This window comes from Sandarakinorhabdus sp., from assembly GCF_051860625.1.
Taxonomy (GTDB): domain Bacteria; phylum Pseudomonadota; class Alphaproteobacteria; order Sphingomonadales; family Sphingomonadaceae; genus Sandarakinorhabdus.
Genome location: NZ_JBHYDQ010000009.1, coordinates 1 through 54,430, shown reverse-complemented (window position 1 = coordinate 54,430; position 54,430 = coordinate 1). Strand labels below are relative to the sequence as shown.

The 54,430-nt window shown below is 65.3% G+C and carries 56 protein-coding genes and 4 pseudogenes (1 of these 60 cut by a window edge); 37 read left to right on the top strand and 23 right to left on the bottom strand.

Annotated elements, in window-relative coordinates; translation table 11 throughout:
- Window positions 1–776: the 5' portion of a S1/P1 nuclease gene (locus tag ACTIEZ_RS10035; protein WP_439546537.1), read on the bottom strand. 118 nt of this gene lie to the left of the window's left edge; 776 of the gene's 894 nt are visible here — the first part of the coding sequence; it begins with the start codon at window positions 774–776; its stop codon lies beyond the left edge, outside the window.
- 147 nt (window positions 777–923) lie between these two features.
- Between ACTIEZ_RS10035 and ACTIEZ_RS10030 the strand changes: the two genes are divergently transcribed.
- The 4 genes from ACTIEZ_RS10030 to aroC are packed head-to-tail and all read left to right on the top strand — an operon-like array spanning window position 924 to window position 4,623.
- The gene (locus ACTIEZ_RS10030) at window positions 924–1,847 is read left to right on the top strand and encodes a DnaJ C-terminal domain-containing protein (RefSeq protein WP_439546593.1); all 924 of its coding nucleotides are present in this window, start codon (window positions 924–926) and stop codon (window positions 1,845–1,847) included.
- The gene (locus tag ACTIEZ_RS10025; RefSeq protein WP_439546536.1) at window positions 1,847–2,722 is read left to right on the top strand and encodes a YihY/virulence factor BrkB family protein; all 876 of its coding nucleotides are present in this window, start codon (window positions 1,847–1,849) and stop codon (window positions 2,720–2,722) included. The genes ACTIEZ_RS10030 and ACTIEZ_RS10025 overlap by 1 nt, the downstream gene beginning before the upstream one ends.
- Before the next feature lie 39 nt (window positions 2,723–2,761).
- Window positions 2,762–3,556, top strand: a complete 795-nt coding sequence (gene fabI, locus ACTIEZ_RS10020; RefSeq protein ID WP_439546535.1) for an enoyl-ACP reductase FabI — start codon at window positions 2,762–2,764, stop codon at window positions 3,554–3,556.
- Window positions 3,553–4,623 (top strand): chorismate synthase, encoded by a 1,071-nt coding sequence (aroC, locus tag ACTIEZ_RS10015; protein WP_439546534.1) that lies wholly within the window; start codon window positions 3,553–3,555, stop codon window positions 4,621–4,623. The genes fabI and aroC overlap by 4 nt, the downstream gene beginning before the upstream one ends.
- A 27-nt stretch (window positions 4,624–4,650) precedes the next feature.
- On the opposite strand, the gene ACTIEZ_RS10010 is transcribed toward aroC, so the two are convergent.
- The 8 genes from ACTIEZ_RS10010 to thyA all read right to left on the bottom strand — a co-directional run bounded on the left by ACTIEZ_RS10010 (window position 4,651) and on the right by thyA (window position 12,652).
- Window positions 4,651–5,025 (bottom strand): GFA family protein, encoded by a 375-nt coding sequence (locus tag ACTIEZ_RS10010; protein ID WP_439546533.1) that lies wholly within the window; start codon window positions 5,023–5,025, stop codon window positions 4,651–4,653.
- A gap of 7 nt (window positions 5,026–5,032) precedes the next feature.
- Window positions 5,033–5,458 (bottom strand): DUF3035 domain-containing protein, encoded by a 426-nt coding sequence (locus tag ACTIEZ_RS10005; RefSeq protein WP_439546532.1) that lies wholly within the window; start codon window positions 5,456–5,458, stop codon window positions 5,033–5,035.
- Entirely contained in the window at window positions 5,451–5,942 is a 492-nt protein-coding gene (gene lspA, locus ACTIEZ_RS10000) for a signal peptidase II (RefSeq protein ID WP_439546531.1), read from the bottom strand. The genes ACTIEZ_RS10005 and lspA overlap by 8 nt, the downstream gene beginning before the upstream one ends.
- A complete protein-coding gene (gene ileS / locus ACTIEZ_RS09995) occupies window positions 5,935–8,916 on the bottom strand; it encodes an isoleucine--tRNA ligase (RefSeq protein ID WP_439546530.1) in 2,982 nt (993 codons plus the stop codon). Before ileS ends, lspA begins: the two co-directional genes overlap by 8 nt.
- 68 nt (window positions 8,917–8,984) lie before the next feature.
- Window positions 8,985–9,911, bottom strand: coding sequence for a bifunctional riboflavin kinase/FAD synthetase (locus ACTIEZ_RS09990; protein WP_439546529.1), 927 nt, complete (start codon window positions 9,909–9,911; stop codon window positions 8,985–8,987).
- Window positions 9,912–9,920: 9 nt separating this feature from the next.
- Window positions 9,921–11,084, bottom strand: a complete 1,164-nt coding sequence (locus tag ACTIEZ_RS09985) for a dipeptidase (protein WP_439546528.1) — start codon at window positions 11,082–11,084, stop codon at window positions 9,921–9,923.
- Between the two features lie 19 nt (window positions 11,085–11,103).
- Window positions 11,104–11,604, bottom strand: a complete 501-nt coding sequence (locus ACTIEZ_RS09980) for a dihydrofolate reductase (protein WP_439546527.1) — start codon at window positions 11,602–11,604, stop codon at window positions 11,104–11,106.
- Window positions 11,605–11,728: 124 nt separating this feature from the next.
- Complete coding sequence (gene thyA / locus ACTIEZ_RS09975) at window positions 11,729–12,652, bottom strand: thymidylate synthase (RefSeq protein WP_439546526.1); 924 nt, start codon at window positions 12,650–12,652, stop codon at window positions 11,729–11,731.
- A gap of 54 nt (window positions 12,653–12,706) precedes the next feature.
- On the opposite strand from thyA, the gene ACTIEZ_RS09970 reads away from it, so the two are divergent.
- From ACTIEZ_RS09970 to ACTIEZ_RS09960, 3 genes are all read left to right on the top strand, one after another.
- Window positions 12,707–13,417: an acyl-homoserine-lactone synthase gene (locus ACTIEZ_RS09970; RefSeq protein WP_439546525.1), complete on the top strand. Its 711-nt coding sequence runs from the start codon at window positions 12,707–12,709 to the stop codon at window positions 13,415–13,417.
- Window positions 13,418–13,566: 149 nt separating this feature from the next.
- Window positions 13,567–14,928 carry a glycosyl transferase family protein gene (locus ACTIEZ_RS09965; RefSeq protein WP_439546524.1) on the top strand — a complete coding sequence of 454 codons (1,362 nt, stop codon included), beginning with the start codon at window positions 13,567–13,569 and terminating at the stop codon, window positions 14,926–14,928.
- On the top strand, window positions 14,925–16,061 hold the full coding sequence (locus tag ACTIEZ_RS09960; RefSeq protein WP_439546523.1) for a hypothetical protein: 1,137 nt from the start codon (window positions 14,925–14,927) through the stop codon (window positions 16,059–16,061). Before ACTIEZ_RS09965 ends, ACTIEZ_RS09960 begins: the two co-directional genes overlap by 4 nt.
- A 78-nt stretch (window positions 16,062–16,139) precedes the next feature.
- Here ACTIEZ_RS09960 and ACTIEZ_RS09955 read toward each other — a convergent pair whose 3' ends face one another.
- Both ACTIEZ_RS09955 and ACTIEZ_RS09950 read right to left on the bottom strand, forming a co-directional pair.
- Window positions 16,140–17,246: an asparaginase gene (locus tag ACTIEZ_RS09955; RefSeq protein WP_439546522.1), complete on the bottom strand. Its 1,107-nt coding sequence runs from the start codon at window positions 17,244–17,246 to the stop codon at window positions 16,140–16,142.
- A 10-nt stretch (window positions 17,247–17,256) separates the two neighbouring features.
- On the bottom strand, window positions 17,257–17,937 hold the full coding sequence (locus ACTIEZ_RS09950; RefSeq protein ID WP_439546521.1) for a MerR family transcriptional regulator: 681 nt from the start codon (window positions 17,935–17,937) through the stop codon (window positions 17,257–17,259).
- 52 nt (window positions 17,938–17,989) lie between these two features.
- Between ACTIEZ_RS09950 and ACTIEZ_RS09945 the strand changes: the two genes are divergently transcribed.
- The 3 genes from ACTIEZ_RS09945 to ACTIEZ_RS09935 are packed head-to-tail and all read left to right on the top strand — an operon-like array spanning window position 17,990 to window position 21,007.
- Window positions 17,990–19,579: a cisplatin damage response ATP-dependent DNA ligase gene (locus tag ACTIEZ_RS09945; protein ID WP_439546520.1), complete on the top strand. Its 1,590-nt coding sequence runs from the start codon at window positions 17,990–17,992 to the stop codon at window positions 19,577–19,579.
- A gap of 17 nt (window positions 19,580–19,596) precedes the next feature.
- Window positions 19,597–20,364 carry an exodeoxyribonuclease III gene (xth, locus tag ACTIEZ_RS09940; RefSeq protein ID WP_439546519.1) on the top strand — a complete coding sequence of 256 codons (768 nt, stop codon included), beginning with the start codon at window positions 19,597–19,599 and terminating at the stop codon, window positions 20,362–20,364.
- Window positions 20,365–20,389: 25 nt separating this feature from the next.
- Window positions 20,390–21,007 (top strand): LysE family translocator, encoded by a 618-nt coding sequence (locus ACTIEZ_RS09935; RefSeq protein ID WP_439546518.1) that lies wholly within the window; start codon window positions 20,390–20,392, stop codon window positions 21,005–21,007.
- 8 nt (window positions 21,008–21,015) lie between these two features.
- Here ACTIEZ_RS09935 and ACTIEZ_RS09930 read toward each other — a convergent pair whose 3' ends face one another.
- From ACTIEZ_RS09930 to coaBC, 4 genes are read right to left on the bottom strand one after another with little or no spacing between them, the layout of a single operon-like run.
- A complete protein-coding gene (locus ACTIEZ_RS09930; protein ID WP_439546517.1) occupies window positions 21,016–22,977 on the bottom strand; it encodes a transglycosylase domain-containing protein in 1,962 nt (653 codons plus the stop codon).
- Between the two features lie 30 nt (window positions 22,978–23,007).
- Window positions 23,008–23,760, bottom strand: a complete 753-nt coding sequence (locus ACTIEZ_RS09925; RefSeq protein WP_439546516.1) for a HesA/MoeB/ThiF family protein — start codon at window positions 23,758–23,760, stop codon at window positions 23,008–23,010.
- A complete protein-coding gene (dut, locus tag ACTIEZ_RS09920; RefSeq protein WP_439546515.1) occupies window positions 23,757–24,206 on the bottom strand; it encodes a dUTP diphosphatase in 450 nt (149 codons plus the stop codon). Before dut ends, ACTIEZ_RS09925 begins: the two co-directional genes overlap by 4 nt.
- Window positions 24,203–25,396: a bifunctional phosphopantothenoylcysteine decarboxylase/phosphopantothenate--cysteine ligase CoaBC gene (coaBC, locus tag ACTIEZ_RS09915; protein ID WP_439546514.1), complete on the bottom strand. Its 1,194-nt coding sequence runs from the start codon at window positions 25,394–25,396 to the stop codon at window positions 24,203–24,205. Before coaBC ends, dut begins: the two co-directional genes overlap by 4 nt.
- An 84-nt stretch (window positions 25,397–25,480) precedes the next feature.
- On the opposite strand from coaBC, the gene ACTIEZ_RS09910 reads away from it, so the two are divergent.
- Window positions 25,481–26,716, top strand: a complete 1,236-nt coding sequence (locus ACTIEZ_RS09910) for an MFS transporter (protein WP_439546513.1) — start codon at window positions 25,481–25,483, stop codon at window positions 26,714–26,716.
- An 88-nt stretch (window positions 26,717–26,804) separates the two neighbouring features.
- Here ACTIEZ_RS09910 and purC read toward each other — a convergent pair.
- Window positions 26,805–27,578, bottom strand: a pseudogene (gene purC / locus ACTIEZ_RS09905) (phosphoribosylaminoimidazolesuccinocarboxamide synthase); the annotation flags it as partial.
- 158 nt (window positions 27,579–27,736) lie between these two features.
- Between purC and ACTIEZ_RS09900 the strand changes: the two are divergent.
- The 4 genes from ACTIEZ_RS09900 (at window position 27,737) to ACTIEZ_RS09885 (ending at window position 29,451) form a co-directional block, all read left to right on the top strand.
- On the top strand, window positions 27,737–28,120 hold the full coding sequence (locus tag ACTIEZ_RS09900) for a DUF1476 domain-containing protein (RefSeq protein ID WP_439546512.1): 384 nt from the start codon (window positions 27,737–27,739) through the stop codon (window positions 28,118–28,120).
- Window positions 28,120–28,350 carry a BolA/IbaG family iron-sulfur metabolism protein gene (locus ACTIEZ_RS09895; RefSeq protein ID WP_439546511.1) on the top strand — a complete coding sequence of 77 codons (231 nt, stop codon included), beginning with the start codon at window positions 28,120–28,122 and terminating at the stop codon, window positions 28,348–28,350. Before ACTIEZ_RS09900 ends, ACTIEZ_RS09895 begins: the two co-directional genes overlap by 1 nt.
- A gap of 29 nt (window positions 28,351–28,379) precedes the next feature.
- A complete protein-coding gene (gene grxD, locus ACTIEZ_RS09890; RefSeq protein WP_439546510.1) occupies window positions 28,380–28,712 on the top strand; it encodes a Grx4 family monothiol glutaredoxin in 333 nt (110 codons plus the stop codon).
- Between the two features lie 70 nt (window positions 28,713–28,782).
- Window positions 28,783–29,451 (top strand): hypothetical protein, encoded by a 669-nt coding sequence (locus ACTIEZ_RS09885; protein ID WP_439546509.1) that lies wholly within the window; start codon window positions 28,783–28,785, stop codon window positions 29,449–29,451.
- Here the strand turns inward: ACTIEZ_RS09885 and ACTIEZ_RS09880 are convergent.
- Both ACTIEZ_RS09880 and hemF read right to left on the bottom strand, forming a co-directional pair.
- The gene (locus ACTIEZ_RS09880) at window positions 29,448–30,032 is read right to left on the bottom strand and encodes a GNAT family N-acetyltransferase (protein WP_439546508.1); all 585 of its coding nucleotides are present in this window, start codon (window positions 30,030–30,032) and stop codon (window positions 29,448–29,450) included. The two genes, ACTIEZ_RS09885 and ACTIEZ_RS09880, sit on opposite strands and share 4 nt — an antisense overlap.
- Window positions 30,033–30,035: 3 nt before the next feature.
- Window positions 30,036–30,905 (bottom strand): oxygen-dependent coproporphyrinogen oxidase, encoded by an 870-nt coding sequence (gene hemF, locus ACTIEZ_RS09875; RefSeq protein WP_439546507.1) that lies wholly within the window; start codon window positions 30,903–30,905, stop codon window positions 30,036–30,038.
- 215 nt (window positions 30,906–31,120) lie between these two features.
- Between hemF and petA the strand changes: the two genes are divergently transcribed.
- The 4 genes from petA (at window position 31,121) to ACTIEZ_RS09855 (ending at window position 34,439) form a co-directional block, all read left to right on the top strand.
- Complete coding sequence (petA, locus tag ACTIEZ_RS09870) at window positions 31,121–31,687, top strand: ubiquinol-cytochrome c reductase iron-sulfur subunit (protein WP_439546506.1); 567 nt, start codon at window positions 31,121–31,123, stop codon at window positions 31,685–31,687.
- Between the two features lie 11 nt (window positions 31,688–31,698).
- On the top strand, window positions 31,699–32,997 hold the full coding sequence (locus ACTIEZ_RS09865; RefSeq protein WP_439546505.1) for a cytochrome b: 1,299 nt from the start codon (window positions 31,699–31,701) through the stop codon (window positions 32,995–32,997).
- A 13-nt stretch (window positions 32,998–33,010) separates the two neighbouring features.
- Window positions 33,011–33,829, top strand: a complete 819-nt coding sequence (locus ACTIEZ_RS09860) for a cytochrome c1 (protein ID WP_439546504.1) — start codon at window positions 33,011–33,013, stop codon at window positions 33,827–33,829.
- 76 nt (window positions 33,830–33,905) lie between these two features.
- On the top strand, window positions 33,906–34,439 hold the full coding sequence (locus tag ACTIEZ_RS09855; protein WP_439546503.1) for an adenine phosphoribosyltransferase: 534 nt from the start codon (window positions 33,906–33,908) through the stop codon (window positions 34,437–34,439).
- 3 nt (window positions 34,440–34,442) lie between these two features.
- Here the strand turns inward: ACTIEZ_RS09855 and ACTIEZ_RS09850 are convergent, their stop codons facing one another.
- Window positions 34,443–34,772: a DUF6481 family protein gene (locus tag ACTIEZ_RS09850; RefSeq protein WP_439546502.1), complete on the bottom strand. Its 330-nt coding sequence runs from the start codon at window positions 34,770–34,772 to the stop codon at window positions 34,443–34,445.
- Window positions 34,773–34,882: 110 nt separating this feature from the next.
- Here ACTIEZ_RS09850 and ACTIEZ_RS09845 point away from each other — a divergent pair, with 110 nt between their 5' ends.
- The 12 genes from ACTIEZ_RS09845 (at window position 34,883) to ppdK (ending at window position 48,629) form a co-directional block, all read left to right on the top strand.
- A complete protein-coding gene (locus ACTIEZ_RS09845; RefSeq protein ID WP_439546501.1) occupies window positions 34,883–35,536 on the top strand; it encodes a Pr6Pr family membrane protein in 654 nt (217 codons plus the stop codon).
- A gap of 17 nt (window positions 35,537–35,553) precedes the next feature.
- Window positions 35,554–37,083 (top strand): AMP-binding protein, encoded by a 1,530-nt coding sequence (locus tag ACTIEZ_RS09840; protein ID WP_439546500.1) that lies wholly within the window; start codon window positions 35,554–35,556, stop codon window positions 37,081–37,083.
- 37 nt (window positions 37,084–37,120) lie between these two features.
- Window positions 37,121–37,978 carry a TraB/GumN family protein gene (locus tag ACTIEZ_RS09835; protein WP_439546499.1) on the top strand — a complete coding sequence of 286 codons (858 nt, stop codon included), beginning with the start codon at window positions 37,121–37,123 and terminating at the stop codon, window positions 37,976–37,978.
- Window positions 37,975–38,370: a hypothetical protein gene (locus tag ACTIEZ_RS09830; RefSeq protein WP_439546498.1), complete on the top strand. Its 396-nt coding sequence runs from the start codon at window positions 37,975–37,977 to the stop codon at window positions 38,368–38,370. The genes ACTIEZ_RS09835 and ACTIEZ_RS09830 overlap by 4 nt, the downstream gene beginning before the upstream one ends.
- A 251-nt stretch (window positions 38,371–38,621) precedes the next feature.
- On the top strand, window positions 38,622–39,230 hold the full coding sequence (locus tag ACTIEZ_RS09825) for a 50S ribosomal protein L25/general stress protein Ctc (protein ID WP_439546497.1): 609 nt from the start codon (window positions 38,622–38,624) through the stop codon (window positions 39,228–39,230).
- A 65-nt stretch (window positions 39,231–39,295) separates the two neighbouring features.
- The gene (gene pth, locus ACTIEZ_RS09820; RefSeq protein WP_439546496.1) at window positions 39,296–39,868 is read left to right on the top strand and encodes an aminoacyl-tRNA hydrolase; all 573 of its coding nucleotides are present in this window, start codon (window positions 39,296–39,298) and stop codon (window positions 39,866–39,868) included.
- Window positions 39,869–39,919: 51 nt separating this feature from the next.
- Window positions 39,920–41,020, top strand: a complete 1,101-nt coding sequence (ychF, locus tag ACTIEZ_RS09815) for a redox-regulated ATPase YchF (protein WP_439546495.1) — start codon at window positions 39,920–39,922, stop codon at window positions 41,018–41,020.
- 38 nt (window positions 41,021–41,058) lie between these two features.
- The gene (locus ACTIEZ_RS09810) at window positions 41,059–42,231 is read left to right on the top strand and encodes a molybdopterin-dependent oxidoreductase (protein WP_439546494.1); all 1,173 of its coding nucleotides are present in this window, start codon (window positions 41,059–41,061) and stop codon (window positions 42,229–42,231) included.
- Window positions 42,231–42,554 carry a cytochrome c gene (locus ACTIEZ_RS09805; RefSeq protein ID WP_439546493.1) on the top strand — a complete coding sequence of 108 codons (324 nt, stop codon included), beginning with the start codon at window positions 42,231–42,233 and terminating at the stop codon, window positions 42,552–42,554. Before ACTIEZ_RS09810 ends, ACTIEZ_RS09805 begins: the two co-directional genes overlap by 1 nt.
- 35 nt (window positions 42,555–42,589) lie before the next feature.
- Window positions 42,590–43,462: a glycine--tRNA ligase subunit alpha gene (locus ACTIEZ_RS09800; protein ID WP_439546492.1), complete on the top strand. Its 873-nt coding sequence runs from the start codon at window positions 42,590–42,592 to the stop codon at window positions 43,460–43,462.
- Window positions 43,459–45,897: a glycine--tRNA ligase subunit beta gene (glyS, locus tag ACTIEZ_RS09795; RefSeq protein WP_439546491.1), complete on the top strand. Its 2,439-nt coding sequence runs from the start codon at window positions 43,459–43,461 to the stop codon at window positions 45,895–45,897. Before ACTIEZ_RS09800 ends, glyS begins: the two co-directional genes overlap by 4 nt.
- A 68-nt stretch (window positions 45,898–45,965) precedes the next feature.
- Window positions 45,966–48,629: a pyruvate, phosphate dikinase gene (gene ppdK, locus ACTIEZ_RS09790; protein WP_439546490.1), complete on the top strand. Its 2,664-nt coding sequence runs from the start codon at window positions 45,966–45,968 to the stop codon at window positions 48,627–48,629.
- A 21-nt stretch (window positions 48,630–48,650) separates the two neighbouring features.
- Here the strand turns inward: ppdK and ACTIEZ_RS09785 are convergent, their stop codons facing one another.
- The 3 genes from ACTIEZ_RS09785 to ACTIEZ_RS09775 all read right to left on the bottom strand — a co-directional run bounded on the left by ACTIEZ_RS09785 (window position 48,651) and on the right by ACTIEZ_RS09775 (window position 49,889).
- Entirely contained in the window at window positions 48,651–49,256 is a 606-nt protein-coding gene (locus ACTIEZ_RS09785) for an AAA family ATPase (RefSeq protein WP_439546489.1), read from the bottom strand.
- Window positions 49,257–49,261: 5 nt separating this feature from the next.
- The gene (locus ACTIEZ_RS09780; RefSeq protein ID WP_439546488.1) at window positions 49,262–49,522 is read right to left on the bottom strand and encodes a hypothetical protein; all 261 of its coding nucleotides are present in this window, start codon (window positions 49,520–49,522) and stop codon (window positions 49,262–49,264) included.
- Window positions 49,523–49,589: 67 nt separating this feature from the next.
- Entirely contained in the window at window positions 49,590–49,889 is a 300-nt protein-coding gene (locus ACTIEZ_RS09775) for a hypothetical protein (RefSeq protein ID WP_439546487.1), read from the bottom strand.
- 64 nt (window positions 49,890–49,953) lie between these two features.
- Between ACTIEZ_RS09775 and ACTIEZ_RS09770 the strand changes: the two genes are divergently transcribed.
- Both ACTIEZ_RS09770 and ACTIEZ_RS09765 read left to right on the top strand, forming a co-directional pair.
- Complete coding sequence (locus ACTIEZ_RS09770; protein ID WP_439546486.1) at window positions 49,954–50,985, top strand: alpha/beta hydrolase; 1,032 nt, start codon at window positions 49,954–49,956, stop codon at window positions 50,983–50,985.
- Complete coding sequence (locus ACTIEZ_RS09765; RefSeq protein WP_439546485.1) at window positions 50,982–52,097, top strand: NAD(P)/FAD-dependent oxidoreductase; 1,116 nt, start codon at window positions 50,982–50,984, stop codon at window positions 52,095–52,097. Before ACTIEZ_RS09770 ends, ACTIEZ_RS09765 begins: the two co-directional genes overlap by 4 nt.
- Here the strand turns inward: ACTIEZ_RS09765 and tgt are convergent.
- On the bottom strand, window positions 52,073–53,215 hold the full coding sequence (gene tgt, locus ACTIEZ_RS09760) for a tRNA guanosine(34) transglycosylase Tgt (RefSeq protein ID WP_439546484.1): 1,143 nt from the start codon (window positions 53,213–53,215) through the stop codon (window positions 52,073–52,075). The two genes, ACTIEZ_RS09765 and tgt, sit on opposite strands and share 25 nt — an antisense overlap.
- A 36-nt stretch (window positions 53,216–53,251) precedes the next feature.
- Between tgt and ACTIEZ_RS09755 the strand changes: the two genes are divergently transcribed.
- The 4 genes and pseudogenes from ACTIEZ_RS09755 to ACTIEZ_RS09740 all read left to right on the top strand — a co-directional run.
- On the top strand, window positions 53,252–53,566 hold the full coding sequence (locus ACTIEZ_RS09755) for a hypothetical protein (RefSeq protein ID WP_439546483.1): 315 nt from the start codon (window positions 53,252–53,254) through the stop codon (window positions 53,564–53,566).
- Window positions 53,563–53,712 (top strand): annotated as a pseudogene (locus ACTIEZ_RS09750) (S4 domain-containing protein); the annotation flags it as partial. The gene ACTIEZ_RS09755 and the pseudogene ACTIEZ_RS09750, both read left to right, overlap by 4 nt.
- A gap of 69 nt (window positions 53,713–53,781) precedes the next feature.
- A pseudogene (locus tag ACTIEZ_RS09745) lies at window positions 53,782–54,137 on the top strand (helix-turn-helix domain-containing protein); the annotation flags it as partial.
- 87 nt (window positions 54,138–54,224) lie between these two features.
- A pseudogene (locus ACTIEZ_RS09740) lies at window positions 54,225–54,430 on the top strand (transposase); the annotation flags it as partial.

The window sequence follows — 54,430 nt, the reverse complement described above, 5'->3', positions numbered from 1 at the left end:
ACCTTGCCGCGCGCATTGCGGGAACGCGATTCGGGCGGAATCGGGCAGGTGTCGGGGTAATCCTGCAGTTCCGGGTAGGCGATGGTGCGCGAGATTGCCCAGGCCTCCTGCGCCCAGATCGCCACCTTCCCGGCGGTATCGGGCGGTCCGCCGGTCCATTCCCGGCGCTGCGCCGCCGTAATGCTGGCGGGCGTGATCGCCGGCGGCTCGGTAAGGGCACGTTCGGCCAATTCGCCATCCCAGATGCGGTGCAGGTTCATGCGATCGGGCGCCTTGACGCCATAATCGGCGCGCACCTGGTTGCCGCCGAGATCGGATTTGTCACCCAGGTGCAGCGGTTGGTGCATGTCCCCGACAAAATGCACCAGAAACGCCAGCGCCTGCAGGCGTTCGTGGGCGGGCAGGCTGCGGTTGGCCAAAATGGCCTGCTGGCGCGGGATCTGCGCGGTCACGCAATCGCCGTTCGGGCATTTGGCGTTGATGTCGAACGCGTCGCACACGCTGATATTCTGATAATGCCAGGGGGCCGAAAAACCGAAGCGGCCATCGGGCAGCGCGCGCACGCAATCGGGCCACACCGATGCATCCTCGATGCTGGCCAGCGGGCAGGGCGTGTTGAGGGCCGGTGCAGCGCGCAGCAGCGCGCGGATTTCGCGGCGCGCCGATGGCGACAATTGCGCATCGGCGATGCTGGCTGTCAGTCGATGGGCATAACCGCCCCAGGCCAGCGCCGGCGCTGGCAGCAGCAGCAGAACGGGCAGCAGCAGGCGGATCATGCGACGAATCATGCCCCCGTGCATGGCGCACCTGCGTTACGCTGGCGAGACAGGCGCAGTGTCGCTATGAATGGGGCTTGTAAAGTCGCCTCCGGCCCGCACATGCGTCGTGCGACCATGAGTTCGGCCAAAGAGTTCGGAATGACAATGCGTGATCCCTATCTGGTGCTGGGCGTACCCAAGACCGCCAACGAAGCCGATATCAAGAAGGCGTTCCGCCGGATCGCCAAGGACAACCACCCCGATCGCCATGCCGACAATCCGGCGGCGCTGGAACGATTTAAAGAAGCCAACAGCGCCTATGAACTGCTGTCGGACACCGCCAAGCGCAGTCAGTTCGACCGCGGCGAGATCGGCCCTGATGGCCAACCGCGGGGTCCCTTTGCCGGGGGCGGCGGTGGTTTCTCTGGCGGTGGTGGCTTCAGTGGCGCCGGTTTCGGCAACCGCAGCGAAGGCGATTTCGCTCAGGGTGCCGATGATCTGTTTGCCGAATTGTTCGGCGGCCGCGGCGCCTTTGGCGGCGCCGGCGGACGCGGTTTTCGTACCCAGGTGCGCGGGCCGGATGTCGCCTATCGGTTGACAGTGCCGTTCAGTGATGCCGTGCAACTGGCGCCGCAACGCGTCACGCTTCGCAGCGGCCAGACCATCGAGATCAAGCTGCCGGCCGGCCTTGAATCCGGCAAGCAGGTGCGGCTGGCCGGCAAGGGCGAGCCCGGCCCCGGCGGCCCCGGCGATGCCATCGTCACCATCGAGATCGCGCCGCACCGCGTGCTGGAACGCGATGGCGATGATGTGCGGCTGGCGCTGCCGATCCGCCTCGATGAAGCGGTGCTCGGCGCCAAGGTGCGCATGCCGACGGCCGAAGGCACGGTAACGCTTACCATCCCGGCCGGCACGACATCGGGCAAGATGTTCCGGCTGAAAGGCCGCGGGTTCCGGCGCAGCGATGGCACGCGCGGTGATCAGTTGGTGACGGTGATGATCGACATCCCGGCCGACCACGCCGCGCTGAAGGCCTTTGCCGAAACCTATATCGATGGCCGCGATCCGCGCGCGGCCATCGATCTTTGATGGCAGAAGCGGCCGACGTTCCGCGATGGTGGAGGCGCTGGCCGCTGCGGCGGATCGTCATCGATGCCATCAATGGCACGTTTGAAAACGGTTTCACCCACGCCGGCAATCTGGCCTATCTCAGCCTGGTGACGCTGTTTCCGTTCGTCATCCTGCTTGCCTTCATCGCCGGCATCATCGGTCGCACCAGCGATGGCCTGGCGGCGGTGGAGGCGTTTCTGGTGGCGCTGCCGCCCGGCGTTGCCGATCTGGTCGGGCCGGCGGTGCATGATGTGATCAAGACCCCGGCCAGCGGCGGGGTGATCACCTTTGGCGTGCTGGTGGCGCTGTGGACATCGTCGGGCGTGCTGGTGACGCTGCGCGCCATGGTGTCCCAGGCCTATGGCACCACATCGGCGATACCGTTCTGGCGCTGGCGGCTGGTCGGCCTTGCCGAAGTGCTGGGGCTGGTGCTGATCCTGCTGCTGGCCTTTGGCGCGCAGGTGGTGGTGACCGGCGCCGAAACCTTCGTGTTCAATCTGATGCCGTTGGCGGCCAATATCTTCCCCATGCTGGGTGTGCAGCGGGTGGTGCCGGCGCTGCTGCTGTTCCTGGCGCTGTGGGCGCTGTTCGGCCAATTATGCCCGCGCAAATATCGCACGGCACCGAGCTGGCCGGGTGCGCTGGCCACCACTCTGGCCTGGACGATCACCACACTGGCGCTGCCGCAGGCGCTCAGCCTGCTTGGCGGCTATGACCGCACCTATGGCAGCCTGGCCGGGGTGATCATCGCGCTGTTGTATTTCTACATCATCGGCTTGGGCCTGGTGCTGGGTGCGCAGGTGAACGCCGCGCTGGGCCGGGCGCGGCTGGAAATTGCCGCAAATGCCAAGTAAGCCAAAATTATCAGCTGGAGAGACAGACATATGGGGATCATGAGCGGCAAGCGCGGCCTGATCATGGGCTTGGCCAACGACAAGAGCCTGGCCTGGGGCATCGCGCGGGCGCTGGCCGAACAGGGGGCGGAACTGGCGTTCAGCTATCAGGGCCCGATGATGGAAAAGCGGGTGCGGCCGCTGGCGGAATCGCTGGGGGTGGCGCCGCTGTTCGAATGTGATGTGTCCAGCGCGGACAGCATGGATGCCTGTTTTGCTGGGCTGGCGGCGGAATGGCCGACCATCGATTTCCTGGTTCACGCCATCGGCTTTTCCGACAAGAACGAATTGCGCGGCCGCTATGCCGATACCAGCCTCGACAATTTCCTGCTGACCATGAATGTCAGCGTGTACAGCTTCACCGCTGTCGCCAAGCGTGCCGCCGCGATGATGCCCGACGGTGGCAGCCTGCTCACGCTGAGCTATTATGGCGCCGAGAAGGTGATCCCGCATTACAATGTGATGGGTGTGGCCAAGGCGGCGCTGGAAACCAGTGTGAAATATCTGGCGATGGACCTCGGGCCACAGAATATCCGCGTGAACGCCATTTCCGCCGGGCCGATCAAGACGCTGGCGGCGAGCGGGATCGGCGATTTCCGCTATATCCTGAAATGGAATGAACTGAATTCGCCGCTGCGCCGCAATGTGACGATCGACGATGTCGGCGGCGCCGGCGTGTATCTGCTGTCTTCGCTTGCCAGCGGCGTGACGGGCGAGATCCACCATGTCGATGCCGGGTACAACGTGATCGGCATGAAGGCCGAGGACGCGCCGGATATCGGGTTGGAAAAGTGAGCCTGAACACATTCGGCCATCTGCTGCGCTTCACGACCTGGGGGGAGAGCCACGGGCCGGCCATTGGCGCCGTGCTGGATGGCTGCCCGCCCGGGATCGAACTGGCGGCGGGCGATATCCAGCCCTTCCTCGACAAGCGCCGGCCGGGCCAATCGAAATTTACCACGCAGCGGCAGGAGCCGGATGAAGTGCGCATCCTGTCGGGTGTGCATGATGGCCGTACCACCGGCACGCCGATCAGCCTGATGATCGAGAATGTCGATCAGCGTTCGAAGGATTACAGCGAGGTCGCCGCCAAATATCGGCCGGGGCATGCCGATTATGCCTATGACGCCAAATATGGCCATCGCGATCCGCGCGGCGGCGGGCGATCGTCGGCGCGCGAAACCGCGAGCCGGGTGGCGGCCGGTGCCGTGGCCCGAAAGATCATTCCGCAGGTGAGCATCACCGCTTTTCTGGTTGAAATCGGCGGCATCGCCATCGATCGCAGCCGGTTCGATTGGGCCGAGATCGCCAATAATCCCTTCTGGTGCCCGGATGCCGAGACGGCCGCCGTGTGGGCCGAAACGCTGGACGCGGCGCGCAAGGCCGGTTCGTCGCTGGGCGCCATCGTGGAATGCGTGGCCACCGGCGTGCCGGCCGGCTGGGGCAGCCCGCTCTATCACAAGCTCGACGCGCAACTCGCCAGCGCGGCGATGAGCATCAATGCGGTGAAGGCCGTGGAAATTGGCGACGGCTTTGCTGCGGCGCGGCTGCGCGGCGAGGAAAATGCCGACCGGATGCGGCCGGGAACGGAAGGGCCGGAGTTCCTTTCCAACCACGCCGGCGGCATCGCGGGTGGCATCTCAACCGGCCAGCCGATCGTCGTGCGCATGGCGCTGAAACCGACCAGCTCGATCCTGACGCCCGTTGAAACCATCACCGCCGATGGCCAGGCCACCGAGATCGTCACCAAGGGCCGCCACGACCCTTGCGTCGGCATCCGCGCCGCGCCGGTGCTGGAAGCGATGGTGGCGCTGGTGCTGGCCGATGCGATGTTGCTGCAACGCGGGCAGGTGGGGCGCTAGATATTCCTCCCCTGGAAGGGGAGGAGCTTAGCCCAGTTCGCTGCGCGCCTTTTCCCAATCGCGCCCGTCATAGGCGCGGATCACCGGCACCACATCATCGACGCCATCCAGCGCCCGCCAGTTCACCGAAAAGCCATCGGGGTGGGACCGCGGCACATAGAAACTCTTGATGCCGCAGCGGCTGCAAAACAGATGCCGCGCCGTGCCGGTGCCCCAGCGATAATCGGTCAGCGCATTGGCGCCCTGCAGCAGCGTGAAATCATCGGCGCTGGCGATCAGGTGCAGATAGCCGGTCTTGGCGCAAATCGAGCAGTTGCAATCCAGCAATTCGGGCGGATCGACAAAGCGCACCGTGAAGCGCACCGCGCCGCAGTGGCAACCGCCTGCAACTGTCCGCATCATGCCCGCATCATTGGGGCAGGGTCACGTCTGCGAGTTGTGGATCGCGCGTCCCCACCCGAGCCGCCAGCACTTCAGCCAGGAACACGCCCTTGTTCACCGTGCTGGTGCGCGGATCGCCGGCCTGGCTGCGGATGGCCGGATCGGGATTGTTGGCGCCGGCGCGATCGAGCAATTGCTGTTCGGCCTGGCTGCGCGGCGGCGGCTTCACGCCGGGGCCGAACAGCGCCTCCATCGCTGCGGCCTGGGCATCGACCCCCAGCGCGCGCGGCGCGCCCGGCCGCGGCGGCGCCAGCGCATAATCGGGCGGCACCACCAGCGGCGCCGAGCGCGCGATGGCCAGTTCATCGGGACCACGGCCCGAAAGCCGGTTGCCCTTGCCGCCGCAAGCGGTGAGCGTGACGGCCAGCAGGCCCAGAACAAGCAAGTTACGCATCACGGGCTTTCCCATCCTTGGTATCGGTAGACGCAAATACGGCACGCGCCAGCAGCAGGATCACCCCCAGTGTAATCGCGGCATCGGCAAGATTGAAGACATAGAAACTATGTTGTTCCCAGAAGAAATGCAGGAAATCGACGACATAGCCGAACCGCACCCGATCGATGATGTTGCCGATGGCGCCGCCGAGCACCAGGCCGAGCGCCGCGATATCAACCGGGTTCTTCTCGCGCCGCAGCCACATCGCCACCGCCAGCGCGATGCCGGCGGTAACGGCCGTGAGCAGCCAGCGCGCCAGATCGGTATCGGCGGCCAGCAGCCCCATCGAAACGCCGATATTGCCGACAAACGTCAGCCGGAAAAAGGGCAGCACATCGATCCCGCCGATTTCGGGCAGGCGGATGATGTTCAGCACCCAGTATTTGCTGATCTGATCGAGGATCAGCACGATGGCGGCGAGGGCGTAACCGCGACTAGGCATGAGGAGCCTTTGCGATCACCGTTTCACCCACCACGCCCGCACAACGCCCGCACAACATGGTTTCCGCCGCCACATCAGGCAGCAATCGCCAGCAGCGCGCGCATTTGTCGAGATCGGCCTTGGCAACGATCAGCGCCTCTTCGCCGCCGTGGGTCAGCGTCACTTCCGACACCAGCAGCAGTTCGGCGAGATCGAGGCCGGCCAGCGCAACGATGCGCGTATCATGGGTGGTGGTGATGTCGATGCGGGCTTCCAGAAAGCTGCCGATGGTCTTGGCGCGGCGCAATTCCTCCAGCTTCAGATAGGCTTCCTCCCGCAACTTGCGAACAAGTGCGAACTGCGCATCCAGCGCCTCGTCGCGCCACGCAGCGTCGATGTCCGGCCATTCCAGCAGATGCACCGAGCCTTGATCGGGATAGCGCGTGCCCCACACTTCCTCGGCGGTGAACACCAGCACCGGCGCCAGCCAGCGGGTGAGCGCGTGGAAGCTGATATCCAGCACCGTGCGCCAGGCGCGGCGGGTGGTGGCGGCGGGCGCGTCGCAATATAGACTGTCCTTGCGGACATCCATCGCGAAGGCCGACAGTTCGTTCTGCACGAATTCGGTGATCAGCGTGGTGTAGCGGTTGAAATCATAGGCGGTGGCAGCGACGCGCAGTTCATCCGACAGCACGGCGAGACGGTGCAGCACCCAGCGTTCCAGCGCCGGCATATCGTGCACCGGCAGGCGCTCCGCTTCATCCCAGCCCTCAAGTGCGCCCAGCAAATAGCGGAAGGTATTGCGCAATTTGCGATACTGGTCGGCCACGCCTTTCAGGATTTCATCGCCGATGCGGTGATCCTCGGTGAAATCGACCGACAGCGCCCACAGCCGCAGTATGTCCGCGCCATAGACTTTCATGATGTCGAGCGGATTGATGACATTGCCTTCGGACTTCGACATCTTGCGCCCGCTGGCGTCCATGGTGAAGCCGTGGGTGAGGATGGCGTTGTACGGCGCCCGGCCGCGCGTGGCGCAGCTTTGCAGCAGGCTGGACTGGAACCAGCCGCGATGCTGGTCGCTGCCTTCCAGATACAGGTCGGCGGGCCATTGCAGTTCCGGCCAGCGCCCGGATTCGAGCACGAAGGCGTGGGTGCAGCCGCTGTCGAACCACACATCCAATATGTCGGTGATCTGTTCGTAATCATCGACCTTGTCGCCGAGCAGTTCGGCGGCGAATTCCGGCGTCCAGGCATCGACGCCCTGTTCGCGGAAGCGGGCGATGATCTTGGCGTTGATGGCGGGATCGACCAGATATTCGCCGGTCTTGCGGTTGACGAATAGCGTGATCGGCACGCCCCAGGCGCGCTGGCGGGACAGCACCCAATCCGGGCGGCCCTCGACCATCGCTCCGATGCGATTGCGGCCCTTGTCCGGCGTGAAGTGTGTCGCGGCCAGCGCCGCCAGCGCCGTCTGGCGCAAGCTCTTCCCCTCCCCTTCAGGGGAGGGGAGCGGCGTATCCATCGGCACGAACCACTGCGGCGTGCAGCGGAAGATCACCTTCTTCTTCGACCGCCACGAGTGCGGATAACTGTGCTTGAAATCAGCCGCGCTCAGCAACGCACCGGCGGCACGCAGATCGCTGCAGATCGGGCCATCGGGGGCGTTGAGCGCTGGGTTGATGACGTTCTTGGTTTCGCCGCCCAGCCACAGCCAGTCGGCGCGGTAACGGCCATCGCCTTCCACCGCGAACACCGGATTGATGCCGTGCGCCTTGCACAGCGCAAAATCATCCTCGCCATGATCGGGCGCCATGTGGACGAGGCCGGTGCCCTGATCGGTGGTGACGAAATCGCCGGGGAGGAACGGGCGGGGGCGGGTGAAGAAATTGTCCGCACCCTCCTCACCGTCACCCCGCGCTTGACGCGGGGCTTGGCTGCCTTCTGTGGCGTCCGAAGAAAAGCCAAGGCCCGCATCAAGTGCGGGCTGACGGAAGTGGTTGGCCATTGGGTGGCGCGCGACGGCGCCGGCGAGTTGGCTTCCCAAGCCGTGCCACAAGATTTCAGCATTGTGTTCTGTAACGCCCGTGCGGTTACAAAACTCTGGCAACAGAGGTTTTGCCACCAAAAAAGCACGCTTCAATAAGTTTTCAGGCTGAGAGTATAGTTTCCCGCTACTTTCTTCGTAGCCCGCCCATCCGCGCGCTAGGATCAAAAGATATTCCACCTCCGGCCCATAGGCGATGCCCTGGTTCACCGGAATCGTCCACGGTGTCGTCGTCCAGATCACCGCAAACGCCCCCACCAGTTCCGGCGCGTTCGGCGCTTCGACAATCTCGAACGCCACATCGATCTGCGTCGAGGTGATGTCGTGATATTCCACCTCGGCATCAGCCAGCGCGGTCTTTTCCACCGGGGACCACATCACCGGTTTGGCGCCGCGATAGATCTGGCCCCGTGTCGCGAATTTCAGCAGTTCCGACACGATGGTGGCTTCCGCCTGGAAATCCATGGTCAGATAGGGTTTTTTCCAATCTGCGTTTATGCCCAGCCGCTGCAACTGCCCGGCCTGCACATTCACCCAATGCTGCGCGTACGCCCGGCATTCGGCGCGGAATTCGGCGGCCGGCACGGCATCCTTGTTCTGCTTCTTGGCGCGATAGGCCTCTTCCACTTTCCATTCGATCGGCAGGCCGTGGCAATCCCAGCCGGGCACATAGGGCGCATCCTTGCCCAGCAACGTCTGCGTGCGCACCACCGCATCTTTCAGGATATGGTTCAGCGCGTGGCCGATATGCATGTCGCCATTGGCGTAGGGCGGGCCATCGTGAAAGATGAACTTTTCCCGCCCGGCGCGGCTCTCGCGCAACTGCGCATACAGGTCCGCCGCCTGCCATTTCGCCAATATCTGCGGCTCACGCTCCGGCAGGCCGGCCTTCATCGGGAAGTCGGTCTTGGGCAGGAAGACGGTGGCGCGGTAATCGGGAGTGGTCATGGTGGCGGCTTTAGGGGACGGTGCGGGCGCTGTCACGCCTTCACCGCTCCCCCAGGGGGAGCGGTGATTCAGCCGCGCAGGATCTTGCGCGCCGCCACCACGTCGGCGGCAATCTGCGCCTGCAACGCCTCCAGCCCAGCCAGTTTCATTTCGGGGCGCAGATAGGCGACCAACTCCACGCGCAGCACCTGGCCATACAGATCGCCGCTCCAATCGATCAGCCAGGTTTCCAGCAACTCAACTGGCGGTTCGATCATCGGGCGAATGCCCAGATTGGCCACACCCGGCACGCTTGTGCCATCCGGCAGGATCACCCGCACCGCATAGACGCCGTACGCGGGCCGCACATAATCCCCCAGCACCATGTTCGCGGTCGGAAAACCGATGGTGCGGCCCAGCTTGGCGCCATGTTCAACCACGCCCTGAATGGTGAATGGCCGTGTCAGCATGTCGGCGGCCACGCCCGGCTGGCCAGCGCGCAGGGCAGCGCGGATGCGGGTGGAGCTGATGGTGCCGGCGCCATCCTGCACCGCATCGACCACCCGCGCCGCATAGCCATTGGCCAGGCCGAGCCGCGACAATTCGGTGACATCGCCAGACCGGCTCTTGCCGAAGGTGAAATCGCCGCCCGTCACCACGCCGGCAACACCCAGGCGGGTGAACAGCCATTGATCGACGAATTCTTCGGCCGACAGCGCCGCCAGCGCGCGATCGAACGGCATCACCACGGCGCCGTCCATGCCGAACCTGTCGAACCAGTGGGCGCGCTGCGCTATGGTGGACAGCGCAAACGGCGGCGACGAGGGCTGGAACAATCGCGCCGGGTGCGGATCGAAACTGGCCACAAGTGCGGGCCGACCCAATTTGTGCGCCCAATCGCGCGCCGCGCCGACAACCGCCTGGTGGCCGGCGTGAAAACCATCGAAATTGCCCAGCGCCACAATGCCGCCACGCAGCTGCGTGGGCAGGGGAGCGCCACCGGTGATCAGGTCCATAGGGCGCGCTTAGCGGGGCGCCAAGCCGGCGGCAAGCAGCCGCGCCGCATTGCCGCCCATCACTTTGGCGATATCGGCCTCGCTCATGCCCGCCGCCAGCAGCGCATCGGTGACGGCAGCGATATGCGCGGCATCGAAGCCCACGGTGACGGCGCCATCATAATCGCTGCCCAGGCCGACATGATCGATGCCGGCCACCTGCGCGGCGTGCAGGATCGCCTTGGCCGCGGCCAACGGGGTGGGCTGGCAAATGGCGGCATCCCAATAACCGATGCCGATCATGCCGCCATTGGCGCCAAGCGCCCGCAATTGATCGTCGGTCAGGTTGCGCGGGGTGTCGCAGGTGGCCTTCACCCCGCCGTGGGAGACGACGACCGGGCGCGTCGCGATGCGCAGCACATCGGCCACCGTGGCGGGGCTGCTGTGGGCGATATCGACGATCATGCCGCGGGCTTCGGCTTCGCGCACCACCTGTGCCCCGAACGGGGTCAGGCCACCCTTCCTGATACCGTGCATCGATCCGCCGACTTCATTGTCAAAGAAATGCACCAGGCCAATCATGCGGAATCCGGCGTCGTGCAGGCGGGCGACGTTGCCGATCTTGCCTTCCAGATTCTGGCTGCCTTCGGTGGAGAGCAAAGCGCCGGTCACCTTGGTGCCGGCGGCGCGATCGGCGAGCAGGCGGTTCAGATCGGCCGGCGTCTTGATGATGCGCAGGCGGCCTTGCGCGCGGGTTTGCGCGTCATGCAGTTTCTGCGCATGCCACAGCGATCGTTCGAGCAGGCTGGTCCAGGTGCGCGGCGGCTGCAGCTGGCCGATGGTCAGCAGGGTGATATTGTCGGTATCGCCCGAATTGCTGTCATAATTCTGGTTCTTCGGCGTCTTGGTGACGCTGGAAAACACCTGCAACGCGACATTGCCGGTTTCCAGCCGCGGCAGATCGACATGGCCGCGATCCGCGGCATCAAGCAGGTCGCGCTGCCACATCAGCGTGTCGGCGTGCAGATCGATCACGGTCAGGCGGTTGTGCAGGGCCCGGGCCGACGGTTCGACCGGCCAGTTGGCGCCGGTGCTGCGGTTCATCGAATTTTCGGCGATGCCGGGGACAAAGCCGAAGAAGCCGATGGCGGCCACCACCAGCAACAGCCCCAGGCCGATCAGGATCTTCTTCATGTCACCCCCGCCTGCCCGTTCAGCGCCGTTCCAGCGTGACAAAGGCAAAGCCCGGTTTGTCAGGTTCCGGGGCGTGCGTCACCCGGGCAATTTCCTGCCATCGCGCCGGATCAAAGGCGGGCAGGAAAGTATCGCCATCGGGCTCTGCATCGATTTCGGTCAATTCGATACGGGTGGCGATGGGCAGGGCCAGTGCATAGATTTCGGCGCCGCCAATGATCATCACATGGCCGCGGATACGGGGATCCAGGCCAGCGGCGGCGACGGCCTCGGCCAGATTGGGCACCACGGTGACGCCCTCGGCGCGCCAGTCGGCCTGTCGGGTGAGCACGATGTTCTGGCGGCCGGGCAGCGGCTTGCCGATCGATTCAAACGTCTTGCGGCCCATCACGACAGGCTTGCCGACGGTTATCGCCTTGAACCGTTTCAGATCCGCAGACAGGTGCCAGGGCATCTTGCCATCAAGCCCGATGACGCCATTTTTCGCGCGGGCGACGATCAGGGTGACGTCTAGGGTCATATATTTTCCTTCCCCACCCCCAGCCCCTCCCCTGAAGGGGAGGGGAGCGTTTTGCGCCAAGCACTTTCTGCCGCCCTCCCCTTCAGGGGAGGGGCTGGGGGTGGGGAAGTCGGAGCCGGCCCACTCATACCGCGACCGGCGCCGCAATGTGCGGAAGCGGATTATAGTCTTCGACCAGGAAATCACCCAGTTCATAACTGAACAGATCGTCCGGCTGCCGCGCGAAGGACAGTTGCGGGAAGGGGCGGGGGGTACGGCTCAGCTGCTCCGTCACCAGATGTTCGTGATTGAGATACAGATGACAATCGGCGCCCATCCACGTCAGCATCCCCGGCGCCAGCCCGCACTGCTGCGCCAGCATGCGGATCAGCACCGCCGCTTCGAAGATGTTGAACCCAAAACCCAGACCCAGATCGCAACTGCGCTGATAGAGAATTCCCGACAAGCGGCCGTCTGCGACGAAATATTGATAGGTCATGTGGCAGGGCGGCAACGCCATGCGGTGCAATTCCGGCACGTTCCAGCCGGTAAAGATATGGCGACGGCTGGCCGGGTTGGTTTTCAGGCCGTGCACCAGTTCGGAAAGCTGGTCGAACGGCGCGTCGGCGCGGAACGAACCATCTTCATTGGCGGCATAGCGCGGCCAGCGCCGCCATTGCACACCATAGATCGGGCCCAGATCGCCCCAGCGCGCGGCGAAATCATCGTCGGCGATGATGCGCGCTTCGAAATCGTCGCGGCTGATCGCGTCGCCGCTGGCCTTGCGATAGGCCTCCAGCGGCCAATCCGTCCAGATATGCACGCCTTGCGCCACCAGCGGCCGAATGTTCGATTCGCCGTTCAGGAACCAGATCAGTTCGCGGATCGCCGATTTCCAAAACACCCGCTTGGTGGTCAGCAACGGCACACTGCCATCCGACAGATCGAACTTCAGCATCTCCCCGAACAGCGCGCGGGTGCCGGTGCCGGTGCGATCGCCGCGCACCGCGCCGTGGCGCCAGACGCGGTCCATCAGGTCAAGATATTGGGCTTCGCCAGTCAGGGTCATTGCCCCTTGTCAGGGATATGGCGAACCGTCGTCAACTGTTGCGTTGGTATCGGCATGGCAACGAACGAAACACCCCGCTTTGGAACTGCAACCCATGGCTCCAGCCATGATATCCAGGCCGTGGCCGGCATCTGGCGCGACGGCCATGGCCCGGCGCTGGCGCTGCGCACGCGGGGCCGGGGCAGCGACCATGCCGCGATCCGGTCGGCGATGTGGCAGGATCGCAAGCGCGTGCTGATCGATCGGCTGGGCTGGGATCTGCAATCGCCCGATGGATTGCACGAACTGGATCAATATGATGGCGACGACACGCTGTATCTGATCGTGCACCAGGCCGAAACCGGCCGGCATCTGGGTTCGGTGCGGCTGTTGCCCAGCACCGGGCCGCATTTGCTGGGGGATGTGTTCGCGCATCTGTGCAGCGACGGCGTGCCGGTGGGGCCGGACGTGTGGGAAATCACCCGCCTGGTCACCGCGCCGGAGCTGAGCCGTGCCGAGGCGTTGCAGGTGCGCCGGCAATTGTCGGTGGCCTTGTTCGAACATGCGCTCGGCGCCGGCATCGCCCGCTATACCATGGTCACGCATCTGCCCTGGCTGCCCAGCCTGCTCAGCATCGGTTGGGATGCCGAGCCATTGGGCATGCCGCATGGGACGAGCAATGATGCGGTCGCCGCGCTGCAGATCTTGGTCGATGCCAGCACGCTGGCGCGCCTGCGCGGCGCGTGGCTGCTGCCGGATGCGGTGCTGCCGGAACAGACCAATTGAGATCGACAAGGCGTGTGCCGGCGTTCTGACCCTGCGCCGGCCATGTTCATGTCGAGGGTGCTCCGGCTTGCCGCCCTGATCCGCAAACGGCCCTCCCCGTCTGCAGAACCTTGGCCTCGCCGGGGCACCCACCCCCCGATTGCCCCCCTATGACCGCGGCCGATCTGCTGCCGATCTGGCATGTCGCGCTTGGCGAAGCGCTGCTGCTGGTGGCGATGCTTGTGGCGATCAACGGCCTGGATGATCTGGCGATCGATCTGTTGTGGCTGCGGATGCCGGCGGCGGCGCGCGCCGGGCGTCTGCCGCCGGCGCCAGAACTGGGGCCAGCGCCGGCCTTTGCCATCTTCATCCCGGCGTGGGACGAATCGGCGGTAATCGGCGCGATGCTGCGGCGCTTGCTGGCCGGCCTTGATTGGCCGGATGTGCGCGTGTTCGTCGGGCTGTATCGCAATGATCCGGCCGGGATTGCTGCCGTTATGTCGGTGGCTGATCCGCGCCTGCATGTGGTGATCGGCCCGGCGCCCGGCCCGACCACCAAGGCCGATTGCCTGAACGGCCTGTGGCAGGCGCTGCTGGCCGACGAAGCCGCGCGCGGCCGGGCCTTTGCCGCCATTGTGCTGCACGATGCCGAGGATGTGGTGCACGCCGGCGAATTGGCGGTGTTTGCCCGCCATCTGCCCGGCCATGCCATGGTGCAATTGCCGGTGATCCCGCTGCCCGACGAACGCAGCCCCTTGATTTCCGGGCATTATATCGACGAATTCGCCGAAAGCCACGCCAAGGATCTGCTGGTGCGGCAATGGCTGGGCGCCGGACTGCCTTCGGCCGGCGTTGGCACGGCCTTTTGCCGGCACATGCTCGGCCGGATCGCGGCGCAGCGTGGCGGCCTGCCATTCGACGCCGACAGCCTGACCGAGGATTATGAACTGGGCCAGCGGCTGCATGCACTGGGCGGGCGCGGCGTGCTGGTGTGGGAGCAGGTTGGCGGCGCCCCAGTCGCCACCGCCGAGCATTTTCCGGCCGATTTCGAGGCGGCGGTACGGCAGAAGGCGCGCTGGCTGGTCGGCATCGCGCTGGCGGGTTGGGATCGGCTGGGCTGGCAGGGCGGCCTGGCGCAGCGCTGGATGCTGCTGCGCGATCGCAAGGCGCCGCTGATGGCGCTGGTGACGCTGGCGGCCTATGTGCTGCTGCTGCTGCTGGTGCTGGATACCGCGCTGCGCATGGCCTGGCCGGCAGCGGCGCAGATGCCAAAGGTCGCCAGCGGGCCGCTGCTGCCCTTGCTGTGGATCAACTGGCTGCTGCTGTGCTGGCGGCTGCTGTGGCGGGCGTGGTTTACCTGGCGCCTGCACGGGATTACCGAGGCGCTGCTGGCCAGCCCGCGCGCGGCGGTGGGCAATTTCATCAACGCGGCCGCAGCGCTCAGGGCGCTGCGACGCTATGCGGCCGCACTGCGCGCCGGGCAGCCGCCGGCGTGGGACAAGACCGTGCACCGTTTCCCGGGGGCCGCGTGACCGGCAGGGCAGCGCCCCGTGGTCGGCCGATCCGGGCGATGCTGGGCCTGGCGGCATTGTTCGCCTTGTGGATGGGCTGGCGGGTGCCGTTGATCGCCGCGCAACTGGGTGAAGCAACGGCAGTGCTGGCGCGGGCCGAAGCGCCAACACCGCCAGTTCCGGACGCTGGGCCGATGCCGATCTATGTGTCGTCATCGCTGTCGCCTGGCCCGGCCGCGCGTCCGTTGCGGCGCGCGGCGCAACACCGCCAATCGAAATCCAGGCCAGCGCAAGCGGCCATGCTGCCGGCAACAGCGGGCTTCATTATCGCGCCAGAACTGGCGGCAACATCGCCGCGAACGCCGCCTGCTGCACCGGCGCCGGCCGCGGCCGATCCCGCCGTCCGCCTTGCACAGCAAGCCTATGACCGGTTGCGCGCTGGCCAACGCCGCGAGGCTGCCGCGCTGTTCGATGCCGCGCTGCGTCTGCAGCCAGATAATCAGCAATGGCAGGCCGATCGCGCCAACATTGCCCGGCGCTGGCAACTGGGCGCCTATTCGCTGCTCCGCGACGGCGGCAGCGCGGCCGCGGCCGACAATCCGGTGGCCAGCCCGGTGCTGGGCGGCGGCCAGATTGGCGGCAGCGTCGCGTTCGTCATCGATCCCTACGCGCGTCGCCCGCTGGCGCTGGTGGCGCGGGCGAACATGGCCGCCGATCCAGCCGGGCTGCGCACCGAAACGGGCCAGGTGGCGCTCGGCATCCGGCAGACGCTGGCGCCAGGCGTGTCGATCGCCGCCGAACGCCTGATCGCGCTGGGCACTGGCACCCGCAGCGACTGGACCTTGCGCCTTGCCGCCGGCGGCGCGCGCGGGCGGTTCAGTGGTTATGGGGAGGCTGGCGTGCTCGGCAACGGCCAGGCTTATGCCGGCGCGCAAGCCGCTGCGCGTTTGCTGAACATCGGCCCCGCCAGCCTCAGCGCCGGAAGCTGGGCCAGCCTGCAAACCGGCACGCCGAATGTGTGGCGCGCCGATCTGGGGCCATCCGTTTCGGTGCAATGGCAGGGCGTGCGGCTGCAGGCCGATTGGCGGCAACGCGTCGGCGGCAATGCAGCGCCCGGCAGCGGCCCTGTGGTGACCATTTCGACCGGGTTTTAGCGGCAAGCATATTTACCGGATGAAACAGGCCGTTCCGGCATTTTCGCAGACCGCTCCGGGTTGCCAGGGGGCGGCCGGTCAGTTTGCCAGCGTGGTTGTCGCGTCGAACAGCGATTGCAGTTCGGCGCGCGTGCGCGGCTGTTGCAACGCCAGCATCAGCAGGATGCGGGCCTTGGCCGGGGTCAGTTCGCGGCCACCGATGGTGCCCACGGCAGCATCGCTGTCCTCACCGGTGGCGGCAGCAGATGGTGTGATATCGCCAAAGCCCTGGCGGGGCGTGCGCACGATGGCCACGCCGCGCGCCGCCAATTCCCGCACTGCCGCGCGCGCACTGGTCGGAAAACCGCCGCCACCAACACCGGCAATCACGACGCCGGCCGCGTCGCCGGCAATGCGGCGAACATCGTCACCGGTCAGCCCGGTGTGGGCATAGACGATGGCAACCTTGGGAAAGGGCGCGGTCCCAAGCGTCAGCAACGGCTTCGCCTGTGCCGATCCCGCTGGTGCATAGAAACGGGCCGTCGGCCGCAACACGTCGCCAACCGGGCCGCGGGTGGGCGCGGCAAAGGCCTCCACGCGCTGCACATCCACCTTGGTGACTGATACCGGTTCAAAGATCGTGTCGTTCATCACCACCAGCACGCCGCGGCCGACAGCGGCTGGCGCGACGGCCACGCGGATGGCATCCATCAGATTCTGCGGCCCGTCGGCCGATACGGCGGTGCTGGGCCGCATCGATCCAACCACCACCACCGGCTTGGTGCGCGGCAACAGCAGATCGAGCAGAAACGCGGTTTCCTCCAGCGTGTCGGTGCCATGGGTGATGACCACGCCGGTCACGCCAGGGTCCGCCATCGCCGCCATCACCCGCGCATGCAGGGTGCGCCAGATCGGCTCGTCGATATTGCCGCTGGCGGTATTCGCCACCTGTTCGCCCGACACGCTGGCAATGGCCTCCACGCCGGGCAGCGCCGCGATCAGATCGGCAACGGACACCTGCCCGGAACGATAGGACGCCCCGTTGGCGGTGCCGACGCCGGCGATGGTGCCGCCGGTGGCCAGCACCCGCACATGGCTGGTTGCCTGGCTGGTTGCTGGCGCGGCGGGTGCAACCGCCTGCGCCTGGGCTGGCAGCGCCGGCCACACAAGGCACAGCGCAGCCGCCGTCCGAACATATCCCCGCATTACCCTGCCCCTAAATATTGTCGTTTGCAATTCGTCGACGCTCCGCCAGCTTGCGCAACAATGCCCGCGTGCGCAACTGGCCAAGCAGCTCGTTGATCAGCGCTATGCCCTGTTCGGCCATCTCCAGCGCCTTGGCCTCGCCGACATGCCCGGCCGTATGTTCCAGGAAGTGGCGCAGTTCCTGCGCCGTCAGCCAGTCGATCAGCACATTGTACAGCCGCATCTGGCCGCCGTCGAAGCCGAGCTCAGATTTGAAGCCGATGTCGTCCAGCCGCTGCACGGTGCGCAGGATGGCGGCGTCGCGGCCGCTGATGGTGCCATCCTCGCCGATGTCGATGGACAGGTCGGCAAGATGATCATGGCCGTGATCCGGCAGGGCCAGTTCGGTCAGCGCCACCCGCGCCGGGCCGGCATCGTCCAGACGCTGGGCAAGCAGCGCGTCGAGCATCGGGAAGGCTTCGGGCAGCAGCCAGCGGTCACCATCGTCGGCCTCCAGCAGGGTGCGGATGACGGCGAGCGGCAGGAAACGCTCTTCCTGCAGGCGCTTGATCGCCTTCAGCCGGGCGACATGGATTTCGGAATAGCGCGCACTGTTGCGGCTGGCCTTGTCCGGCTCGGGCAGCAGGCCTTCGCGGATATAATAGCGGATGGTTTCGCGGCCGACTCCGCTGGCCTTTTCAAGATCACGCATCCGCATTTTGCGTGCCTTAGCGCATCTGGCGCGGCCATGCTAACGCCAAGCCATGGAGTCCTTTGCTCGCCTGCTCGATGCGCTGCTCTACACACGGTCGCGCAATGCCAAGCTGCGGTTGATCGCCGATTGGCTGCTGGCTACCCCTGATCCCGATCGCGGCTGGGGGCTGGCGGCGCTCACCGGCACGCTCGATCTGAAGGCGGTGCAGCCCAGCCTGTTGAAGGCGCTGATCATCGCCCGGGTCGATCCGGTGCTGTTCGGGCTGAGCCATGATTTCGTGGGCGACATGGCCGAGACGATTTCGCTGCTGTGGCCCGACCCGCCGGGACAGAAGCCGCCGCCGCCGACGCTGGATGAAGTGGTGGCGCAGTTGGCCGGTCTGGGGCGCAAGGAAGCCCCGGCCGTGGTGACCGCCCTGCTCGACCGGCTCGATGTGCAGGGGCGTTATGCGCTGATCAAGCTGGCGACCGGCGCCTTGCGGGTCGGCGTATCGGCGCGGCTGGCGAAGACCGGCTTTGCGCAAGGGTTCGAGTTGGATGTGGAGGGCGTGGAGGAGGTGTGGCACGGGCTCAGTCCGCCGTTTGCGCCGCTGTTTGCCTGGGGGACGGGCGCGGCGCCGCAGCCGACCGCGGGCGATGTGCCGGTGTTCCGGCCGTTCATGCTCGCAAACCCGCTGGACGATGGCGAGCAACTGGATTTGCAGGATTTTGTCGCGGAATGGAAATGGGACGGCATCCGCGTGCAGATCGTGCATGCCGGCGGCGCCACGCGCCTGTTCAGCCGCACCGGCGATGATGTGTCGGGCGCCTTTCCCGATGTGGCCGGGGCGCTGGCGCTGCCGGCGGCGCTGGATGGCGAATTGCTGGTGCGCGGCGACGGGCAGGGCGGCGCGGGGGGTGTGGAAGGATCGGGCAGCTTCAACGCCCTGCAACAGCGCCTGGGCCGCAAGGCGCCGCCGGCCAAATTGATCGCCGAGCGGCCGGCGTTCATCCGGGTCTATGATCTGCTCAGCGTCAGCGGCGAGGATGTGCGCGGCCTGCCGTGGCACCAACGGCGCGCCCGGCTGGAGGCGCTGCTGCCCAGCCTCGATCCGGCGCGGTTCGAATTGTCACCGCTGGTGCTGGCATCCGATTGGGAGGCGCTGGCAAATTTACGCGATGCGGCGCGCGATGCCGCGATCGAGGGCTTGATGCTGAAACGCCGCGATGCGCCCTATGTGGCCGGGCGGCGCGGCGGGCTGTGGTACAAATGGAAACGCAGCGCGCTCACCGCCGATTGCGTGTTGATGTATGCGCAGCGCGGCCACGGCAAACGATCCAGCCTGTACAGCGATTACACGTTCGGCTGCTGGACCGGTGACGGCCAGTTGCTGCCGGTGGGGAAGGCCTATAGCGGGTTCACCGATGCCGAACTGGCGATGCTCGACAAATATGTGCGCGGGCACACGGTGGCGAAATTCGGCCCGGTGCGGGAAGTGGAAAAGTCGCTGGTGCTGGAAGTGGCGTTCGATTCGATCCATGCGTCGACGCGGCACAAATCGGGCCTGGCGATGCGTTTCCCACGCATTTCACGTATCCGCACCGACAAGCCGGCGGCCGAAGCGGACAGGATCGCCACGCTGTTGAAGCTGGCCAGTTGAGCGCCTAGGCTGCGGCCATGCTCATCGCCACCTTCAACATCAACGGCACCAATGCCCGCCTGCCGCGCCTGCTGGAATGGCTGGCCGACGCAAAACCCGACATCGCCTGCCTGCAGGAAATCAAGATGATGACCGAGAATTTCCCGGTCGAGGCGCTGAAGGAGGCCGGCTATCACTGCCTGGTGCATGGCCAGAAGGGCTTCAACGGCGTCGCCATCCTCAGCCGCGAACCAGCCACCGAAATCCAGCGCGGCCTGCCCGGCGACGACAGCGACGAACAATCGCGCTATCTGGAGGCCGACGTGATGGGCGTGCGGGTGGCCAGCCTCTACCTGCCCAATGGCAATCCGCAGCCGGGGCCGAAATTCGATTACAAGCTGGCCTGGATGCAACGGCTGCAAGCGCATGCGGCCGGGCTGGTCGGCCGCGCGCAGCCGGTGGTGCTGGCCGGCGATTATAATGTGATACCAAACGATGACGATATCTGGGATGCGCGGCGGATGGCCGACGATGCGCTGATGCAGCCAGGGTCGCGCGCCGCCTATCGCGCGCTGCTGTGGCAGGGCTGGACCGACGCGGTGCGGAGCCTCCACCCCAAGGGCGGCATCTGGAGCTTCTGGGATTATCAGGCCGGCGCCTGGCCGCAGGACCATGGCTTCCGCATCGATCACTTGCTGCTGTCCCCGCTGGCCGCCGACCGGCTGGTGGATGCCGGCGTGATGAAGGATGTGCGCGGGCAAGAAAAGGCCAGCGATCACGCGCCGGCCTGGGTGCAGCTCCGATGAATGCCTTGGGCAGGGGCGCATCCGATTGGATCTGATCGGCTTCGCCCTTGCCGTGTTGGTCATCGAGCTGACGCCGGGCCCCAACATGGCCTGGCTGGCGGGGCTTGCCGCGACGGAGGGGCGGCGTAGCGGCTTGGCCGCCGTCTGGGGTGTCGGGCTTGGATTGCTGGCCAACGGCCTGCTGGCCGCTTTGGGCCTGGCGGCGTTGCTGGCAGCGGCGCCCTGGGTGTGGAGCGCGCTGCAACTGGCCGGCGCCGGCATGATGGCGGTGCTGGCCGTGCTGACCTGGCGCGAAGCCGGACAGCCGGCGGCGGCGGCAAGACGCGCTGGCAGCGTGTGGCGGTCGTTCACCGCCGGCACCATGATCAACCTGCTGAATCCGAAGGCCTATCTGTTCTTCGTGGTGGTGGCGCCGCGATTCCTGTCAGGCGGATCAATGGACCTGCGGGCCGCCGTGGCGCTCACGCTGGTGAGTGCCGGGATCGCCACGATTGTCCATCTGGCCATCGTGTTGGCCGGGGCGAAGGCGCATGATTGGCTGCAGGACCCGGCGCGTGCCCGGCTGGCGCGGCGCGGATTTGCGGTGCTGATGCTGGGCGTCGCGATATCGTTCCTGGTGACGGATGTGCAAAGCGCCGGTTGAGCCTTGCCTCAGCGGCCCTGCGACCGCGGCGGCACCGGCTCGCGCAAGGTTTCGTCGAGCCAGTTCTGATCCAGCCGCGGCGCCTCTTCGGGTGGCGGCTCGCTGTCGATATACTGCTGCTCGTCGGGCGTGATGCCATAGGATTCGGCGTCCGGCTCCAGCAGCATTTCCTCGCTGGCATATTCGGTGACCAGCGGCTCCGGCGGGGTGCCGCCCACCGCGCGCGCCATATATTGCGCAAAGGCGCGGGCCGGCGCACGGCCGCCGGCCAGGCCGGGCACCGCCTTGTTGTCATCGCGGCCCATCCACACGCCGGTGGTCAGGCCCGACGAGAATCCGATGAACCAGCCATCCTTGTTGCTGCTGGTCGTACCGGTTTTCCCCGCCAGCGGCCGGCCGATCTGCGCGGCACGCGCCGTACCTTGTTCGACAGCGGCCTGCATCAATTGCGTCAACTGCGCAGCAATCACCGGCGCCACCACCTGGCGGGTGTCGCCCGCAGCGCGGCTGAACAGCACGCGGCCGCTGCCGGTGACGATGCGGGTGATGGCATAAGGCGCATTTTCCTGGCCGCTGTTGCCGACGGTGGCATAGGCGTTGGTCATTTCGAACAGGGTCGCCACCGATGCGCCCAATGCCATTGCCGGCTGCCGGTCGATCGGCGTGGAAATGCCGAAGCGCCGCGCCATTTCCGCCACCGTGTCAAAGCCGACCTGCTCGGCGACCTGCACCGCCACGGTGTTGATCGACAGCGCAAAGGCCTGGCGCACCGTGACTGGCCCGGCGAAGCGGCCGTCATTGTTCTTCGGGCTCCACTTGCCGATGGTGATCGGCCGGTCGTCATAAATATCCTCGGCAGTGATCCCGGATTCAAGACCTGCGGCATAGACGAACATCTTGAAGGCCGATCCGGGCTGGCGCCGCGCCGTCATTGCCCGATTATAGTTGGACCGCACATAATCGGTGCCGCCGACCATGGCCTTGACCGCGCCATCACGGGCCAGCGCCACCAGCGCGCCCTGCGAGCCTTTCGGGGCTTCGGCGCGGATCGCGGCTTCGGCCCAGGCCTGGCCTTGCGCGTTCAACGTGGTTTCGACCTGCAGCGGCTCTTCGGCTTCGTCGGTCAGATTTTCCAGCTCGGCGAGCACCCAGTCGGTGAAATAGCGCACGCCGGCGACGCGGGCCTGCGGTGCAAAACGCACCAGCGCGGGATCGGCAGCGCGGGCTTCCTCGGGCGTGATGCGCCCCGCATCGACCATCACCGCGATCACCGTGGCTGCGCGGCGGCGGGCGGCCTCGGCATCGGCAGACGGGGAGAATCGCGACGGCGCCTTGACCAGCCCGGCGATGATCGCGGCTTCCTCCAGGCGCAGCCGCCGCGCGCTGTGGCCATAGAATTTGCGCGATGCGGCATCGATGCCATAGGCACCGCCGCCGAAATAGACCCGGTTGAGATAGAGCTCGAGAATATCCTGCTTGGAATATTTGCGCTCGATGGCCAGCGCCAGCACCGCCTCGCGCAGCTTGCGGCTATATTGTTTGGACGAAGTGAGGAACAGGTTGCGCGCCAACTGCTGGGTGATCGTGGAGGCGCCCTGGGCCTTGTTGCCGCGGCTGGTGTTGATGACGAACGAACGCACGATGCCGATCGGATCGACACCGGGGTGATACCAGTAACGCCGATCCTCCACGGTGATCATCGCGTTGGTCATGGTGGCGGGGATTTCGGGATAGCTCAGCCATTCGCCATAGCTGGGGCCAAGGCTGGCCAGCACGCTGCCGTCGTCGGCCTTGATCTCCACCGATTGGCCGTTCGGGCTGCGCTTCATTTCGGTGAAGCTGGGCAGATCATTATAGGCCAGCGCGACAGCGACGCTGAGCGCGATGACGCCGGCCAGCACCAGCACCAGACCCCATTTGACGATGGAACCCAGGATGGTGGATTTCGAACGGGATGAACGTCGGGGCACGGCTGGTGTGTTATCCGTCAAATACGGCAGCTATTGGGCGCAGGCAGGACAGGCGGGGTCTTTCGGCAAGGCGATGCTGCGGAACCGCCCGGCGCGCACATCGAACAGCAGCAAGGACCCGGCGGTTGACGGAGCGAATCCGGACAGTTCGCGGACGGCCTCCAAAGCCATCAGGCTGCCGATCACGCCGGTGAGCGCGCCGAGCACGCCGGTGACAGCGCAGTTGCGGTCCGGCTGGTCTTGCGGGCTGCCGACGAAGCAGCGGTAGCAGGGCAGGGTGGGTTCGTGGCCCTTGAACAGCGCGACCTGGCCATCGAACGGCCCGACAGCGCCAGACAGCAAGGGCACGCGCATCGCCAGCGCCGTATCGGCCACCAGCAGACGCGTTTCGAAACTGTCACAACCGTCGATGATCAGATCATGGCCGGCAAGCAGCGCATCGACATTGTCGGCATCGAGGCGCAGCGGCACCGCGACGGTCGCGATATGCGGGTTGAGCGCATGCAGGTGGGTGGCGGCGGTTTCCGCCTTCATCGCACCCGCGTCGGCCGTGGTGAACAGCACCTGGCGCTGCAGGTTGGACAGCGCGACGTCATCATCATCGATGATCGTCAGCCGGCCGACACCCGCGGCGGCGAGATAGAGCAGGCATGGGGACCCCAACCCACCAGCCCCGACAACGGCGACCCGCGCGCGGGCCAGCGCCGCCTGTCCGCGGCCACCGAATTCCGGCAGCACGAGGTGGCGCGCATAGCGTTCGAGTTCGTCGTCTGAGAAGTTCACGTGTGCACGCCCGTGGAGCCGAAGCCGCCACTGCCGCGTTGGGTTTCGTCAAGCACATCGACCACCGCCAGCGCGGCACGGGTGACGGCGGCGGGCACCAACTGGCAGATGCGCATGCCGCGTTCGATGGCAAAGGCTTCTTGCCCCAGATTGATCAGCAGCGCCTTCACCTCGCCGCGATAATCGCTGTCGATGGTGCCGGGGCTGTTGGGCATGCTGATGCCATGCTTCAACGCCAGGCCGGAGCGCGGGCGGACCTGCACCTCAAAGCCTTCGGGGATGGCCATGCAGATGCCGAGCGGCACCGCGAAGCGCGCGCCGGGCTGCAACATGTGGGTGTCGGTGACGGCGGCCACCGCGTCCAGGCCGGCGGCACCGGGCGTGGCATAGGCGGGCAGCGGCAGGCCGTGACCGTGCGGCAGGATGGTGATGGGGATGTGGATCATGGCGAGAAATGGTCGGCGATGCGCTTGGCCAGCCGCTCGGCCACCGCTTGTTTCGGGGACGCGCCCCAATCCTCAGGCCCGGCGGCGCTGACGAAATGCACATGCGTGGCATCCGCGCCGAACACGCCTTGCGACACATCATTGGCCACGATCCAGTCCGCGCCCTTGCGCGCCCGCTTGGCCGCCGCGTTGGCCAGCAGATCTTCGGTTTCGGCGGCAAAGCCCACCACCAGCGCCGGGCGTTGCGCGTGATGACCGATGCCAGCCAATATGTCGGGATTTTCCACCATCGTCAGCGCCGGCGGCGCGCCGCCGCCCTTTTTCAGCTTCTGGCCAGCGGTGGCCACATGCCAATCGGCGACGGCGGCGACCATCACGGCGATATCAGCGGGCAGGGCGGCTTCGCAGGCGGCCGCCATGTCCCGCGCGGTGATCACGTCGATGCGGGACACGCCGACTGGCGTCGGCAGATGCACCGGGCCAGCGACCAGCGTGACCTTCGCGCCAAGCCCTGCCAGCGCAGCAGCAATGGCAAAGCCCTGCTTGCCCGACGAATGGTTGCCGATGAAGCGCACCGGATCGATCGGTTCGTGCGTCGGCCCGGCGGTGACCAGCGCGTGGCGGCCGGCCAGCGGTTTGTCCCCGAATTGCGCGGCAATCGCCGCCATGATCGCCGGCACTTCCGGCAATCGCCCCGGCCCGAACTCGCCGCAAGCCATCTCGCCCTCATCGGGTGTCATCACCGTCACGCCATCACCGCGCAGCGTCGCGAGATTGCGCTGCGTGGCGGGGTGCAGCCACATGCGCACATTCATCGCTGGCACCATCAGCACCGGCGTGTCGGTGGCCAGCAAAATCGTGCTCGCCAGATCATTGGCCTGGCCGGTCGCTGCCCGCGCAAGCAGATCGGCGGTGGCCGGGCACACGACGATCAGATCGGCGGCGCGGCTCAGTTGGATATGGCCCATCGCCGCTTCATCTTCCAGATCCCACAGGCTGGACCGAACCTTCTCCCCGGCCAGCGCGCCAAGCGACAGCGGTGTCACGAAACGCGCGCCATTTTCGGTCAGCACCGGCAACACATGCGCACCGGCGCGGCGCAATTCGCGCACCAGCTCCAGCGCCTTGAACGCGGCGATGCCGCCGCCGATGATCAACAGGATGGTCTTGCCGTGCACGGCTGTGGCCATAGCGCAGCGCCGCGCTTCACGCGAGCCGTTTGGTGCTTGACGGGCCAATCCCGCGCAGCCCAAGTCGTGGCCGGGGAGACATGCATGATATCCGCACCGCTGCGTTGGGCGATCATCCTGATCGGGGCGGCCATCGCGCTGAACTATATCGATCGCGGCGCGGTCAGCGTGGCGGCGCCGCTGATCAAGGATGAATTCGGCCTCAGCAACGAACGCTATGGGCTGATCGTCTCCAGTTTCTACTGGACCTATGTGCCCGCGCTGGCGCTGGCCGGCTGGCTGGCCGACCGGATGAGCGTGCGGTTGCTGATGGCACTTGGCGTCGCCACCTGGGCGATTGCCACCATCGGCATGGGTTTTGTCGGTACCGGCTTGGCCGGCGGCGTCACCGGCCTGCTGTTGCTGCGGCTGTTGATGGGTCTGGGCGAAGGCGTCGCCTTTCCCTGCGGGTCGAAACTGATTGCGCGGGTGCCTGAGGGCGCGCGCGGGCTGGCCAATATCTCATTATCCGGCGGGCTGGCGGTGGGGCCGCTCATTGGCACGCTGGCCGGCGGCTATATGATGGCGCTGTGGGGCTGGCGGGAAATGTTCATCGCGTTCGGCATGATCACTCTGCTGTGGCTGGTACCGTGGTGGCTGGCGCGGCGCGGCATCGAGGAAGGCGAAGGCCGCCAGGACCTCACCCCGCAAAACGCCGCGCCATTGGGCGAAGTGGTGCGCCAGCCGTCATTCTGGGCGATCACGTTTCTGCACCTGACGGGTACGTTTGCGCTCTATTTCATCGTCGGCTGGCTGCCGTTGTGGCTGGTGAAGGCGCGCGGCTATTCGATCATCGACATGAGCCTGCTGACCTCGGTCTTTTATATTGCGCAGATATTGGGCGGCACGCTGGGCGCCTGGGCGATCGACCGGGCAATCCGGCGCGGCGGCAACGGGTCGAAATGGCGGCGGAACATGCTGTTCTTTTCGGTCGGCACTGCCGTGGCCGGGCTGATGCTGCTGCCGGATGTGGAAGGCTGGCCGCTGCTGATCACGCTGATCGCCTGCACTGGCCTGGGCTATGGCCCGGTGCCCAATCTGCTGTTTGTCATTGGCCAGACGATGGCCGGGCCGGCATCTGCCGGGCGCTGGGTGGGCCTGCAGACCAGCCTGGGCAATTTGTCGGGCGTGATCGGCCCGGTGATGACCGGCATCATCGTCGATGCCGCCGGGTATCGCCCGGCGTTCCTGATGACCGCCGCGGTCGCCGCGCTGGGCGCGCTCGTGTTTGCGCTGGCGGTGCCGCGGATCGCGCCGGTGGCCTGGAAACTCAGGAGGTAGGCGGCGTAACGTCGGGAACCATGGCCACCGGCGCCGCTTCGGTCGGCACCATGGTCGGCGCGCCCTTGCCCTGCGTCGGCCCCACGGTCTGGCCGCGCGCCTTCCTGTGCTCATCCAGATCGAGAACCGCCGATTCGTCTTCGGTCAGCAGGCCGAGCCGGCGCGCGACTTCTTGATAGGCCTCGACCTCGCCGCCGAGATCGCGGCGGAACCGGTCCTTGTCCAGCTTGTCGCCAGTCTTCATGTCCCACAGGCGGCAGCCATCCGGGCTGATCTCGTCGGCCAGGATCACGCGGGCGAAATCGCCATCATACAGGCGGCCAAATTCCAGCTTGAAATCCACCAGCCTGATGCCGACCCCGGCAAACATGCCCGCCAGGAAATCATTCACCCGGATCGCCATGTCGGCGATGTCGTGCATCTCGTCCTGGCTGGCCCAGCCGAACGCCGCGATATGTTCGTCGGTCACCAGCGGGTCGTTCAGCGAATCATCCTTGTAATAATATTCGATGATCGTGCGCGGCAGCATCGTGCCTTCCTCGATGCCGAACCGCTTGGCGATGCTGCCCGCCGCCACATTGCGCACCACGACTTCGATGGGGATGATCTCGACCTGACGCACCAGTTGCTCACGCATGTTCAGGCGGCGGATGAAGTGGGTGGGGATGCCGATCAGGCCGAGCAGCGTGAACACATGCTCGGAAATCCGGTTGTTCAACACGCCCTTGCCGCTGATCGTGCCCTTTTTCTGGGCATTGAAGGCGGTGGCGTCATCCTTGAAATATTGGATGAGGGTGCCGGGCTCCGGGCCTTCATACAATATCTTGGCCTTGCCTTCGTAAATCTGGCGGCGGCGGGTCATGCGGTCCTCCTCGGCAGCGCCGGTCGCCTGTGGGCAGGGCGGAGCGCCACGAAAATATATGTTGTGGCCCCGGCAGGCCTGCGGATGCAGGCTAACACGCCCGCCACGCGCGGAGGAGTGGCCATAGCCGCAAAGCCTTTCATGCACAACGTCCGCCGATGGCCGTTGAACCTGTGGGCGGCCTCCCCTATCTGAAGCGGGTTAAGGTGCAGGAGCGCAAGCGCATGACCAGTTTCGACGATCGCGAAAAAGCCTTTGAAGCCAAGTTCGCCCATGATGAGAATATGCGGTTCCGCATCCTGGCGCGCCGCGGCAAGCTGATCGGGCTGTGGGCCGCCGAAAAGCTCGGCAAGGATGGCGAAATTGCCGAGGAATATGCCAAATCGGTGCTGCTCTCCGATCTGGAAGTGCCCGGCGACAGCGACATCATCGCCAAGCTGCTCGGTGATCTGGCGCCGCTGGGCGTTGGCGAAGCCGATATCAAGGCGATGCTGGCCGAAAAGCTGGCGCAGGCCGAAACCCAGATCAGCGGCGACTTCTGATGGCGATGGCCGCACACGAAATCGAATCGGCGATCCTGGCCGCGCTGCCCGGTGCCGTGGTGGCCATCACTGATCTGGCCGGCGATGGCGATCATTATGCCGCCGTGGTCACTGCGCCGCAGTTCGCCGGCCTGTCGAGGGTTGCGCAACAACGGTTGGTGTATAATGCTTTGGGTGGGCGCATGGGGGCAGCATTGCACGCCCTGAAACTCACCACGATTCCGGCCTGATACCGGCCAACAACAAGGACCAGCCTCCCATGAGCAACCCAGTCCACGATCGCATCACCACCCTTGTGACCAGCAACGATGTCGTGCTGTTCATGAAGGGTACGCCATTCTTCCCGCAGTGCGGCTTTTCCTCCACCGCCATCCAGATCCTGGAACGGCTCGGCGTCGGCTTCGAAGCCGTCGATGTGCTGGCCGATCCGGAAATCCGCGCCGGCATCAAGGACTACAGCGATTGGCCCACCATCCCGCAGCTTTATGTGAAGGGCGAATTCGTCGGCGGCAGCGACATCATGATCGAGATGTTCCAGGCCGGCGAACTGCAGGCACTGGTGGCCGAAGCCGGCATCGCGACGCAGGCCTGACCGGCTGCGGTCGGCCATTTCGGTGCCAAATCCTCCATCCCGGTTAGCCGTTTCCGCCATCTGGGATGGCATGACCTCGGTGATGACGGCCGATCTGTCACGGATGTTCTTCGTGGCAGCGCCGTTCACGCTGCTGGTGGGCGTGGGGGTGGAGCTGTTCGGCCCGCCGCCACCCAAATCCTTCACCGACATGACGGTGCCGCAGATGCTGTGGCGGCTGCTGGTGCCCAGCCTGCTGTCGGCGATGGCGCAACTGGCCATCACCCAGATGGTGCTGCGCCCGGCTGAGGTGCCGCGCCAGGCGCTGTCAGCAGCGGCGGCGATGTTCCCGATTTATGTTGCCGCCCAGTTGCTGGCTTCGATGCCGGTCGGCCTCGGCTTTCTGGCACTGTTCGTGCCGGGGCTTTACCTGTTTGCCCGGCTGATCTTTCCATCTGGCGCGGTGGCGATGGCCGAGCGCGGCTCTCCGGTGGCGATCCTGAAACGCAGTTGGGAAGTGAGCGAGGGGCAGGGGCTGCCGCTGTGCCTGTTTCTGGTGCTCGGCCTGTTCAGCATCGTCGGCATTTCGATCCTGGCCGAAGGCGCCGGCGCAGCGCTCGATGTCGTGGCGCGACTGATCGGGCTGGAGGCGGTGGCACATTTTGCCCGCGCCGTGCTGGTCGGCACCGGCAGTTGTTTCATCGCCATCGGCACCGCCGTGGCCGGCGCCGTCGCCTACCGCTTGCTGGCGCGCAATTAAAGTTGGGGAACGCCCGGCGCGGTGTCGGGCGGATAGAGGCCTTCGGCGCGCGGATCGGGATAGGTTTCCAGCCAGCGCTCATACGGCTTGAAGCCGCAACGTTGATAGAAGCCCAATGCGGCCGGGTGATCCAGATCGCACGTGTGCAGCCAGACACGGGTTATGCCCTCGCGCCAGGCCGCCCGCAGCGCATGATCCATCAGCCAGCGGCCGTGGCCGCGACCAGTCATGCCCGGTTCCAACCCGAAATAGACGATCTCGCAGGTGGCGGGTTCCGAATAATCGAGTTCCATCAAGCCGATGGGCGTGCCGTCGCGGCGCGTGGCAACATGAACCTCGGTGGTGGCCGCATCCAGAACCGCTGCAAGATCGGCTGGTGACTGCGCCAGCCGCCCGCGCCAAAGCCATGGCGCACCGATACGTCGAAACAGCGCCAGATAGGCCGGCTTGTCAATCGGTGCCGGCCAGCGAACCAGCTTGAGCACGGACCGGGCGGGCAAGGCAGGCGCCTGCCGCGCATGCGTGTCAAGGCAGGTCACGATGGTGGCCAGTTGGCCCCTGGGCACCACCTGGATGGCCATGGCTCAATCCCAGCGTGCGTGCGGCGGCAGGCTCATCAGGATCGCATCGGTGTTGCCGCCAGTCTTCAGGCCGAAGGTCGTGCCCCGGTCATAGACCAGATTGAATTCGGCATAGAGGCCGCGATAGCGCAACTGGGCGTCGCGCTGTTCCTGGGTATAGTCCTGATGCATCTTGGCGCGCACCAGTTTGGGATAGGTTTCCAGAAAACAGCGGCCGACATCTTGCGTGTAGGCGAAATCCGCTGCCCAATCGCCGCTGTTCAGGTGATCATAGAAAATCCCGCCGACACCGCGATGGCGATTGCGATGGGGCACCCAGAAATACTCCTCCGCCCATTTTGAATGGGCCGGATAATGATCGGGATGATGCCGGTCGCAAGTTTCCTTCACGGCCGCATGAAAGGCGGCCGTCTCCTCGGCGTCGGGCAGCGCCGGGTTCAGATCGACGCCGCCGCCGAACCAGCGCTTGGTCGTCACCAGCATCCGCGTGTTCATGTGCACGGCGGGCACCAGCGGGTTGACCGGGTGGATCACCAGGCTGATGCCGGTCGCGAAAAAGCGCGGGTCTTCGGCAGCGCCGTTGATCTGCTTGGCGAAATCCGGGTTGAACTCGCCATAGACGGTCGAGATGTTGACGCCGGCCTTTTCGAACACCCGCCCCTTCATCACGCCCATCTCGCCGCCGCCCCCATCTCCTTTGGCGCCGTCGCCGCCGGCATGATCGGTGCGGTCCCACTCGCGCTTTTCGAAGCGGCCCGGCTCGCCCGGGGCCTGGCTTTCATCCTCAAGCTGTTCGAGCATCGCCCAGATGTCGTTGCGGAGTTGGCGGAACCATGCCTGTGCGGCACGTTGCTGGTCATCAAGCTGGATCATGGCCGCCTTCTAGCCAGCCGCAGCGCACCGGAAAAGCCCAAACCACGCCCGTCCGTAATGGCCCGTATCTTACCGGGCGGTAATGGGCGCGCCAATATGTCCGGGGGGCGGGGGCTTTTTGCCCGTTGCGTTGCGCTTGGGGCTTGTCTATCGCCAATGTGTTGCGGGCGGGCAGCGTAACTGTCCGCCATGTATCCATTTTCGGAAGGGACGAAATGGCTAGCGAAGTGCGGCAGGCATCTGCTGAAGACCTTGGAACGGGCGGCGAGCGTCGCCGGGATTTCCTCTATATCGCCACGGCGGCCTTCGCCGGCGCGGGCACGCTGCCGGTGATCTGGTCACTGGTCAATCAGATGAACCCGTCGGCCGACGTGCTGGCGCTGGCCTCGATAGATCTCGATCTGTCGGCCGTGCAGCCCGGCCAGGCCATCAAGGCCAGCTGGCGCGGCAAGCCGGTGTTTGCCCGGCACCTGACGCCCGAAGAAATCGCCGACGCCAAGAAGGTCGATGTGTCGACCCTGCGCGATCCGCAAAAGCTGGAAGACCGCACCAAGCCCGGTAACGAGCAATGGTTGATCACCCTGGGCGTGTGCACTCACCTCGGTTGCGTGCCGCTGGGTGCGGCTGAAGGTGAAGTGAAGGGTGATTTCGGCGGCTATTTCTGCCCCTGCCATGGTTCGCACTATGACAGCGCGGCGCGTATCCGCAAAGGCCCGGCGCCGCTGAACCTTGAGGTGCCACCCTATCAATTCAAGTCACCCACTTCGGTGACGATCGGCTGAGGAGGAGAAAGATGAGCTTTCCCTGGGCAAAATCCTATCAACCGACCAGTGAGGTCGGCAAATGGGTTGACGAGCGGCTTCCCCTGCCGCGCTTCATCTTCAACGCACTCGGGCCGGGCTATCCCACGCCCAAGAACCTGAACGCCTTCTACAACTTCGGCGTGCTGGCCGGTGTGGCGCTGGTCATCCAGATCATCACCGGTGTGGTGCTCGCGATGCACTTCGCCGCCGACACCAAGGTCGCCTTCGACAGCGTCGAGCACATCATGCGTGATGTGAACGGCGGCTGGATGATCCGCTACATGCACGCGGTCGGCGCCAGCTTCTTCTTCGCGGTGGTGTATATCCACATCTTCCGCGGGCTCTATTACGGATCCTACAAGCCGCCACGCGAAGTGCTGTGGATGCTCGGCCTCGTCATCTTCCTGCTGATGATGGCGACCGCGTTCATGGGCTATGTGCTGGTCTGGGGCCAGATGAGCTTCTGGGGTGCGCAGGTCATCACCGGCCTGTTCTCGGCCATCCCGCTGGTGGGTGGCATGATCCAGACGTGGCTGCTCGGCGGTTTCTCGCCGGACAATGCGACGCTCAACCGCTTCTTCTCGTTGCATTATCTGCTGCCGTTCGTGACGTTCGGGGTGATCATCCTGCACGTGTGGGCGCTGCACATTCCGGGCTCGAACAACCCGACCGGCATCGACGTGAAGAGCGAAAGCGACACGATCCCCTTCCACCCCTATTACACTGCGAAGGATTTCGTTGGTCTGGGCGTGTATCTGATCCTGTTCGCGGCGTTCGTGTTCTTCATGCCGAACTCGCTGGGTGAGCCGGACAATTATATCCCGGCCAACCCGCTCTCCACGCCGGCCCACATCGTTCCGGAATGGTATTTCTGGCCTTTCTACGCCATCCTGCGTGCCTTCACCGCCGATTTCCTTGGCGTGCCGGCGAAGCTGTGGGGCGTGGTGGCGATGTTCGCATCGATCCTGCTGCTGTTCCTGCTGCCCTGGCTGGATACGTCGCCGGTGCGCTCGAACAACTATCGCCCGTTGTCGCGGATCCTGTTCTGGGTGTTCGTGGCGGTGTCGCTGGCGCTTGGCGTCTGCGGCGGTGCCCCGGCCGAAGAGCCCTGGGTGCGCCTGAGCCAGGTACTGACCGCTTATTATTTCGCCCACTTCCTGATCATCCTGCCGATCGTCTCCAAGATGGAGAAGACCAAGCCGTTGCCAGGATCGATCTCGGAAGCCGTTTTGGCCAAGTACAGCAAGGGCGGCAGCAGCGCCGCACCGCTGGCCCAGCCGGCCGAATAAGGAGTTTGCATAAATGATCCGCTGGGGCGCTCTTGCCGTCGGCCTGCTGTTTGTCATCAACGTCTTGTGGGGGGCCATCACCCCCCGCGAGGCGGTGAGCGAAGACATGGCCAAGGCCTTGCACAAATATCCGAAGGACATTGAATGGGTCCACAACGGCCCTGGCAATCTGGGCGTGTTCGGTACCTTCGATCGCGCGCAGTTGCAGCGCGGTTTCCAAGTTTACAAGGAAGTCTGCTCGGCCTGCCATTCGATCAACCGCATCGCGTTCCGCGACCTTGCTGATCTTGGCTTCAACGAAGCCCAGGTGAAGGCAATCGCTGCGGAATATGAAGTGGCGGCGATTGACGGCAATGGCGAACCGACGACCCGCAAGGCGACCGGCGCGGACAAGTTCCCGCTGGTCTATGCCAACGAAGCGGCGGCGCGTGCAGCACAGAACGGTGCCTACCCACCGGATCTTTCGCTCATCACCAAGGCGCGTCCGGACGGCACCAACTATATTTATTCGCTGCTTACGGGCTATTCCGATGATGTGCCGGCTGGTTGGGTCAAGCCCGACACGCTGTACTACAACCCCTATTTCCACAGCATCAACATCGCCATGCCGCCGCCGCTCGCGGGTGACGGCCAGGTTGAATATGCTGATGGTGCGCCCGCTACCATCGATCAATACGCCAAGGATGTGACGGTGTTCCTGACCTGGGCCGCCGAGCCCAAGCTGGAAAATCGCAAGGAAACCGGCGTGGCGGTGATCCTGTTCCTGATCGTGATGACCGGGCTCGGGTATCTCACCTACCGCAAGGTGTGGGCCGACGTGAAAAAGGCCTGATTGCAACAATATCAGTTGAACAGGCGGCGGCCCTCCGAAAGGATGGCCGCCGCTTTGTTGTGGAGCGGAGGGCAAGATGGCCAACGACGATCTGGCGGCACTGGTGCGGACAATCCCGGATTATCCCCATGCCGGCATCATGTTCCGCGACATCACTACCTTGCTGCTCGATGGGCCGGGCTTTGCGGCCTGCACGGATCGGATGGCGGCCGCAGTCGTCACGCCGCCCGATCTGGTGGCCGGCATCGAAGCGCGTGGGTTCATCTTTGGTGCCGCTCTGGCGCAGCGGCTCAGCGTCGGCTTCGTGCTGCTGCGCAAGCAGAACAAGCTTCCCGGCCGCGTCACCGGCGTCAACTATGCGCTGGAATATGGCACCGACCGCATCGAGATGCACGCCGACGCCGTGCAGCTGGGCCAGCGCGTGCTATTGGTCGATGATCTGATCGCCACGGGCGGCACGGCGCTGGCCGGCGTCGAACTGCTGCGCGGCGCCGGTGCGGTGGTGGACGAAGCCGCGTTCGTGATCGACCTGCCCGATCTGCATGGCGCACAGCGCCTGCGCAGTGCCGGTATCACCGTGCACACGCTGCTGCACTTCGACGGCGATTGAGGCTTATTTTACCCGCTGCTTGCGCGCGGCATAGCGGGCATCGCGCGCCGCCTTCTGCGCAGCCTCACGCGAGATCGACTCGAGGCGCGCCTGCTCCATGGCCTTCTCGCGCTGCGCTTCGCGCATCTTCTTCTCTTCGGCCTGCTGGCGGGCGCGCTCGGCGCGGGCTGCCTTGGCTTCGGCTTCTTTCTGGGCGCGCTTTTCGGCGCGGGCCTTGCTGGCGGCCAGGGCTTCTTCACTGGGCGGTGCAGCCTGCTTGAATTTTTCCAGCTTGGCCAGGCGTGCTTCGGCCGCCGTCTTGGCGCGGTCGTTGTGATCGGGGAGTTTGAACATGGCTGCGTCTTTAACGGCTCGCCCTTGCGGCTGCAACCGCCAACGGACAGGCGCATCCCCCCAATGCCGACAGGCTTTGCGTTGGCGCGGGCTTGCGATAGCAATAGGGCATGAGCACAGCGAGGGCGGTATCGGCACGACATCTTGTCCTGCAGCCGCGCGCCCGCATTGCAGCCGCCACCATCGCGATGTTGACCGGCTTCGCTTTGCTCACCCAGTTCGGGCTGGATGTGTTCGAACGCGGCCTTGATCCGGCCACGGCCGCCGCCGCGCTCTATGGCTTTTTCACCATCTGGTCGAACAGCGCGGTGGCGCTGATCGCGGCCCACGCCGGTCTGGGCGGGCGCGCCAATGGCCTGTCGCACCCGGCGCTGCTGACGGCGAGCGCGGCGTGGATCGTCGTGGTCGGCATCATCTACAATACGCTGCTCGCCGGGCTGAATCATCCGCCCACCTTGCTGCGTCAGGCGGTGGATTTCGTGTTTCACGTCATCGCACCGCTGGCCTGGGCTGCGTGGTGGCTATGGCTGCGCCCGGCCGGGCAGCTCGGCTGGCGCCACCTTGGTGTGGTGCTGCCGGTGCCGCTGGCCTATTGCGGATATTCGCTGTGGATCGGCGGGCAGACCGGGCGCTATGCTTATTTCTTCATCGATGCCGGCACATTGGGCTGGAACCAGGTGGCGATCAACATCGTCGGCCTGGCGGCCTTGTTTGTGGCGATCATGGCCGCTGCGATATTATGGGACCGGCGCCAGCCGGCCTGAAATCTGGGGAGATTAGCATGCATCCGTTCCACCACGCCGCCACACAGCCGGACACGCCGGCGATCATCATGGCCGGCAGCGGCCAGATGTTGAGCTATGGCCAGCTCGAGGCCGAATCGAACCGCATCGCACATCTGCTGCGTGGGCTGGGGCTGGTGCGCGGCGACACCATCGCCATCCTGATGCACAATGAACTGGATTATCTGGCGATCTGCTGGGCGGCGCAGCGCTGCGGCCTGATCTATGTGGCCATGTCCACCAAGCTGAATGCCGATGAAGCCGGCTATATCGCCCAGGACTCCGCCGCAAAGGCGATCTTCTGCTCGCCGGCCCTGGCCGCAGTGGCCGTGGCGGCGACGCCCGGCTTGGCACCGGGCGCCCGCCTGTGCACTGGCGCTGGCCCAAGCGCAGGGGTTTCGGGTTGCGTGCCGCTGGTCGAGACACTCGCCGGCCTGCCGACCAGCCGCATCGCCGACGAAAGCACCGGGCGCGACATGCTCTACAGCAGCGGCACCACCGGCCGGCCCAAGGGCGTGCGCGGCGCCCTGCCGGAAGGCCCGATCGATCAGGTGGATGGTCTGTCCGGGCTGGTGGCGGGGCTGTACCAGTTCGGGCAGGGCATGATGTATCTGTCGCCGGCGCCGCTCTATCACGCGGCACCGCTGCGTTACTGCATGGCGGTGCACAAGTTCGGCGGCACCGTGGTGGTGATGGAGAAATTCGATCCGGAAACCTATCTGGCGCTGGTTGAACGGTTCCAGATCACCCACAGCCAGTTGGTGCCGACGATGTTCGTGCGCATGCTGAAACTGCCCGACGATGTGCGCAGCCGCCATGATCTGTCGTCGATGAAGGTCGCCATCCATGCCGCCGCGCCGTGCCCGGTTGATGTGAAGCACGCGATGCTGAACTGGTGGGGGCCGGTGATCTATGAATATTACAGCGCCACCGAAGGCGCTGGCTTCACCGCGATCAGCCCTCAGGAATGGCTGGCACGGCCGGGCAGTGTCGGCAAATCGATCCTCGGCGAAATCCGCGTGCTCGATGATGACGGCAATCGGCTGGGCCCCAACCAGACCGGGCGCATCTTCTTCCACGGCGGCGGATCGTTCAGCTACCACAATGATCCCGCCAAGACCGCCAGCGTGATGAGCGAGCATGGCGCCACCTTCGGCGACATCGGCCATGTCGATGAAGACGGCTATCTGTTCCTCACTGATCGCGCCGCCTTCATGATCATTTCGGGCGGTGTGAACGTCTATCCCCAGGAAGCCGAAAACGCGCTGACCCTGCACCCGGAAGTGGCAGACGTGGCGGTGTTCGGCATCCCCGACGACGTGATGGGCGAAGCCGTGCACGCCGTGGTGCAGCCGCGCGACATGGCCAACGCAGGCCCGGACCTGGAGGCCGAACTGATCGAATTCGTGCGCGGGCGGCTGAGCCATGTGAAATGCCCGAAACGCATCGATTTCCGCGCCGAATTGCCCCGCCACGACACCGGCAAGCTCTACAAGCGGCTGTTGAAGGACGAATATTGGCGGGCCTGAATTTGTGGATGGGCGCCGCCATGCTACGCCACACAAGATGCTGACCCGCTTGTTTCGCCTGTTGCTGGCGCTGCTGCTTGCGGCGCCTGCCGTCGCGGCGCCGGCGATGTGGCAGGTGGAGGGTGGCCCGGCGCGGATCACGCTGTATGGCACGGTGCACGCGCTGCCCCCCGGCAAGACATGGCTGAGCGATTCTGCCCGCGCTGCCTTCACCACCGCGGACACGCTGGTGGTGGAGGTGGCAACCGGCGGCGATCAGGCGGCGATGGCCGCCGTGGTGCAGCGGATCGGCATGTTGCCTGATCCGATCCCGCTCGCCAGCCGCCTGCCGCCTGATCTCAAACCGCGGTTGGCGTCCCACATGCAGCGGCTGGGCCTGCCGGCCACCAGTCTTGATCGTTTCAAGACCTGGCTCGCCGCCATCACTATCCTGGGCGCCGACATGGTGCGCAGCGGGCTCGATCCGGCGGACGGTGTCGATCGTGCGCTGATCGCCATGGCCAGCACCGCCGGCAAGCCGGTGGTTGGCCTGGAAACCGCCGAATTTCAGCTCGGCCTGTTCGATGCCTTGCCCGAAGCCGAGCAGCGCCTGTTGCTGGGTTCGGCGATCATCGATGCCGGCGCCGCGCAGGACGAGGTGCGCGCGCTGTTGAAGGCGTGGGAAACCGGCGATGTCGAACGCATCCGCATCGAATTCGATGATGCCAGCCTGTCGCCGGAAATGGAGGCGGTGCTGCTCACCCGCCGCAACATCGCCTGGGCCGATTGGGTGGCGCAGCGCGCCGCGCAGCCGGGCGCGCTGTTCGTGGCGGTGGGCGCCGCGCACATGGCCGGGCCGAACAGCCTGATCGCCTTGCTGCAGGCACGCGGCCTTACGGTAAGGCGGGTGGAATGAGGTCGTGGCTGTCCGCAGGGCTGGCCCTGATGCTGGCACTCGTGCTGGCGGCGTGCAGCAGTGGCCCGAGCGAGGCCGACAGCGTGGCGGTGATCGACCGGTTCCACAGCGCACTCAACGCCGATGACATCGCCGCCATCGATGGCATGCTCAGCAAATCGACGCGCAATCTGCGCCCCGGCATCGGCACGGCGCGCGCCTTTCTGGCGCTGAGCGCCCGCCACGGCCGTTATGTGCATGGCTATCTGGCCGGCTTCGACAGCAATGATGGCCGCGCCAGCATCACCTGGCGTGCCCGCTATGAACGCGGCCCGGTGTCGGAATTGTTCGTGCTGGTGAACGAAGGCGGCCAGCCGAAGATCGACAGCTACACGGACAACGCCGCCTACTGAGCGTCTGTCCTACATGAGCCACTGCCGTTATGATCCGGCCGCATGGCGATCAGGTCGTTTGAGATTGATGAAATGATTCAACGGTGAATCCCGCCGGATTCGTCCAGACCGTCAAAACTGGCGGTGCGGTGCTGCGGTGAAGCTTGCCTTTTGCGGCGGCTTCGCCTAAGCGCCGCCCTTCGCGAGGCCGTCACCATTTTCGCATCCCTGGAGGCGGGGTGGCCGCGCGATTTTGCAATCAGGAGCGAGCAATGAGCATTACCGTTAAGCTCGCGGCCGAAGTTCGTGCCAAGGCAGGCAAGGGAGCCTCCCGCGCGATCCGCCGCGAAGGCCGTGTCCCGGCCGTGATCTATGGTGCGGGCAGCGCCGCAACCCCCATCCACATCGAGGAAAAACTCCTCGTCCGCCAGTTGCACACCGGCCATTTCATGAGCGCCGTCGTGGAACTGGAACTGGACGGCAAGATCGTGCGCACCGTGCCGCGCGATGTCGCCTTCCACCCGGTGACCGACCGTCCCATCCACGTCGATTTCCTGCGCCTGCAGGGCAACAGCGTGATCACCGTGACGGTGCCGGTGCACTTCACTGGCCAGGATGAATCGTCGGCGATCAAGTCAGGCGCCATGCTGAACATCGTGGCCCACGAACTGAAGCTGGATTGCCCGGGCAACAGCATCCCCGATGAAGTGACGGTCAACATCGCCGGCCTGGCGATTGGTGCGTCGGTCCATATTGGTGACGTGCAACTGCCGGCTGGCGTGAAGCTGCACGGCCGCGAAACTGATCTGACCATCGCCACCATCGTTGCACCCAAGGCGATGCGCAGCGAAGAAGGCGAAGCCGCCGAAACGGCAGCCTGAGTCTTGGCGTCGCGCCCTGCCACGGTGGGGTGCGACGCTGGCCACCCGACAATGCATATCCAGACGTGCAGATAATTTGCGGCCTCGGCAATCCCGGCGCGCAATATGCGCTGCACCGGCACAATATCGGCTTCATGGCGGTGGACGCCATCGCCGCGCGCTGGAACCTCGGCCCGTTCAAGCCGCGATTCCAGGGCCTGGCTGCCGAAGGCCGCATCGGCAGCGAAAAACTGCTGCTGCTGAAGCCCGCCACGTTCATGAACGAAAGCGGGCGCAGCGTTGCGGAGGCCGTTCGCTTCTACAAGCTCGATCCCGCCACTGCCCTGACGGTGTTCTATGACGAACTCGACCTGGCACCCTTCAAGCTGCGCCTGAAGCACGGCGGCGGCGCGGCCGGCCACAACGGCATCCGCTCCATCGATGCGCATCTTGGCCCCGATTGGCGGCGGGTGCGCATCGGCATCGGCCACCCCGGCCACAAGGATCGCGTCACCGGCCATGTGCTGGGCAATTTCGCCAAGGCCGAAATGGATCCACTTGCCGATCTGCTCGGTGTGATGGCCGCCGAATTGCCGACGCTGCTGGCCGGCGATGAAGCGCGTTATCTGTCGGACGTGGCGCTCAGGTTGCAGGCATGAGGCCGGCGCACTAGAGAGCCGCGGCAAACCTCTTTCATCCGGAACAGCAAAATGCCCATCCGCTGCGGTATCGTCGGCCTGCCCAATGTCGGCAAATCCACCCTGTTCAACGCGCTGACCCAGACGGCAGCAGCGCAGGCGGCCAATTATCCATTCTGCACCATCGAACCGAACGTCGGCAATGTCGCGGTGCCCGATGCCCGGCTCGACAAATTGGCCGCCATCGCCAAATCGCAGAAGATCATCGAAACCCAATTGGGCTTCACCGATATCGCCGGGCTGGTGAAGGGCGCCTCGAAGGGCGAAGGCCTGGGCAACCAGTTTCTGGCAAATATCCGCGAGACGGACGCCATCTGCCACGTGCTGCGCTGTTTCGAGGATGATGACGTGACTCACGTCGCCGGCCGCGTCGATCCGGTGGAAGATGCGGTGACGGTTGAGACCGAACTGATGCTCGCCGACCTCGAAAGCCTGGAAAAGCGGGTGCCGCAGCTCCAGAAAAAGGCCGCGCAGGGTGACAAGGAGGCCAAGGTGCAGGCCGCCGTGCTGGCCCAGGCGCTGGCGCTGCTGCAGGAGGGCAAGCCCGCCCGCCTCACCGAACCGAAGGACGACGACGAAGCCCGCGCCCTGAAAAACGCGCAACTGCTCACCACCAAGCCGGTGCTGTATATCTGCAACGTCGAAGAAGCCAGCGCCGCCAGTGGCAATGCCCACAGCGCTGCCGTCGCGAAAATGGCCGCCGGCATCGGGGCCAGCGCCGTGGTCGTCTCCGCCGCGATCGAGGCGGAGATCGCCACCATGGAGCCGGCCGACCGCCAGGAATATCTGGAATCGCTGGGCCTGACCGAAACCGGCCTGACCCGCGTGGTGACCGCAGCGTACGAATTGCTCGGCCTGATCACCTTCTTCACCGTCGGCCCCAAGGAAGCCCGCGCCTGGACGGTGAAGAAAGGCGCCCGCGCCCCGCAGGCTGCCGGCGAAATCCACGGCGATTTCGAAAAGAAATTCATCCGCGCCGAAACGATCGCCTTTGATGATTATGTGACCTTGGGCGGCGAATCCGGCGCAAAAGAGGCCGGCAAATTGCGGGCGGAAGGCAAGGACTATGTGGTGGTGGACGGGGATGTGATGCACATCCTCCACGGCGCCTGAGGCTGGCGCGCCACGCAGCACACGGCTAAACCCACACTATGCTCACCCGCCGCACCCTGATCGCGTCCGCTTTGGCCACCCCGGCTGCAGCGCAGGTCGATCTGGGATTCACCGACAATCCCATGCGCCTCACCACCAGCGCCTTCCCGCAAAAGGGCGCGATGATCCTGCAGCGCTCCAGCCCGCCGCTGCTGGAAACGCCGCTGAGCGTGTTCGACGCGCATGATTTCACGCCCAATGATCGCTTCTTCGTCCGCTGGCACTATCCCTTTCCGACGAGCATCGATCCCGCGCGCCACCGGCTGCGCATCGCCGGCCATGTCGCCAAGCCGCTCAGTCTGTCGCTCAGCGATCTCGCCCGTCTGCCGCGCCACCGCGTCGCCGCCGTCAATCAGTGCGCCGGCAATGGCCGCGGCCTGTTCGCGCCGCGGGTGGCCGGCGCGCAGTGGGGCAATGGCGCAATGGGCAATGCCCTGTGGGAAGGTGTGCGGCTGAAGGATGTTCTGGCTTTGGCCGGGGTGAAATCCGGCGCCTTCGCCGTGCAATGCGGCGGGCTGGATGCGCCGGTAAACGACGGCGCGCCGGACTATGAAAAATCGCTGCCCGTTGATCATGCGCTGTCGGATGATGTGCTGATCGCCTGGGCGATGAACGGCACCGCGTTGCCTTTGCTCAACGGCTTTCCGCTGCGGCTGGTGGTGCCGGGTTGGTACAGCACCTGGTGGGTGAAGATGCTCGATTCGATCACCGTGCTCGACAAGCCAGACCCCGGTTTCTGGATGGCCAAGGCCTATCTGCAGCCGGACAACCCGCTCGCTGATGTCGCCCCCGGCGCCCCTGCCGGCTCGCGGGTACCGGTGACAGCGATGCGTCCACGCGCCATCATCACCAACATTGCCGGCGGCGCGAAGCTGCCGGCGCGCCCCTTCACCCCGGTGCGTGGGCTGGCGCTCGGCGGCGATCATGGCGTGAAGGCGGTGGAACTGTCGGCCGACAATGGCGCCACCTGGCTGCCGGTGCAGCTTGGCCCCGATCATGGCCGCTGGGCGTTCCGGCGCTTCACCGGCGCGCTGGCGTTGCCGCCGGGCAAGCATATCATCATCGCCCGCGCCACCAACGCCGCCGGCGACACCCAGCCGCTGCGGCAGAACTGGAACCCGTCGGGCTATAATCGCGCCGGGGTCGATCCGGTGCCGGTGGAGATCATCTGATGCGTGTTGTCTTGGCCCTGTCCGCCCTGTTGCTGCTCGCCGCCGCCGCGCCGACGCGGCCTGTGATGGTTGCGCCGCCCACCACCCGCCTCAGTGTCGCTCTGCCCGACGACGAAGGCCTGCTGCCCGAACGTTATGGCGTGTCATCCGAAGCAGTGAACAATAATTGCCTGGCCTGCCACAGCGCCACGATGATCACCGCGCAGCCGCGGATGAACCGCATGCAATGGGGCGAAACCATCGCCAAGATGCGCAGCGTTTATGGCGCACCGATCGAGCCGACCGATGATGCCGCCATCCTCGATTGGCTGGTCGCCGATTGACCAGCTTATGCTGCGCCCGCTAAGGCCCTTGCACCGTGACAAAGCCACTTTCCTTCCAGGCCATGATCTTGGCGCTGCAATCCTATTGGGGCAGCCATGGCTGCGTGATCCTGCAGCCCTATGATCTCGAAATGGGCGCCGGCACCTTCCACCCTGCCACCACGCTGCGCAGCCTGGGGCCGGACGCTTGGAATGCCTGTTATGTGCAGCCCAGCCGGCGGCCGTCAGACGGGCGCTATGGTAACAATCCCAATCGGTTGCAGCATTATTACCAGTTCCAGGTGATCCAGAAACCCAGCCCGCCCGATCTGATCGGCCTCTATCTCGGCAGCCTCGACGCCATCGGCATCGATCGCGCCAGGCACGACATCCGCTTTGTGGAGGATGACTGGGAAAGCCCGACGCTCGGCGCTTGGGGCCTCGGTTGGGAAGTGTGGTGCGACGGCATGGAGGTGAGCCAGTTCACCTATTTCCAGCAGGTCGCCGGCCATGATTGCGCGCCGGTGGCGGGCGAACTGACCTATGGGCTGGAACGGCTGGCCATGTATATCCAGGGCGTCGATAGCATTTATGATCTGGCCTACAACGATGCCGCCCCTGGTTATCCAAGCGTGACCTATGGCGATGTGTTCCTGAAGAACGAACAGCAGTTCAGCGCCTATAATTTCGATCATGCCAACACGGAGCGGTTGTTCCAGCATTTCAAGGATGTGAGCGAGGAATGCCGGGCGCTGGTGGCGGCCAAACTGCCGCTGCCGGCCTATGATCAGGCGATCAAGGCCAGCCATTTGTTCAACCTGCTGAATGCCCGCGGCGTCATCTCTGTTGCCGAACGCCAGGCCTATATCGGTCGCGTCCGTGATCTGGTGAAGGCGGTTGCGGACATTTGGGTGGAGCAGGCGGCATGAGCCAGTTCCTGCTCGAACTCCTGTCGGAGGAAATTCCGGCCCGCATGCAGGCCGCTGCCGCCGAGCAGTTGCGCACGCGGTTCGTCGACGCGTTGAAAGCCGCCGGCCTGGCCCACGGCGCCGTCACCGCCGACGCCACCCCGCGCCGGCTGTGGCTGATCGCCGACGATGTCGCCTCTGCAAGCGAAGGCAGCGCCGAGGAGCTGAAAGGCCCGCGCGCCGATGCGCCGGCGCAGGCCATCGAAGGCTTTCTGAAAAAGACCGGCCTGACCCGCGACCAGCTGGAAACGCGCGAGACCCCCAAGGGCGCAATCCTGTTTGCCATGCTGCGCCGCGAAGGCCGCACCGCTGCTGCGATCCTGGCGGACATCATCCCGCAGATCGTCCGCGATTTTGCCTGGCCCAAATCGATGCGCTGGGGCGCTGCCAGCCAGTCCACAGCGTCCGCGCGCTGGGTGCGGCCGCTGGTCGGCATCGTCACGCTGCTGGATGGCGATGTCCTGCCCTGCGAAGCGCATGGGCTGACATCGGGCCGCGAGACGCAGGGCCACCGCATCCATGCGCCGGGCAGGCTCAGCATCACCAGCGCTGCGACTTACGTGGAGCAACTGCGCGCTGCGCATGTGATTGCCGCATCGGCCGAACGCCGCACGCGCATCGCGTCGCGGGCTGCCGAACTGGCTGCTGAGTCTGGGCTGGCGTTGATCCCGGATGATGGCCTGGTGGCCGAGAATGCCGGCCTCACCGAATGGCCGGTGCCGCTGCTCGGGCGGTTCGATCCGGATTTCCTGTCGGTTCCGCCTGAAATCATCGTGTTGACGATGCGCACCAACCAGAAATATTTCGCGCTGAATGATGGGGCAGGGGCGCTGGCTCCGGCGTTCGTCTGCGTCGCCAATCTCGATGCGACCGACGGTGGCGCGGCGATCATCAATGGCAATCAGCGCGTGCTGTCGGCGCGGTTGGCCGATGCGCGGTTTTTCTGGGAACAGGATCTGGCCACCGTCCGCGCCGGCGGGCTGGAGGCGTTTCTGCCCAAGCTGGATAGCATCGTTTTCCATGAGAAACTTGGCACGGTCGCCGACAAGGTCGAGCGCGTTGCCGCGTTGGCGAAGTGGCTGTGTGATTATCTCCCCTCCCCTTCAGGGGAGGGGCCGGGGGTGGGGAACGTGGTGCCCGAAAGCGACAGGGCCCCCCCCCCCCCCCCCCCCCCGGGGGGGGGGGGGGGGGGGGGGGCCCCCCACGTGGTGCCCGAAAGCGACAGCCCCACCCCCAGCCCCTCCCCTGAAGGGGAGGGGAGCGTTGCGGCTCTTGCGACACGCGCCGCCCGCCTCGCCAAAGCCGATCTCGTCTCCGCCACCGTCGGCGAATTCCCCGAACTGCAAGGCCAGATCGGCCGCTATCTGGCCCTGGCCATCGGCGAAGACCCGGCCGTCGCCGATGCGATCCGCGACCATTACAAACCGGTGGGGCAGGGCGATGACGTGCCGACCGCGCCGGTGAGCGTTGCGGTGGCGTTGGCGGATAAGCTGGATATATTGATTGGGTTCTTTGCGAGAGAGATGTCCCCAACGGGTTCCAAAGACCCGTTTGCGCTGCGGCGGCAAGCCTTAGGTTGTTTGTTGATTATGCTGAAGAATCAGCTCAGAATGAATATTTCATCTGTTCTGAAATATCATTCCCAAAGCGCGGCTAGCTTCGAGACACACAAAGAGTGGGTTGAGATATCTGAGTTGCTTGGTAGGCCGTTTATGGAAATTATGTCTGATTTTCCATCGGTAAAATTTAATTCAAAGGATAACAAAATCTCACTCTATAAAGAGGGAGATTTCAACAAGCCAGTAATTGAAATCGAAGCAAGTGAACGATTCGTTGAATTTTCAGTAAGACACAGAGCTTATATGTCTGTGTGGGGTAGCCCTAACAAGATTCTGGAATTTTTCGCCGACCGCCTCAAAGTCCAGCAGCGCGAAGCCGGCGTGCGGCACGACCTGATCGATGCCGTCTTCGCCCTCGGCGGTGAGGACGATCTCGTCCGCCTGCTGGCCCGCGTGAAGGCGTTGCAGGCGTTTGTGGAGACGGACGAGGGCACCAATCTGCTCGCCGGCTACAAGCGGGCGGCGAATATCTTGAAGGCGGCGGAGAAAGACCCACCCCCGGCCCCTCCCGCAAGCGGGAGGGGAGAAGGCGGAGAGTTGGCGCTTGCGGCGGCGTTGGACCTCGCGCTGCCCACCGCGCAAGCCGCCGTGGCCGACGAACGCTTTACCGATGCCATGGCCGCACTCGCCTCGCTGCGCGTGCCAGTGGATGCGTTTTTCACCGATGTGATGGTCAACGATCCCGATCCCGGCATCCGGGCGCGGCGATTGGCGTTGCTGGCGCGGTTCCGCGATGCAGTGCATGGGGTGGCGGATTTTTCGAAGATTGAGGGCTGAGCATAACCGCTCCCCTTGCGGGGGCGGGTGACTCGCCGCAAGGCGGGTAGGTTGAGGGATAACGAACGATGACCAAATCAGTTTTCCGGTTCGGTGGCGGCATGGCCGAGGGCGATGCGCGCCAAAAGGAATTGCTTGGCGGCAAGGGCGCCAATCTCGCCGAGATGGCCGGCATTGGGCTTCCTGTTCCCCCCGGGCTTACGATCGCCACCCACGTCTGCGCCGCCTATTATGATGCCGGCGGGCGGCTGCCCGATGATGTGCAGGCCGCGGTGCTCGACGCGCTTACCTTCATCGAATCCACCACCGGCAAGAATTTCGGCAACAACACCAATCCCTTGTTGGTTTCCGTGCGTTCCGGCGCGCGGGTGTCGATGCCGGGCATGATGGATACCGTGCTCAATCTTGGCCTGAATGATCAGACGGTGGTCGGCCTCGCCACCGCGTCGGGCAATGCCCGCTTCGCGTGGGACAGCTATCGCCGCTTCATCCAGATGTACGGCGATGTCGTGCTGGAGCTTGATCATTATCTGTTTGAAGATGCGCTGGAAATCGCCAAGGAAGACAAGGGCGTCACCCAGGATACCGGGCTGGATGCCGATGATCTGCAGGCGCTTGTCGGCCGATACAAGGCCATCGTCGAGCAGAATCTGGGCCGCCCATTCCCGCAGGACCCGCACGAGCAATTGTGGGGCGCCATCGGCGCGGTGTTCGGTTCGTGGCGGTCGGATCGCGCCCGCACCTATCGCCGGTTGAATGATATCCCCGAAAGCTGGGGCACCGCCGTGAATGTGCAGGCGATGGTGTTCGGCAATCTGGGCGACACGTCCGCCACCGGCGTTGCGTTCACCCGCGATCCCAGCACCGGCGAACGCGCCTGGTATGGCGAATATCTGATCAATGCCCAGGGTGAAGATGTTGTTGCCGGCATCCGCACGCCGCAATATCTGACGCTGGCGGCGCGCGAGAAGGCCGGCGCCAAGGCAGCATCGATGGAAGAAGCGATGCCGGTGGTGTTCGCCGAGCTGGGCCGGGTCTTCGATCTGCTCGAAGGCCATTACCGCGACATGCAGGACATTGAATTCACCGTTGAAGACAATCGCCTGTGGATGCTGCAAACCCGCGCCGGCAAGCGCACCGCCAAGGCCGCGCTGAAAATCGCCGTCGATACGGTTGCTGAAGGGCTGATCAGCGAAGCCGAGGCCGTGCTGCGCGTGGAGGCCAGCGCGCTCGATCAGTTGCTGCACCCGACGCTCGATCCCAAGGCGGTGCGCGATGTGATCGCCCGCGGTCTGCCCGCCAGCCCTGGCGCCGCCAGCGGCACCGTCGTGTTCGACAGCGACATTGCCGAGGAAAAGGCCCGGCTGGGCGAAGCGGTGATCCTGGTGCGCACCGAAACCAGCCCGGAAGACATTCACGGCATGCACGCCGCGCGCGGCATCCTGACCGCGCGCGGCGGCATGACCAGCCACGCCGCCGTGGTGGCGCGCGGCATGGGCCGGCCGTGCGTGTCCGGCGCCGGCAGCATCAGCATCGATCTGGTTGGCCGCACCATGCTGGCCGGCAACCGCCGCATTGCCGAAGGCGATCGCATCACCATCGATGGCGCCACCGGCGACGTGATGCTGGGCGAAGTGCCGACCGTCGATCCCGATCTGTCCGGCGATTTCGGTGCGTTGATGGTGTGGGCCGATTCCCACCGCCGGATGAAGATCCGCACCAACGCCGAAACGCCTGCTGATTGCCGCGTCGCCCGCCAGTTCGGCGCCGAAGGCATCGGCCTGTGTCGCACCGAGCACATGTTCTTCGAACCCACCCGCATCACCGCGGTGCGCCGCATGATTCTGGCCGAAGACACGGCCGGGCGGGAAGCTGCGCTCGCCGAACTGCTGCCCGAACAGCGCAGCGATTTTGCCGAGATTTTCCGGGTGATGGCCGGCCTGCCGGTGACCATCCGCTTGCTCGATCCGCCGCTGCACGAATTCCTGCCGCACGATGATGCCGGTTTTGCCGATGTCGCGGCCGCCACCGGCCTGACCGAGGCGGTGGTGCGCCGCCGCATCAACGAGCTGCATGAATTCAATCCGATGCTCGGCCATCGCGGCTGCCGGCTGGGTATCACCTATCCCGAAATCTACGCGATGCAGGCCCGGGCGATCTTTGAAGCCGCGGTGTTGGTTGCCCAGGAAACCGGCGAAGCGGTGGTGCCCGAAGTGATGGTGCCGCTGGTGGCGACGCCCAAGGAACTGGAGCTGACCAAGGCCGCCATCGATGCCGAAGCCGCGAAGGTATTTGCGCAAACCGGCACCACGCTGGATTATCTGGTCGGCACCATGATCGAACTGCCGCGCGCTGCCTTGCGTGCCGCCGAAATTGCCGAACACGCGCAATTCTTCAGCTTCGGCACCAACGATCTCACCCAGACGACGCTGGGCATCAGCCGCGACGACGCCGCGCGTTTCCTGGCGCCCTATGTGGAGAAGGGCATATACCCCAAGGATCCGTTCGTCTCGATCGACGAAGAAGGTGTGGGCGAACTCGTCGCCATGGCCGCCGAACGCGGCCGCCGCACCAAGCCAGACATCAAGCTTGGCATCTGCGGCGAACATGGCGGCGATCCGTCGAGCATCCTGTTCTGCGAAGGCCTGGGCCTGGATTATGTCAGCTGCTCTCCCTACCGCGTCCCCATCGCGCGGCTGGCGGCGGCACAGGCGGCGTTGAAGCGGGGGTAAGGCAGCGTTCGCGTCGGGCAATCAACGCGGCAGCATCCCACGCGCGCGAAGCCCTGGAAGACAGCCGGCAAACCAGCTCGGCAATTCCTCGACTGTGCGCAACAGTGTGATGACGCCCTGTTCCTTTTGCGCCAGCAGCTGATAGGGCGCGTCAGCCCTGCTGTTGTCGTACACCAGGGCCGCGTCTGCTAGCGCCAAGGCATCGGGTACCAATGCAATGGAGCGGTGCCAGCGGGACACAATCCGGTCAGGTGGTACATCATGACCGCCTTTTGCAGCCCGCAAGGCAACACGGCTGACGTTTGCCAACGGATTGTCGATGGCGACATAGACGATATTGACGAAATAGCCTTGCGAGTGCGCAGCCGCCAGATGCTCGAGATGGCTTTCGTGAGACATCACGGTTTCGAAACAATAGTCGGAGCCGGCGCCCAGCAATTCGTCGCGCAACCTCCTTGCAGCAAGTTGTGCGCGCGAAGCGACGTCGACCGCATTTCCCGACATCGATGCAGCAATTTCGTCGGCATTCACCCAGCTACCAAAATCGATGCCCAAAGCTTCATGCTGCGCTTTCAGCGTGGATTTGCCGGAGCCATTCGGGCCAGCAAACATCGTGACCACTGGCATCGTCGTCAGACGGTTGCGGCCGGCAATTCGGTATCAGCGGCGTTGGCCTGGTTGTCCACCAATTCATGAACAAGTTTTCCATCGACCACGGAGGTGACCCGGCGGCCCTTGGCTAGATCAGCAATAATTTCGGTTCTGACATTATTCGACACGAGCGCCTGTTGCGCTTGCATCACGGCCAGCAAATTGCGGCGATCATCTATTTGTTGCGTCATGCCTGACAAGATAAGGTTTGCCAGCGGTAGCGTCAACGCCGCCACATCCACCAGCCGGTGGCCAGCCCGACCACAAAGCCGGCCAGCACCAGCGCCCAGATTTCGCCGAACAGCCAGATCATGGCGCTGTCCTTTCTACCCATAGGGCGCCGGCGATGCCGGGATGCTGGCGCAAATGGTTCAGCACGCGGGCGCGGGTAGCGGCATCGGCAGTGCCGGACACGCGGGCGACGCGGCCTACCATGCCGTTTGGCGCGCGAAAGCTGACGCTGCCATCTGTCACGCCGGATGCCTCCACGGCGTCGGCAGCGGCGCCCGACAGTGCCGCGATCAGGTTCTGGCCTCGATGCATCACGCCACCGCGCGCCACTACCAGAGTGGCCGCAACCCCGGCCAGCAGTTTCAGCCCGTTGTGCATCCCCTGTGCCTATGGGTTAACCAAGTCTCTGGCAAGCGCGCGCGCGGCAGGCTATTCCACGCCGATGGAAGATGTCGAACTTGGCCCGGAAGACGCCTATGTCGTTGAGCCGGCGCTCGGCATGGCGGCGCTGGCAAAGGCGTATCTGACCGAGCCGGACTGGCGCGATCCGTTGGTGCGCCGCCGCACGCTGCCGCCGCGCGGGTTCAGCAGCTATGTGGCGATGCGGGATGGCTGGCCGGTGCGCAGCCTGCGCTTGCCGCGCAGGGATGATGGGCCCGGAACCATCCTGATGATCACCGGGCGCGCGGATTTCGTCGAGAAATATACCGAAACGCTGCACGATCTGACCGAGGCTGGCTGGGGCGTGGCGATCTTCGATTGGCGCGGTCAGGGCCTGTCCCGCCGGGTGGGCAAGACTCCCCAGCACGGGGCATCGCCGGGCTTTGGCGTGTGGCTCGATGATCTGCAGGAAATGCTGGCATGGGCCGCCACCGACGGACCCGTGAATGTGATGGCCCATTCGATGGGCGGCCATCTGCTGCTGCGCCATCTGGCCGGCGGTGGTGCTCATGTGGCGCGCGCCGTGGTGCTGGCTCCGATGGTCGGGCTGGCCGGTGCGCCGCTGGGGCCGTTTCCCACCCGTGTGTTGACCAGCCTGCAGATGTTGCGCGGCGCTGGCAGCGATTATGTGCTGGGTGGCGGGCCGTGGCGGGCGGGCGTGGCAGGCGATCGCCGTCAGACCATGTTGACCAGCGATCCCGACCGTTATCGTGACGAAAGCTGGTGGATCGGCCAGTATCCGTCGCTGGCGCTGGGCAGTGTCACCTGGGGCTGGCTGGACGATGCCTTCACCAGCATCGCCGCGCTGCAGGCACGCGGGATGCCGGAAGCCATCAGCACGCCGCTGCTGGCGCTGGTCCCCGGCAAGGATGCGCTGGTGGACAGCGCCGCCACCCAGCGGCTGATCAAGCGGGTGCCAGGCGGACTCTTCGCCAACTACCCCGGCGCCGGCCATGAATTGCTGCGCGAAGCCGAACCGCTGCGCAGCCAGGTGCTGGCCCGCGCCGTGGCATTTCTGACCACGGGCCAATGACAGACACGCGTTTCGACATCGCCATCATCGGCGCCGGCATCGCCGGGGCCAGCACAGCCTGGGCGTTGCTGGAGGCCAATCCGCACTTGCGCGTCGCGCTGATCGAGATGGAGGATAGGCCCGGCTATCACACCACCGGGCGGTCGGCAGCCTTCTGGGTGGAGAGCTATGGCGGGCCGAAGATCGTGCCCCTGTCGCGCGCCAGCCGGGAATTTTTCGGGGCGCCGCCGGCCGGGTTTCCGGCCTTGCTATCGCTGCGGCCCGGCTTGACCATCGAGGCGCCTGACGATGCAGGCGGTCTGGAGCGGGTGGCGGCCGAGTTCGATGCGGGCGGCGTCGCGTATCGCTGGCTCGATGCCGCCGCCATGGCCGCGCTGTCTTCGGCGCCGATGTTGCGCCCGCAATGGCGGCAGCGCGGCCTGCTGGAGCCGGATTGCCATGACATCGATGTGGCCGGGCTGCATCAGGGTTTCCTGCGCGGCTGCGGTGATGCGCGGCCAACCCTGATCTGCCATGCCGAGGTCGAACGGCTGGAGCGTAATGGCGGCCAGTGGCAGATCAGCACGCGCGCCGGGACGGTGCAGGCGCCGGTGCTGGTCAACGCCGCCGGCGCCTGGGCGGATGGGCTTGCCGTGATGGCCGGTGCCCGCCCGCGCGGGGTGCAGCCGCTGCGCCGGTCGATGGCAGTGCTGCGCATCGATCCGCCGCCGCCGGCTGATCTGATGGTGGTGATGGATGCTGCCGGGCAGTTCTACTTCAAGCCCGATGGCGGCCGGCTGTGGTTGTCCCCGCATGATGAAACGCCGGATGTGCCCCATGATGTGCGGCCCGATGATCTGGACATCGCCACCGTGATCGACCGGTTCGAACAGGCCACCACTGTTACCGTGCAGCGGCTGGAAACCAGTTGGGCCGGCTTGCGCAGCTTTGCGCCGGATCGCGCGCCGCTGTTCGGTTTCGATGGCGAAGTCGATGGCCTGTTCTGGTGCGCGGGGCAGGGCGGTTTCGGCATTCAGACCGCGCCGGCCGCCGGCCGGCTTTGCGCGGCACTTATCCTCGGCAGTTCACTACCGCTCGATCCGACGCCCTATCTGGCGACTCGCGCTTTGTAACGTGCGAGGAACTGCGCGGCGAAATCATCCAGTTCGCCCGCCGCAATCGCGCTGCGCAGCCTGGCCATCAACTGCTGATAGAAACCGATGTTATGCTGGGTCAGCAGCATCGCGCCCAGCATCTCGCCGGCCTTGATCAGATGATGAAGATAGGCGCGGCTGGCCGCGTCCGGGCCATGGCACACAGGGCAATGGCAATCGGCGTCCATGACCCGCAAATCCTCGGCGTGGCCGGCGTTGCGCAGGTTCAGCGGGCCGTCATGGGTAAAGGCTTGGCCGTTGCGCCCCGAACGCGTCGGCAGCACGCAATCGAACATGTCCACCCCGCGCTGCACCGCGCCGACGATATCGTCGGGCTTGCCCACCCCCATCAGGTAACGCGGCGCATCCTCGGGCAGTTGCGCAGTCGCATAATCCAGCACGCCGAACATCGCTGGCTGGCCTTCGCCCACCGCAAGGCCGCCGATGGCATAACCATCAAAGCCGATGCCCCGCAGCGCCGCGGCAGATTCGGCGCGCAGCCGTTCATCGAGCCCGCCCTGCTGGATGCCGAACAATGCCGCGCCGGCGGCATGTTCCTCGCCAGCATCAAACGCCGCCCGGCTGCGCGCTGCCCAGCGCATGGATCGGTCCATCGCCGCCTGCACCACCTCACGCGGCGCCGGCAGCGCCACCAGTTCATCGAAGGCCATCACGATATCGCTGCCCAGCAGGCGCTGGATTTCCATCGATCGTTCCGGACTCATCATGTGGCGGGTGCCGTCCAGATGGCTGGCAAAGGTCACGCCGTCCTCGCTGCGCTTGGTCAGGCTGGCCAGGCTCATCACCTGATAGCCGCCACTGTCGGTCAGGATCGGCCGGTCCCAGCCCATGAAGGCATGCAGACCGCCCAGCCGCGCAATGCGTTCGGCCGACGGGCGCAGCATCAGGTGATAGGTGTTGCCCAGGATGATGTCGGCACCAGCGGCGCGCACTTCGGACGCGCGCAGCGCCTTGACGGTGGCGGCGGTGCCCACCGGCATGAAGGCGGGCGTGCGAATGGTGCCACGCCGCATGGTGATGGCGCCGGTGCGCGCCTTGCCGTCGCGGGCCTGCACCTGAAAGGCAAAACGGGTCATTGGCCGCTCATAAAGTCTGTGGCAGTCTTGGCAAACATGTTCGCGTTGTTGATCGCCCTTGCTGCTGCCGCGCCGGAGCCGGCCACCTGCCTGATTGTCGGCCGGCAACTGGATCACAAGGTTGTGGACGAACAGACGCTCATGGTCCGCGCCGGCGGGCGCTGGCATCGCTCCGTGCTGCCCGATGGCTGCCCCGGCTTGCAGCCGAACCGCAGCTTGGTGCGCCGTGAAGCAAGCCCGCGGCTGTGCGCCAATGATCTGTTCGAAGTGCGGGACAATTTCACGCCTGAAGTGTTCAGCCTGTGCCGCTTCGGCCGGTTCGAGGCGCTCCCCAAAGGCACAAGGCCCTGAAGATTCGCGTGGATCAATTGCTGGTAGCGCGCGGGCTGGCGGAATCGCGCGCCCGCGCCCAGGCGCTGGTGATGGCCGGGCTGGTGTTTTCGAACACCCGCAAGATTGCCAAGTCCGGTGATACGCTGGCCGATGATGCGCCACTAGTGGATTGACCGAGACGGATGAGTCTCTTTCGGGATTCCCACTGATGCCTTGGCGTGCGATGAATCTGGATGCGCACGGGTATCAGGATCGACGTCTCGCCCTCGGGCAAGGATCTGCTTGAATCGGCTGTGGCGGCGCGAGGATCGCCACAGAAGCACGTCTGGCGGGCCCGAATTATTTTGCTCACCCAGCAAGGGTTGGGCACGCTTGCGATCATGGCAGCGACGGGCAAGTCGAAGACCTGCGTGTGGCGCTGGCAGGAACGCTTCATGGCCCGGGGTGTCGATGGCTTGCTGCGTGACAAGACCCGGCCTCCGGGCATTGTCCCGCTTAAGCCGGAGCTGGTCGAGAAGGTCGTGGCGTTGACGCTGCAGCCGCCCGGCCACGAGGAACGCACTGGACGGTTCGCGCCATAGCCAAGGCCCAGTTCGCCGTCATCTTCGGCGAGGGCTTCATCCGGGCCATGGCGGCGTAATGTTCAACCGCCCGCCCGCACACGAAAATCCTTACAGTCCCGGATATCCTGCTCGCCGTCGTCGACGGCCTCAAGGGCTTTCCAGACGCGATCACGGCGGTGTTCCCCGACGCGATCGTTCAGACGTGCATCGTCCATCTCCTGCGCAACTCGATGGATTTTGCATCCTGGAAGGACCGCAAGGGACTGGCAGCCGCGCTCAAGGACATTTACCGGGCCACCGATGCCGTCGCCGCCGAAGC

Bases quoted from the DNA above. Each gene is read 5' to 3' on its own strand.
- ACTIEZ_RS10030 (WP_439546593.1), top strand. From the start codon at position 924: ATGCGTGATCCCTATCTGGTGCTGGGCGTACCCAAGACCGCCAACGAA.
- ACTIEZ_RS10025 (WP_439546536.1), top strand. From the start codon at position 1,847: ATGGCAGAAGCGGCCGACGTTCCGCGATGGTGGAGGCGCTGGCCGCTG.
- fabI (WP_439546535.1), top strand. From the start codon at position 2,762: ATGAGCGGCAAGCGCGGCCTGATCATGGGCTTGGCCAACGACAAGAGC.
- ACTIEZ_RS10010 (WP_439546533.1), bottom strand. From the start codon at position 5,025: ATGATGCGGACAGTTGCAGGCGGTTGCCACTGCGGCGCGGTGCGCTTC.
- ACTIEZ_RS10005 (WP_439546532.1), bottom strand. From the start codon at position 5,458: ATGCGTAACTTGCTTGTTCTGGGCCTGCTGGCCGTCACGCTCACCGCT.
- lspA (WP_439546531.1), bottom strand. From the start codon at position 5,942: ATGCCTAGTCGCGGTTACGCCCTCGCCGCCATCGTGCTGATCCTCGAT.
- ileS (WP_439546530.1), bottom strand. From the start codon at position 8,916: ATGACCACTCCCGATTACCGCGCCACCGTCTTCCTGCCCAAGACCGAC.
- ACTIEZ_RS09990 (WP_439546529.1), bottom strand. From the start codon at position 9,911: ATGGACCTGATCACCGGTGGCGCTCCCCTGCCCACGCAGCTGCGTGGC.
- ACTIEZ_RS09985 (WP_439546528.1), bottom strand. From the start codon at position 11,084: ATGAAGAAGATCCTGATCGGCCTGGGGCTGTTGCTGGTGGTGGCCGCC.
- ACTIEZ_RS09980 (WP_439546527.1), bottom strand. From the start codon at position 11,604: ATGACCCTAGACGTCACCCTGATCGTCGCCCGCGCGAAAAATGGCGTC.
- thyA (WP_439546526.1), bottom strand. From the start codon at position 12,652: ATGACCCTGACTGGCGAAGCCCAATATCTTGACCTGATGGACCGCGTC.
- ACTIEZ_RS09970 (WP_439546525.1), top strand. From the start codon at position 12,707: ATGGCAACGAACGAAACACCCCGCTTTGGAACTGCAACCCATGGCTCC.
- ACTIEZ_RS09965 (WP_439546524.1), top strand. From the start codon at position 13,567: ATGACCGCGGCCGATCTGCTGCCGATCTGGCATGTCGCGCTTGGCGAA.
- ACTIEZ_RS09955 (WP_439546522.1), bottom strand. From the start codon at position 17,246: ATGCGGGGATATGTTCGGACGGCGGCTGCGCTGTGCCTTGTGTGGCCG.
- ACTIEZ_RS09950 (WP_439546521.1), bottom strand. From the start codon at position 17,937: ATGCGTGATCTTGAAAAGGCCAGCGGAGTCGGCCGCGAAACCATCCGC.
- ACTIEZ_RS09945 (WP_439546520.1), top strand. From the start codon at position 17,990: ATGGAGTCCTTTGCTCGCCTGCTCGATGCGCTGCTCTACACACGGTCG.
- xth (WP_439546519.1), top strand. From the start codon at position 19,597: ATGCTCATCGCCACCTTCAACATCAACGGCACCAATGCCCGCCTGCCG.
- dut (WP_439546515.1), bottom strand. From the start codon at position 24,206: ATGATCCACATCCCCATCACCATCCTGCCGCACGGTCACGGCCTGCCG.
- coaBC (WP_439546514.1), bottom strand. From the start codon at position 25,396: ATGGCCACAGCCGTGCACGGCAAGACCATCCTGTTGATCATCGGCGGC.
- ACTIEZ_RS09910 (WP_439546513.1), top strand. From the start codon at position 25,481: ATGATATCCGCACCGCTGCGTTGGGCGATCATCCTGATCGGGGCGGCC.
- ACTIEZ_RS09900 (WP_439546512.1), top strand. From the start codon at position 27,737: ATGGCCGTTGAACCTGTGGGCGGCCTCCCCTATCTGAAGCGGGTTAAG.
- ACTIEZ_RS09895 (WP_439546511.1), top strand. From the start codon at position 28,120: ATGGCGATGGCCGCACACGAAATCGAATCGGCGATCCTGGCCGCGCTG.
- grxD (WP_439546510.1), top strand. From the start codon at position 28,380: ATGAGCAACCCAGTCCACGATCGCATCACCACCCTTGTGACCAGCAAC.
- ACTIEZ_RS09885 (WP_439546509.1), top strand. From the start codon at position 28,783: ATGACCTCGGTGATGACGGCCGATCTGTCACGGATGTTCTTCGTGGCA.
- ACTIEZ_RS09880 (WP_439546508.1), bottom strand. From the start codon at position 30,032: ATGGCCATCCAGGTGGTGCCCAGGGGCCAACTGGCCACCATCGTGACC.
- hemF (WP_439546507.1), bottom strand. From the start codon at position 30,905: ATGATCCAGCTTGATGACCAGCAACGTGCCGCACAGGCATGGTTCCGC.
- petA (WP_439546506.1), top strand. From the start codon at position 31,121: ATGGCTAGCGAAGTGCGGCAGGCATCTGCTGAAGACCTTGGAACGGGC.
- ACTIEZ_RS09865 (WP_439546505.1), top strand. From the start codon at position 31,699: ATGAGCTTTCCCTGGGCAAAATCCTATCAACCGACCAGTGAGGTCGGC.
- ACTIEZ_RS09860 (WP_439546504.1), top strand. From the start codon at position 33,011: ATGATCCGCTGGGGCGCTCTTGCCGTCGGCCTGCTGTTTGTCATCAAC.
- ACTIEZ_RS09855 (WP_439546503.1), top strand. From the start codon at position 33,906: ATGGCCAACGACGATCTGGCGGCACTGGTGCGGACAATCCCGGATTAT.
- ACTIEZ_RS09850 (WP_439546502.1), bottom strand. From the start codon at position 34,772: ATGTTCAAACTCCCCGATCACAACGACCGCGCCAAGACGGCGGCCGAA.
- ACTIEZ_RS09845 (WP_439546501.1), top strand. From the start codon at position 34,883: ATGAGCACAGCGAGGGCGGTATCGGCACGACATCTTGTCCTGCAGCCG.
- ACTIEZ_RS09840 (WP_439546500.1), top strand. From the start codon at position 35,554: ATGCATCCGTTCCACCACGCCGCCACACAGCCGGACACGCCGGCGATC.
- ACTIEZ_RS09835 (WP_439546499.1), top strand. From the start codon at position 37,121: ATGCTGACCCGCTTGTTTCGCCTGTTGCTGGCGCTGCTGCTTGCGGCG.
- ACTIEZ_RS09830 (WP_439546498.1), top strand. From the start codon at position 37,975: ATGAGGTCGTGGCTGTCCGCAGGGCTGGCCCTGATGCTGGCACTCGTG.
- ACTIEZ_RS09825 (WP_439546497.1), top strand. From the start codon at position 38,622: ATGAGCATTACCGTTAAGCTCGCGGCCGAAGTTCGTGCCAAGGCAGGC.
- ychF (WP_439546495.1), top strand. From the start codon at position 39,920: ATGCCCATCCGCTGCGGTATCGTCGGCCTGCCCAATGTCGGCAAATCC.
- ACTIEZ_RS09810 (WP_439546494.1), top strand. From the start codon at position 41,059: ATGCTCACCCGCCGCACCCTGATCGCGTCCGCTTTGGCCACCCCGGCT.
- ACTIEZ_RS09805 (WP_439546493.1), top strand. From the start codon at position 42,231: ATGCGTGTTGTCTTGGCCCTGTCCGCCCTGTTGCTGCTCGCCGCCGCC.
- glyS (WP_439546491.1), top strand. From the start codon at position 43,459: ATGAGCCAGTTCCTGCTCGAACTCCTGTCGGAGGAAATTCCGGCCCGC.
- ppdK (WP_439546490.1), top strand. From the start codon at position 45,966: ATGACCAAATCAGTTTTCCGGTTCGGTGGCGGCATGGCCGAGGGCGAT.
- ACTIEZ_RS09785 (WP_439546489.1), bottom strand. From the start codon at position 49,256: ATGCCAGTGGTCACGATGTTTGCTGGCCCGAATGGCTCCGGCAAATCC.
- ACTIEZ_RS09775 (WP_439546487.1), bottom strand. From the start codon at position 49,889: ATGCACAACGGGCTGAAACTGCTGGCCGGGGTTGCGGCCACTCTGGTA.
- ACTIEZ_RS09770 (WP_439546486.1), top strand. From the start codon at position 49,954: ATGGAAGATGTCGAACTTGGCCCGGAAGACGCCTATGTCGTTGAGCCG.
- ACTIEZ_RS09765 (WP_439546485.1), top strand. From the start codon at position 50,982: ATGACAGACACGCGTTTCGACATCGCCATCATCGGCGCCGGCATCGCC.
- tgt (WP_439546484.1), bottom strand. From the start codon at position 53,215: ATGACCCGTTTTGCCTTTCAGGTGCAGGCCCGCGACGGCAAGGCGCGC.
- ACTIEZ_RS09755 (WP_439546483.1), top strand. From the start codon at position 53,252: ATGTTCGCGTTGTTGATCGCCCTTGCTGCTGCCGCGCCGGAGCCGGCC.